Genomic DNA, 57,671 nt, shown 5'->3' with positions numbered 1-57,671 from the left:
TCTTATCCCGGTGATTATCCGGCACAGAGCAATAATCCTAAAACGGGTGCATCCCGCACTGATTTACCTGGTTTCTGTAGTGAAGCCAGCAATCCCAACGGTACCACTCTTTATAAAATTCATAAAAGCGTTAGCCATTCCGATAAGATGTTATTAATCCAATGTCTGGACAAACTCGTGCAAACGAACGTAACAGATCAAAAATGTGATGAAAGTTGGTCAGTGGATAATTTAGTTGTTAAAGTAATTAAATATAATTAATGAAAAATCTGGCGATGAAGACTATAAAGTTCACTTTTCTTTTTATCACATTACTTACGTTTAAAAATAAAATATTTGCTCAAAGTTTACCGGTAGGAACGGTAGCTATAGAAGATTATTACCGGAGAGCTCAACTATTGGGAGATGCTGATTCTTCAGTTTCTTTCATGATCAGGCCAATTTATCCTAAATTGAGTTTAAAAAAAAATGATGTATTTTATCCTGATAGTTCTGAGATACGTCGTCAATCAATTGATATATCACCGAATTTATATAGGTCAAAAAATGGTAAATTAAATATAAGTTTATTACCTTTCAGTGTACAGGCTCAAACGAATTCTGACCATCCTTATGGCTGGAATGATGGAGTCATGATACCTGCAAAGGGTCTTCAGACTTTAGTTAGTGGCGGTTTTTATTTACAATATGGTATTTTAAGTATACAATTAAAACCCGAATTTGACTATGCTACTAATAGTGATTTCAGCACTTGGAACCCTGCTACTTATGGAATTACTACTGCAAAGTATTATGATTTTTATAACAATATCGATCTTCCTGCGCGTTTCGGAACAAAGCAATATTCGAAGGTTTTCTGGGGGCAAAGCAGTATTTTGCTAAATTATAAGGCTGTTTCATTCGGACTTTCCACAGAAAATTTATGGTGGGGTCCTGGAATACAAAATTCTTTATTAATGAGTAATACAGCACCCGGATTCAAGCACCTAACCTTAAATACCAGAAAGCCTATAAAAACTGCCATTGGTTCATTTGAAGGCCAACTGATTGCAGGACGTTTAGAAAATTCGGGTTATGGTGTTCTCACACCGGAAATTGATTATTTCTCTAACCCTTTATTGGTAGCGAAACCAAATGATTCAAGATATATTTCTGGAATTGTGGCCAGCTGGCAGCCTAAGTGGATTCCAGGTTTATTTTTAGGTTTGACACGTAGTTCTCAGCTTTACACGAAAGATCAAAGTAAATTTGGAGACTATTTTCCATTCTTTTCTTCGACAACAAGTGTAAATGCCGATCAGGCAGCAAGTAAAAGTGATAATAGAAGTTCCTTATTTATGCGTTGGTTATGGCCTGAGGAAAACGCCGAAATTTATTTTGAATATGGTAAGAACAATAGTTCCGGAGATTTACGTAATCAGGCTTTAGAAGCTGCGAGAAACAGGGCTTACATTTTTGGGCTAAGAAAAATGATTCCCTTCAACAAAAGCAGAAATGAAAATATTTTGATCAGTGTTGAGGCTACTCAATTACAGGAAACTAATGCTTCAGATATTGCCAATGCTGATAGCTGGTATGTAAATAAATATGTACGACAAGGGTATACAAACGCAGGGCAGGAATTAGGAGCTGGAATCGGACCTGGTGGAAACCTTCAGACTTTGGATGTAAGTTGGGTTAAAGGGTTAAAAAAACTCGGTTTTCAACTACAGCGTTATTTACACAATAATGATTTTTATTTCTATGCTTATACTGCAGATCAAGACGCGCGTAGGCATTGGACAGACTTGAGTATTGCTTTTACGGGAGAGTGGAACTATAAAAACTTTATTTTTAGTGCAAAGCTAATGGAAGTAAAATCTCTTAATTATCAATGGTATTTATATGAATCTCCTACAGATATTGTTTGGGTAAACGGAGCAAATGCTTTTAATACACAATTGCAGGCTGGAGTAACCTATCGTTTTTAATAACATACCCATGAAGAAAATATACTTTACCATTATAACGTTTATTTTTTGCAATCTTTTAATAGTGAATGCAGATGCTCAGTCCTTACCAGTAGGTACTCCTGGGATAGAGGACTATTATCGAAGAAAACAGCTGTTGGGCGAATTAGATTCTACTGTTTCGTTCGCTGCTCGCCCACTTTTTCCTGCTGCATCTTTTAAGGTGAAAAATGTATATGATCCTGACAGTACTCTTAATCAGGACGGATATTTTAAGTCATCTGGACCACTTAGATTTGCTAAAGGTCAGGGGGAATTTCAGATCTTGCCATTGTCTTGGCAGCAACAATACGATTCAAATCATCCATATGGGTGGAATGATGGTGCTATGATACCTTCTAGGGGTTATCAAACAATGTTAAGCGGTGGTTTCTTTGTCAAGTACGGACCGCTAAGTATACAGTTAAGGCCTGAATTTGTCTACGCTGAAAATAAGGCTTTTCAAGGGTTTTCCTATAGTGGTAGATCAGATGCTGAATTAACAGGTTACTATACATTTTATAATATAATTGACAATCCTGAGCGATTTGGAAACGGCACTTATTCAAAGGCAAATTGGGGTCAAAGTAGTATTCGTTTAACATTTGGTTCAATATCTTTCGGATTATCTAACGAGAATCTGTGGTGGGGGCCTGGTATACAAAATGCATTAGTTATGACAAATAATGCAGCAGGCTTTAAGCACTTCACCTTAAATACCGTTAGACCCATCCATACAGCTATTGGCTCTTTTGAGGCACAGATTATCGCTGGTAAATTGGAAAATTCGGGTCTTACCCCATTGGCCCAAACAACAACTTCAACAGGTACAAATTTATTTGTTCCATACAATAATGACTGGCGCTATCTAACTGGATTCAATATCAGTTATCAGCCTAAATGGGTGCCTGGCTTATTCCTTGGATTTATCAGAGATTTTGCTTCTTACGAAGAAGACCTAAAGGGTTTTAAATCGTATTTTCCTTTTTTTACTCCTGTACAAAAAGTTGATGCTGGATTACAAGGAGACCCATTTTCAAGAGACCAGAGAATATCGATGTATGCTCGATGGGTATTTCAAAAGGCTCGTGCTGAAATATATTTTGAATATGGGTTAAATGATAACTCATACAATTTCAGGGACTTTTTGGGATCTCCTGATCATGCCAGAGCGTATATATTCGGGTTTACCAAAATGATACCTATACCCGCTAAAAAAGGTGAATTCATTCAAATCAATGCGGAGGTTGATCAATTGTCACAATCTGTTGATCGGTTAACAAGGCAATCAGGTGGTTTTTATCAGCATTATCAAGTTACACAAGGATATACGAATATTGGTCAAATATTAGGCGCAGGAACTGGTTCCGGAGGTGATTTACAGTCTTTAGAAGTAAGCTGGGTTAAGGGCTTAAAAAAAATGGGATTGATTTTTCAGCGATATGAACATAACGCTGACTTTTATGATGCAGCTATTGGTGATCTAAATGGGCAAAGTCGAAGATGGGTAGATTTTTCAATGGGCGTTCAAGGTGCTTGGAATTATAAAAATTTAATATTTACAGCCAAATTACAAGGTGTTAAATCTTTAAATTATGAATGGATAATGAAAGATTATACCCCTGATGAGTATTATGTTCCCCATAATGATGTTTTTAATTTGCATGGAGAGTTAGGCGTAACCTTCAGATTTTAGATGAAGGTTGCTTTTGTTTCCTTATTGTCTCGTATAAGTCTATAATTCTTTTTTGTTGGGTATTATATAGTTCTGTTAATTCATCTAGCTGTTTTTTCATTTGAGGATATTGTCCATCTTTTAAATCTTTTTCGCCGATTCTTAAGATGTCAATAATCGAAATGCCGTATATATCAGCTATTTGCAATAACTTGCTGAAGTAAATGTCGGTTAGTCCGGTCTCAATTTTTGAGTAAGCAGGTACAGATATTTCTAATTGATCAGCAATAGTTTTTTGGCTAAGACAATGGGTTAGACGTAGAGCTTTTAGTTTTTCCCCTATATTTTCTATCATACAATTTAAATTTTGTTATTCACTCAAAATGATGGTTGTTATATGAACCTTTTTTGACTAATAGGATAAGGCAAAATAAAGGCCAAAGTATTTTCGATCTATAAATGAAGAATAATCGAAATTATCTTGCTTTATTATAGTTAAGAAAGATTAAATTAAAAAAAATTATGTAAAATTGTTACAATAACACGTTATTTGTAGATGTGTGTAAAATTTACACTAACAATTTTGATTTTTTATTGTTATATTAAAGAGTAGTTAATAATTTGTTATTATCCCATTATATTGGTATTCGCTACATTTACTTATTGGAATTAATGAATATAAAGAATGAATAACATTTCCACGAAAGACACCTATGTTTTGATTATGGCTGGCGGTGTTGGCAGCCGTTTCTGGCCGAAGAGCCGGAATAATTTTCCTAAGCAGTTTATTGATATTTTGGGCATTGGCAAATCACTTTTGCAGTTAACCCACGAACGTTTTCTGAAAATCTGTCCTCCAGAAAATATTTTCATTTTATCTAATGAACAATATTCTGGCTTAGTGGCAGAGCAATTGCCAAGCTTACCCAAGGAGAACATTATCGCTGAACCTAGCCGTAACAATACCGCACCCTGTATTGCCTATGCCTCTTTTAAAATAAGTCAACTTAATACTCATGCTAGAATTGTAGTCGCTCCATCAGATCATCTCATTTTGAATGAAGCTGTTTTCCTGGAAAAGATCCAGCAAGCTCTTAGTTATGTAGAAGGAAAAGATGCTTTGGTTACTTTAGGTATTAGCCCTACACGACCAGATACTGGTTATGGTTATATCAATTACAATAAAATTGAAGTTGACGGTGTACACCAGGTTTTACGTTTCCTAGAAAAACCTAATTTGGAAAAAGCAAAAGAATTTGTAGCTAGTGGAGATTATCTTTGGAATGCGGGCATTTTTGTCTGGAGCGTTGGTTCGATTCTAACTGCACTGGAAAAATACTCACCTGATATCTTTAAACTTTTTGAAAAGGGTGTGTCTTGCTACAATACACCTGATGAAAAATCATTCATTTCGGAAAATTATCCATTGTCGGACAACATATCTATAGATTATGCGATCATGGAAAAGGCAGACAATGTATTTACAATTCCTGGTGATTTCGGATGGTCTGATTTAGGAACCTGGGCATCTTTGTATGAAGTTGTGGAAAAAGATGAGCATAACAATGTTTTTTCAGGTTATACTATTAATCTTTCAGAGACAACAAATTGTATGATTCAAATCCCTAAAGACAAAGTTGCGGTAGTGAAGGGGCTGGATAATTATATCGTGGTAGATGATGGTAAAGTTTTACTAATCTATCCAAAAGCCAACGAACAAGAAATTAAAGAAGTATCTAAAGCGATAGTTGCCAAATGCGGCGAGGAATTTGCTTAGCGCAATCATAAATATAAATTATTTCTACTCAAAAACATTGAATCACATGAAAGTTGCCCTAATAACAGGTGTTACAGGCCAGGACGGCGCCTACTTAGCCGAATTCTTATTGAAAAAAGGATATTTTGTACATGGTCTTAAAAGAAGATCATCTATGTTCAATACAGAACGGATAGACCATCTTTATCAGGATCAGCATGAAAACGGAGTGAATTTTAAATTGCATTTTGGTGATTTAACAGATTCAACAAATTTAATTCGGATCATACAAGAGACACAGCCTGATGAAATTTACAATCTGGCAGCAATGAGTCACGTGAAAGTGAGTTTTGATACCCCGGAATATACCGCTAATGCAGATGGTATCGGAACTTTAAGGCTACTAGAGGCAGTAAGGATATTAGGTTTACAGGAAAAAACGAGAATTTATCAGGCTTCGACTTCTGAATTGTATGGATTGGTGCAAGCTGTTCCTCAAAGTGAAACGACTCCTTTTTATCCGCGTTCACCTTATGCCGTAGCTAAAATATATGGTTACTGGATCACGGTAAATTACAGAGAAGCTTATAAGATGTATGCTTGTAATGGTATTCTTTTTAATCATGAAAGTCCTTTAAGAGGTGAAACTTTTGTTACTCGTAAAATCACCAGAGCAGCATCCAAAATTGCCTTAGGACTTCAAAAATGCCTTTATTTAGGTAATCTATCTGCACAAAGAGACTGGGGACATGCTAAGGATTATGTAGAAGCCATGTGGTTGATTTTGCAACAAGACAAAGCTGAAGATTATGTAATTGCTACAGGAGTAACTACCACAGTTAGAGACTTTGTTAAAATGAGTTTTGCTGAATTGGGTATTACAGTTGAATTTAAGGGGGAAGGTGCTACAGAACATGGTATAATTTCAGCCATTGATGAACAAATAGTTACAGAATTAGGATTAAATGGTGCCAAATTGTCTATTGGTATGGAAGTCGTAAAAGTGGATCCTGCTTATTTCCGTCCTACTGAAGTTGATCTGTTACTTGGAGACCCAACAAAATCTAAAACCCAATTGGGTTGGGTTCCTAAATATGATTTACCATTATTGGTAAAAGATATGATTCAATCTGATTTGCAGTTAATGAAGAAAGACGAATATTTGAGATTGGGTGGTTTTAAGACGTTGAATAATTTCGAATAATAAGCTTTACTATACATACCGTTCATAATTTAGGTCATTCCTAGTTATGAACGGTTTTTTTAGTTTAAGAAAAAATAAAAACCGTCCAAATCCTTTAATTGTCATGAGAAATTTACAAGGCTTCAATGGTATTTCTTAACCCATTTCGCTCAATTAATAATTAATAATAGGATATTTTATAATATATTTCAATAAATGATAGCAGTCCATTTGGACTTGGTATAGTTTTTTGATTAAATTTGGCGCATATTAAACTATAATATTTTGTTCAGTCAAATCAACATAGTACCCAGATGGATAATTTTTACGCTTGACCTAACGATATGTTTTGTATCATTAACGATTGCCTATTTAATTAAATATAATTTTGATCTATCAAATTTGAACTATGTTGAGTTCAGTCGTAATGTATTGATAACTGCTGTAATTAGTACGTTAGTTTTTCTTAATGTAAGAACTTATTCCGGTATTATTCGCTACACCAGTGCTCAGGATACATTTAGGATTCTATATGCGGTAATTGTTTCTAACAGTACTTTTTTTCTATTAAATATGATTTTTGTGGCCACTGGAAAGCCACAAATGGTCTCTAATAGCGTTTTGGTCATTAATGGGCTGGCAAGTTTTCTTATGCTTATCACCTACAGAGTATTGGTGAAATATTTCTTTATTTATATTAAGAATCTAAAACTAGATACTATTAGGGTAATGATTTATGGTGCAGGAGAAGCAGGAGTTGCTACAAAGAGAACTTTTGATCATGACCCTCACGTCAATAAAAATATTGTTGCGTTTGTAGATGATGACCAACGTAAGATGGGTAAAACTATCGATGGTATTAGAATACTGGACGCGAAAAATCTGGTTGAATTGATTATCAAGCATGAACTGGATGAAATCATTTTTGCTTCTTACACTATCCCCCAGGAACGTAAATCTGAGATAGTTGAAGTTTGCCTGGAAAATGGAATCAAGGTATTAAATATTCCGCCACCAAATGTGTGGACTGATGGAAAATTGCAGCCTACACAGATCAAGAAATTAAATATTGAGGAGCTTTTAGATCGTAAGTCAATTCACATTGATATTGAAGGAATAGGAGAACAACTTAAAAATAAAAGGATTTTAATAACGGGTGCTGCTGGTTCAATCGGCAGTGAGATCGTGCGCCAACTTACTAAATTTGATGTTGGATTGATTATTCTGTGTGATCAGGCGGAATCAGCCTTACATGAATTGTATCTGGAATTAACGGAGACAACAAAAAATAAAAATTTTCATGCCTTCATAGGAGATGTTAGAGATGAAAAGCGTATGGATTACCTGTTTAGTACATTGAGGCCTCATTATGTCTATCATGCGGGGGCTTATAAGCATGTTCCTTTAATGGAAGATAATCCTTCTGAAGCAATTAAAACGAATGTATTAGGTACTAAGACTATTGCTGATAAAGCTGTGAAGTACGGTGTACAAAAATTTGTAATGATCTCTACTGATAAAGCTGTAAATCCTACTAACGTAATGGGCGCTTCTAAACGTATTGCTGAGATTTATGTACAATCACTAAATAACTCTCTGCATCATAAAGATCATATCTTTAGTAATGGTCTAAGTTACATCAACGAATTGGAAGTTAAACCAATCACCCGATTCATTACAACACGTTTTGGAAATGTATTGGGGTCAAACGGATCGGTAATCCCAAGGTTCAAACAGCAAATAGAAAAAGGTGGACCTGTAACAGTTACCCATCCTGAAATTACACGCTATTTTATGACCATTCCGGAAGCCTGTCGCTTAGTTTTGGAAGCTGGCTGTATGGGTGAAGGAGGAGAGATTTTTGTATTTGATATGGGCAAATCGGTTAAAATCGTAGATTTAGCCAAGAAGATGATACAACTCGCAGGATTAATCCCTCACGAAGATATCAAAATTGAATACTCGGGATTGAGACCAGGCGAAAAGTTATTTGAAGAATTATTGAATGACAATGAGAATACCATGCCTACACACCATGAAAAGATCATGATCGGTAAAGTAAGGGAGTATGCATTTGATGAAATTCAGAAACAAATTTACTCGCTGATCGCTCATGCCAGGAATAGTGACGACATGCTGGTAGTCACTCACATGAAAGAACTGGTGAAAGAATATAAAAGTAAAAACTCTATCTTCGAAGAACTGGACGCAAAAGTCTGATGCAGCTAGTTTTGAACTATGGCTAAGAACTACTTTTACAATTTACTGCTGTCATTAGCCAATCTTCTATTTCCCATACTTAGTTTTCCTTATGTCTCCCGCGTTTTAGGCCCTGAGGGAATTGGTAAGGTTCAATTCATTTTTTCTTTTGCACAGTATTTTGCATTAATCGCCAGTATTGGCATTCCAATATATGGAATGAAAGAGATTGCCCGTCACAGAGATGATAAAGAAGGGCGTTCTAAGGTCTTCTCTGAGCTTATCGCCATTTATATGATGACGAGTGCGGTTTTGTCTTCACTTTATCTTACAACAGTTTATTCCTTTTCTTATTTTAGTCCAAACCGGGATATGTATCTTGGAGCTGGTTTAATGGTGTTATTGGGTTTCTCGTATATTGAATGGTTATATACTGGAATGGAACAATTCAAATCGATCGCCCTGCGTTCGGTTGCCTTTAAGCTGATCGGTTTGGTTTTGCTTTACCTTTTCATTAAAGACCGAAGCGATTTCAGAGCTTATCTTTATATTATGATGTTCTCTTTTTTGGGGAATAATATCCTGAGCTTTTTTCTAATTAAAGATAAAATAAAACCAATATTTGCTGGATTAGAGTTGCGTAAGCATGTGATGCCACTCTTGTTTATCCTCGGAACTACGTTAGCCGCAAGTATGTATACCGATATGGATACTGTATTGCTTGGGTTTTTGTCAAATGATAAAACCGTAGGACTATATACCGCAGCAGTGAAGCTAAGTAAAATTACCTTGCCGTTTGTAACTTCAATGGGAGTGATCTTAATGCCTAAGATTGCAAAAGATTTTGCTGAAAAGAATATGTTAGAGGTGCAGAAAACATTGGATCAGACATTCAGGTTCCTTATTTTTTTTGCCGTTCCGATAGTTTTTGGATTAGCCATATTAGCCCCTGAGTTTATCGCTTTATTTTCAGGTAAGGAGTTTTTGCCTGCTACGAGCAGCATGCGTTTGCTCTCTCTTTTGCCATTGATTATAGGTTTTGGACATTTATTCCTTTTCCTGATATTAGTACCTTCTGGTAGAAACAGAGAAATGTTTTTCTGCGTTTTAGGCGGGTTGGTGATGAGCCTGATCTTAAATGTACTATTGATTCCTCATTTTCAGGAAGTAGGTTCATCTATTGCCAACATTTGTTCTGAAATTATAGTGACTCTTTTATATTTTTATTTTATCAAAAGAGATTTTTCATTTACTTACGACTGGTCCTTATTGGCTAAAGCAGTACTAAGTGCACTGATTTTTATCCCTGTGATCTGGCTTGCCAGAGCGTTGTCTTTACCCTTAGTATATACTTTGATTCTCTCTATTGCTGGTTGCGGCATAACCTATATCGGAATCCAGTGGCTATTGTTCAGAAATAATTTTGTTGTGGATATCCTGGATTTTATAAAGATGAAATTGAATAGGGGGGAAGGCTAATGAAAATCTCTGTTGTGATGACCACTTATAATGGGGAAAAATACCTGGAGCAGCAATTAGATTCTATTTTGTCTCAAACATTACTTCCTGCAGAATTGATTGTTTGCGATGATTGTTCAACAGACGGTACGGTACTTATTCTTAAAAAATATCAGCAAAAAGGCTTACTAACTTACGTAGTCAATGACCATCAGCTTGGATTAATTGATAACTTTAAAAATGCTGTTTCCCTTACCACAGAGATGAATTATGTAGCCTTATCAGATCAGGATGATCTATGGTTGCCTGATAAGTTAGAACGATCGGCTGAGTTGCTTAAAACACTTGATCAGCAGCTTCCTGCTATGGTATATACAGACTTGTTACTTGTTGATGAAAATGATAAGGTGCTTAATCCTTCTTTTCGGAACGAATTGGGACAAGATAAATATCGGCATAACCTGCAGACTTTATTATTTGGGAACTTTGTAAACGGTTGTACGATGTTAATGAACCCTGCGCTAAAGCAATACTTTCGGGAAATACCGAATGATGTAAGATTAAACCATGATGGTTGGATCGCTTTAGCCGCTTTTACTTTTGGAGAAGCCAAAGAAATCCCATTGCCCCTGGTCAGATACCGTAAACATGAAAGCAATGTTAGCATAGCTGCAGATACGAAACCTAGAAACCGCTATCGTTCTACGCTAAACGAGGTAATTACCGCAGTTAAAGGAAATGATGATTTCTTATCTGCGCAATTTGAAACTGTCCGCCGATTCTATGAAAGATTTAGCGAAGCAATGACACCTTTTAAACGTGCTTATTTTGAACAATTTCTTCAATTAGAGCAAAGGCATTATTTAATAAAAAAACTCGCCTATAGGAGTATCGTAAAGAAATTTCCGAGGAACTAATAAGCACTAATCTGTCCATCCATCCAGCTTATCCTCTCATTCAGCCATTTTTTAAGTTCTGCCACTTCGGCAGGGTAGGTACCTAAAACAAATTGATTAGGCCAGACATAAACATTTAAAATAGGCCATGTAGTAAAATTTTGTTTTTCAGAAAGGTCTAAATAAGTTGCATTGGTATCAATTGAGTTCATTACCTCCACAATTTGATTATTTTTAATGGCTTTCCATCTGGTTTTTACTTTTTGTTTAAATGCGGGATCCTGGAACAAGCGGTTAAACCATATCGCATTCTGTACCCACCAACCGGTAGGATTTTTAGCATCAGAATAGTTAACGTTACCCGCGGCAACGTCAAAATCCCAGATTGGCCCCATGCCCAGTTTACCATTGACGTCTTTGTAATAGTAGATACTGCTCCAGTCGACAGCATCATTATTCTTCATCAGTTCTTCTACTAAATAATAGTTGACGAATGAATCTGAATTGATGTATTTGGCATATCCACTTGTTGTATCAGTGAAGTTAGCTGAAAATAGGGCATCCTCTGTTTGTTGTACATAATTGTGGATGTAGGTCTGCTGATCGGCATTAGGGACGTCTGGAGATTGAATAGTAAAAAGAAGGTTCTTCGCTGTTCTGAATCCATATTCATCAGGTGTTGCACTCACATCAATTTCCAGTAGATAACCCCCTGAAATTTGATCTGCAGGGGTATCCCCGTTGTTTAGTTCTGAGATGTTAACCCTGTTGGGGTCAACTTCAACCAGACTGGTTAGCAAATAATTTCCCTGGTATACTCCATTCATGACTACTTCAACAAAACGGCTCTGAGGGGTGAAGTCAGCTCCAATCTTAGTTCCAAGATCAAGTGCAAACCGGTTACGCAGCAGGGTTTTGTCATCATAATTGGCTAATAAAACCCAGTTTTTGGCTGCCGGCATCCCGAGCAGGTCACCTTTGCTGTTAAACTTTAAGCGATATGGTTTTTTAGGCATTAGCCAGGTGGAGTTACCATGTCCTTTTATACTTAGCGCTATATTTTGTTTAACCTGATCAAATTGGCTATTGGCGTTGATGATGAGGCTTCCTGTTACATAATCATCTTTTGATACTACAGGAGCAGCTGTAGTCAGATACAAAATAGGTAATCCGGTAAAGTTTCTGATTGTTATGGTATAAGTTTTCGTGCTGCCTTGTGCGGAGGTTAGTTTATACGAAACAGGTTTAGTAAAGTCTGTTAGTGTAGTCCCGCTAACTTGTACGGTATCATTTACGGTTACATTTGCGGCATCCTTGGCGGTGAAAGTAAGAACCAGCTTTTTATCATTTTGCATGTACGGAACTACTGCATTTACCTGATCACCATTAATTGTTGCAACTACATCAGCAGTCAACGCTTTATTGTTTTTTGCTTCCAGCGTAACTGAAGTGAGACTTGTTGTATTTACTGTTAGATTAGTGACAGTTGTTGGAATAGATTTATCTTTTTTGCAGCCGCAGATCAATAATAATGAGATTAAACCTAAGTAGATTTTTGCCATGGCTTTCATGAAATAATTGTTAATATTAGGTTAATTCTGATAAAATACAGAATTATAGCATAATAATTTTCATTTTTAACTACGTAGAATTTTATTTTGTTTAATTAGGTAATAAATATTCTTTATTTTGTTCTTTTACTCTGATGGACAGCTAAATAGCTTTCTGCTTTAAAGGGGAATTTACGATTTAGCCTTAAGATAAAATTGAGGTTTATTTTGGGTTTGTTCTATTCTTGCTCCAGGTCTACAGGGGTCTAACAGGGGTTTAACATAGGGTTGACATACCCCCTACCTATGTCAACCCTATGTTAAACCCCTGTTAGTTATGTTTTAAAGTGGGATTAGGGTCCTGCAAGAATCAAATTGACACACAATTTCCTGAAATGAGTTTACAATAGATCTAATGTCGAGTTTTTTGAAACCTCGAACTGATTCATTTACTTTTTCCTGAAAGATTTCCCGTATATTGATGTAGTTTAACTGTTAAATCGTTTCGAAGGCGGTTTAACTCAATATATTTCAGTAAAATGCACTTAACACCAAGGGAAACAGAAAAACTAATGCTTCATTTTGCCGGAGAATTGGCTCATAAGCGTAAAGCAAGAGGATTAAAACTAAATTATCCGGAAGCGATAGCCCTGATCTCTGCTGAATTAATGGAAGCGGCCAGGGATGGAAAAACAGTAGCCGAATTGATGCAGTTTGGCGGTACCTTACTCACCAGGGAAGATGTGATGGAAGGTATTCCGGAAATGATCCATGAAGTGCAGATTGAAGCTACATTCCCCGATGGAACGAAACTCGTAACTGTTCATCATCCTATCCGCTAAACCCTAAATAAAAGCCCATGATACCAGGAGAGTATTTTATCAAAGAAGGTTTTATCGATTGTAATGCTGGCCGTAAAACACAATTAGTTACCGTGACCAATTTGGGCGACAGACCGATACAGGTAGGCTCTCATTATCATTTTTTTGAAGTGAACCAGGCATTGGAATTTGACAGGTCATTAGCTTATGGCATGCGCCTGAATGTACCAGCCGGTACAGGAGTTCGTTTTGAACCCAGTGAAGAAAAGAAAGTAGAATTGGTAGCTTTTGCCGGTAACCGGGTAATAACCGGGTTTAACAATCAGGTGAATAAACCTTTACCTTAAATCGAAACAGATGTCATTAAAAATAGAAAAGGGACGTTATGCCGATATGTTCGGCCCCACCACAGGTGATCAGATCCGGCTGGCAGATACTGAACTGATCATTGAAATAGAGCAGGACCTGACAACCTATGGAGACGAAGCTAAATTTGGCGGCGGTAAAACTATTCGTGATGGGATGGGACAGTCCGCTACGGCATTGCGTGATGAAGGGGTACTTGATTTTGTAATCACCAATGTAATAATCATTGACCATTGGGGGATAATTAAGGCTGATATCGGTATTAAAGATGGCCATATCATTGGTATTGGAAAAGCAGGCAATCCGGATACGATGGAAGGTGTTTCTCCCAATATGATCATCGGTGCTTCAACAGAAGTACATGGTGGTCAGGGGATGCTGCTCACTGCCGGAGGCGTAGATACACATATTCATTTCATCTGCCCTCAGCAAATTGAAACGGCTTTATACAGTGGGGTAACTACCATGATTGGTGGCGGGACGGGACCAGCAGATGGCACCAATGCCACTACCGTTACACCAGGAAAGTGGTTCATTGAAAAAATGCTGCTGGCAGCAGATGCTTTCCCTATGAATATGGGTTTTCTGGCTAAAGGCAATTGTTCTACGCTGCCGCCGATGATAGAACAGATTGAAGCCGGAAGCCTCGGCTTAAAGATCCATGAGGACTGGGGTTCTACTCCGGCTACGATTGATGCAGCTTTGCAGGTGGCAGACCGATATGATATCCAGGTAGCTATTCATACAGATACATTGAATGAAGGTGGTTTTCTGGAAGACACGCTAAAAGCTATTAACGGCAGGGTAATCCATACTTTTCATACTGAAGGTGCCGGTGGCGGCCATGCGCCGGATATTATCCGTGCGGCATCTTTTCCAAATGTTTTGCCTTCGTCTACCAATCCAACGCGCCCTTTTACGGTGAATACGATTGATGAACACCTGGATATGCTGATGGTTTGCCATCACCTGGATAAAAGTATTCCTGAAGATGTAGCTTTTGCAGATTCCCGGATTCGTCCGGAGACTATTGCTGCCGAAGATATTTTACATGATAAAGGGCTGTTCTCGATGATGAGTTCCGATTCACAGGCGATGGGCAGGGTAGGCGAGGTGATCATGAGAACATGGCAGACAGCACATAAAATGAAAGTTCAGCGTGGCGCACTGCCTGAAGATGAAAACACGGGCAATGATAACTTCAGGGTGAAACGTTATATCGCAAAGTACACGATCAATCCTGCGATAACCAGTGGAATTGCAGAGCACGTAGGTTCTGTGGAGCTGGGCAAACTGGCAGATCTGGTATTATGGAAACCGGCATTCTTTGGTGTAAAACCCGAACTGATCATTAAAGGCGGAATGATCATCGCCAGTAAAATGGGCGATGCAAATGCTTCGATCCCCACACCGCAGCCGGTAATGTACAGGCCCATGTTTGGCAGTTATGGTCGGGCACTCGCACAAACCTGTCTTACTTTCGTCTCCCAGGTATCTATTGATCAGGGAAATATTGCCAGGTTGGGTTTGCAAAAAATAGTTAAACCAGTGAAAAATTGCAGGGCCATTGCAAAAAAAGATATGATACACAACGATAGCCTGGCAGATATACAGGTTGATCCTGAAACTTACCGCGTAACGATAGAAGGAGAGCATATTACTTGTGAGCCTCTGGCGGTATTACCAATGGCACAGCGTTACTTTTTATTTTAACTATGTTAGTCACCTCGATATATGCTGCTTACAATGAATCCCTGCTGGAAGGGAAAGAACTGGATTTTTTTGAGATCGAATGGTATGAAAGCGACAAAAGGATATTACGCAAAAAAACGGGAAAGGGAATAGATATAGCCATTAAAAGAGCTATTCCTTTCCAGCCGCTGCTTGATAATGATATTTTGGTTTGCGACGAGAAAACAGCCGTTTTGATTGCTGTGAAATCTTGTGAATGTATCGTGATACTTCCCCGGAATGTACTAGAAGTAGGAACGGTCTGTTATGACATTGGAAACAAACACATCCCAATATCCTTAACAGAATCTGAGATCGTAATACCTTTTGATAAACCTACTTATTGCCTGCTGGAAAAAAATGGATTCGATATCAGGACGGAAGTCCGGATTTTCAGTAACCAATTGAGACACAATATTCCTCAGCATGGCCATCAGTCAGATTCCTTAATTGATAAATTGATAAAATTAACCCAGTGACCGATCCATCTTTATTCTATTTATTACAAGTGATAGATTCCAGTTTTCCGATTGGGGCATTTTCTCATTCTTATGGGTTAGAAACTTACACTCAGCAGGGGATTGTTTGTGATGAGCAAAGCAGCAGGATGTTTTTAGAAAACACACTCACCTATAATACCTTTTTTAACGATGCGGCTTTTGTTGCCTGGGCTTATCGTTATGGAGAACAGCAGGATGAAAAGGCTTTATTGATATTGGATCGGGAAGTTTCTGCGCTGAAAACAGCTATAGAGATCAGAACAGCTAGTAAAAAGCTGGCCACACGGTTTTTAAAAGTGATAGCTAGTTTCTCCATCAGCAATCCTGTATTATCGGCCTATGCCACAGCAATTTTCGACAAACAGACTGAAGGGCATTTTGCCCTGGTTTTTGGTTTATATTGCCAGCAGACAGGAATTAGCCTGGAAAATACGTTGACTGCTTTTTATTATAATTCTGCAGCCAGTATAGTGACCAATTGCGCTAAACTGATACCGTTAAGCCAGATGACAGGGCAAAAAATCCTGTTTCAAATCCAGCCTTTGATTGTACAGCTAGTTAGAGGAACCATTAACCTATTAAGGGAAGAAATAGGACGCAGTACGCCAGAATTTGATATAAAGGCCATGCAGCACCAGAATTTATATAGCCGGTTATATATGAGTTGATTACCTGAATAGGTTTATTCAACTTTCAAAACTTAGACAATGAAGAATAATTTTGTAAAAATAGGTGTAGCAGGTCCGGTAGGTTCGGGGAAAACAGCTTTGATAGAGCGCTTAACCCGAAACCTCATCCAAACTTATAGTATCGCTGTGATCACCAATGATATTTATACCAAAGAAGATGCAGAGTTCCTGACAAAGAACAGTCTGCTGCCTCCGGAGCGTATTGTAGGTGTAGAAACCGGTGGCTGTCCGCATACGGCCATCAGGGAAGATGCATCGATGAATATGGAGGCTGTGGATGAAATGGCAGCAAAATTCCCGGATCTTCAGCTGCTGTTTATTGAAAGCGGAGGTGATAATCTTTCCGCTACTTTTAGCCCTGACCTGGCCGATCTGACCATCTTTGTGATCGATGTGGCCGAAGGGGATAAGATACCGCGTAAAGGCGGGCCTGGGATAACCCGGTCCGATCTGCTGATCATCAATAAAATCGATCTGGCCCCTTATGTTCATGCCGACCTGGAAATGATGAAAGCAGATTCCACAAGGATGCGTCAGGGTAAACCCTTTTTGTTTACTAACCTGATGAACCTGGAAGGTCTGGATGACGTGATAGAATGGATCAAGTATAATGCCCTGCTGGACTAATGTTAGGTTGCCTGAAGCTTCATATCGTTAATAAAGACAATCGGTCGTCCATTGCTGATCTCTATTTTACGGCTCCTTTTAAGGTGATGAACATCAGTCCCCGTAAAGCGGTAAAACTGGATCTGATGATGATGAGTTCTTCTCCGGGAATCCTGGATCAGGATGAATACCAGGTAGAGATTACCCTGGAAAAAGATTGCTGGCTGAACTTGTTTAACCAGGCCTACCAGCTTGTTTACCCCTCCTCTGCAGGAACAAAGCAGCAGCAGGTCCTTTCTCTAGGAGAGAACAGTACATTAGTCTATCTGGCCACTCCGCTGGTGCCACATAGAGATGCAAATTTTATTAGCAAAACAAAGGTATATCTGGAAGATAAAGCCATGCTGATCCTTGGTGAAATCATTACTTGCGGAAGAACAAAACAGGAAGAGCCTTTTGCTTTCAGTTTATTAAAATTGGATATCGAAATAGAGTTTAAAGAAGAAGGATTGATTTTTAAAGAAAAGCAACACCTGGAACCCGGGGCGGCCAGCCAGCAACAATTAGGATTATACGCTCAATTTACCCATCAGGCCAGTTTGTATATATTCAATAACCGATGGGATCATGTTTCGCTGACTAAAGAACTAACGGGTTTTTTAAGTGAATATAATGGAACAGAGCTCAGCTGGGGTGTTACACCTTCTTATAAATATGGTACCATAGTTAAGCTATTAGGTACAAAAGCCGAAGAACTCGTAAAACTACTGGATCAATTGAAAGAAATGCTGCTGCAGAAGAAAAGCGCCGAAAGTTATGAATGATTACTCTATTTTATTGTTCACTACCATCAGCATTGCACTGATCCACACGCTTTCCGGACCGGATCACTACCTGCCTTTTATTGTATTGGCAAAAGCTAAAAAATGGAAACTGCCAAAAACACTTTTTATTACTTTTATTTGCGGTATTGGCCATGTGGGAAGTTCCCTGCTGATCGGTTATGCGGTGGTGTTTCTGGGATGGAACCTGGCTAAGGTCAATCTGTTTGAAAATCTGAGGGCCAGCTGGTCTAGCTGGGCTTTTGTTTGCTTGGGCTTGGGTTATACCCTCTGGAGTATTTATTTATTGGCGATAAACAGAACGCACCGGCATTTTGACCTGGATGATCCTGATGAAGTTTATGTATACAGCCACCAGCATGAAGGATGGGTTAACCCCGAAAAAAGGTTTAAAGTAACCCCCTGGGTACTATTTATTGTTTTTGTAGGCGGGCCCTGTGAGCCGTTGATCCCTTTGTTGTTGTATCCGGCTATTCAGCATTCTTTTATTCATACTGTACAAATTAGCCTGGTTTTTACGTTAACTACACTAATAGTAATGTTATCTGTGGTAACCCTTGGTTATCTTGGCTTTCAATTGTTATCCAGCAAATTTATACACAAGTATTCCAATTTGTTGGCAGGAATAACGTTGTTATGCAGCGGGTTGGCAATGGTGTTTTTAGGCCTCTGATTTATTTAATGTTGATTAATTATAACAAAGAACTACAACCTGGTGTTGTTATACAAACCCTATCATCCCGCGAAATGAGGAAATTATATGTGTTTACTGTTATCCTGGCTGTATGTATTGCTACAGCATGTAAAGCTCAGCTAGCAAACCCGCCTATTGAAATTCCTTTTACACTCAAAGAACCCGGATACGTTACTATGGTGATTGAAGACCATAACGGGATGCGGGTGAGAAACCTGATTTCTGAGACCTGGTTTAAAGCTGGTGAAAATAAAGTGGGATGGGATGGGCTTGATGACCTTGGACGTGATCCGGAAGCTGCCCACCATGGGGTTTATCATATTCCATCTAAATTGGTAGCGCCAGGGAAATATACCGTGAAGGCCTTAGTCCACGATGAAATAAAAACTTCTTACGAATTTTCTGTAGATGCAAGCGGAAGCCCTACCTGGGATACGGACGACCATAAGGGGGGCTGGCTGGCAAATCATAGTCAACCGCAATCAGCTGTGTTTGTACCTGGCAAACAATCCCCTACAGGAAAGCCTGCAGTTTTTTTAGGAACCTTTGTAACTGAGGGCCGTGATGGCTTAGCCTGGGTAGACCTGGATGGGAACAAACAGGGTGGCAGGGCATGGATTGGTGGAGTATGGACTGTAGCCCCATTTATGGCAAGGGATGCAGGAGAACAAGCTGCAGCTAATATATCAGTTTATGTGGCATCCGTTTGGGAAACGGCAAAATTAAGCGGACAGGTGGAATTAAGGATCAGCTCATTGCCGAATTCCACAAAACCTATGGTGGTTCTTCCACTGGGTGCAATTAACCCGATAAGGGACATGGCCGGGGAAATAGGTGGCTTCGCCATACGAAATGGAATTGCGGTAGTGAGCCTGGTAGAAAAGAATGAGCTGATGCTGGTTGATGTAAAAGAGAAAAAGGCTGTGGGCACAATACCTGTTACAAAACCACAGGGTCTTGCTTTTGATAGCAAAGGCGGTTTGCTGGTAATATCTGGCAATCAGGTATTCCATTATAGCAATATTGACCATTTAGATGCAAATTGTAAACTAGTTATCAATAAGGGACTTGACACTCCCATAGGTTTAACTACGGATAGTGCAGATCATATTTATGTAAGTACTGCTGGTGCAAGTAACCAGGTTAAAGTATTTACCAAAGAAGGGACTTTAATACGTACAATAGGACATCCCGGTGTTCCCAAAGCCGGAGTGTATGATTCGCTGCACATGAATAACCCTATGGGTATGACGATAGATTCAAGGCAGCAGCTTTGGGTTACCGAGCATGATTACCTGCCGAAAAGGGTAAGTGTATGGTCGCTGGATGGAAAATTACTAAAGACGTTTTACGGCCCTGCTAAATATGGCGGCGGCGGTACGCTGGATCCCGTGGATAAAACAAAGTTTTATTATGCGGAAGAGAATAAGGGAATGCTGGAGTTTAATCTGGACTGGCAACAGGGCAGCTTTAAACTGGCTAAAGTTTTATACCGAAAAATACCTGGTGACCTGGACCTGGCAAATATGAGTGCTGTGCCGGAAACACCCATCTATTATAAAGGCAAACGTTATTTTACAGATTGTTATAACTCTAATCCTGTTTCCGGACAATTGACTACCTATCTGTTTATGGAGCATAATGGTTTGATCCAGCCAGCAGTGGCGATGGGACAGGTAAGTACCTGGGACGTTTTAAAGAATCCTGAGTTTAAATCGCTTTTACCTGCTGGCACCGATTTTAGTCCGAATAGTAGAAATAGGTCGGTATTTTTTATCTGGACGGACCTTAATTTAAATGGTAAGGTAGAGCCAAATGAGGTGAAGTTTGAAAAAAGGGCGACTGGCGGTATTACCGTTATGGCCGACCTTTCTTTTTGTATTGCCCAGTTTGATGGAAAGGCTGTACAATTTTCTCCTGGCAGTTTTACTGCCGATGGCCTCCCTGTTTATGATATGGCGCAGGCAAAGATTTTGGCTACCGGTGTGCTGCCCCCGGCCTCGTCTGGTGGCAACCAGGTATTGGTGAGTAATGATGGCTGGTCTATCATTACACAAGGAGTAACCCCTTTTGACCCCTATTCTTTAAGTGGCGTAAAGGATGGTAAGGCCATGTGGAGCTATCCAGATCCCTGGCCGGGCTTACATGCTTCGCATGAAGCTCCGCTCCCTGATTTTCCCGGCGAGCTGATTGGTACCACCAGGGTTTTAGGCGGGATCTTTGGATCGGCCAGAAGCGAAGGCGGCGCATTATGGGCAATCAATAGTAACCACGGTATGGTGTATATTTTTACTACAGATGGTTTATTTGTAACTACACTTTTTGAACCAATGAGAGCTGGTAAACTTTGGAAAATGCCTGTTGCCCAAAGAGGGATGAGCTTAAAAGGCATAAGTTTAAATGAAGAAAATTTTTGGCCTACCATTACGCAGACTGCGGATGGTAATGTTTATATGGTAGATGGCGGCCGTACCAGTCTCGTGAAGGTTGACGGCTTGAACAGCATCCGCAGGCTGGCTCCGCTAACCATTGTTGTTAGCCTGGATGATCTTAAAAAAAGTAGTGCCTACCAGATTAAGACGGAATCTTTACGTCAGCAAAACTTGAATAATTCTCCTTTACAGGTTAGATTGTCAAATACACCCATTGCCATGGATACTAAATGGGGCGGTTGGAAGGAGGCTGACTGGGTAAATATCGATAAAAGGGGAATTAAGGCTTATACAGGTTCCGGTTCTAAACCTTATGATGTGACTGCTGCCGTTACCATTGCCAATGATCGTTTATATGCCGGATATCGCACGGGTGATGTTGCATTGTTAAAAAATAGCAATGAAATGCCGAATGCTCCATTTAAAACTGGAGGTGCCCTGGATTTAATGATTGGAACGGATCTGGCTGCTGATCCAAAAAGAAGTAGCCCTGTAATGGGTGATTTGAGGATACTGGTGACTTTACGCAATGGTAAACCGTATGCTTTATTATATCGTGCGGTAGTAACCGGAGCAAAGCAAACGGATAAAGTTCCTTTTTCGTCACCTTGGCGAACGGTTACTTTTGATCAGGTAGAAGACATTTCTGCTTCACTTGAATTTAGCGCCGGGCAGGATGGGAGTTATGAGTTTTCTGTGCCGCTTTCACTGCTGAAGTTAAAACCTGTGGCTGGTCAATCGATTAAGGGAGATGTTGGTATTTTACGGGGCGACGGTGCGCAGACTGTGACCAGGGTATACTGGAATAATAAAGCTACAGGAATTGTATCTGACGTTCCGTCAGAAGCGGAGCTAACGCCAAACCTCTGGGGAACATGGGATTTTGTAAATCCTTAAGCTTCTTCCTTTTTCCTGGTGGCGATTAAGAAAATGCCATATACTGCTCCGAAACCTATCATAAACAGCAACATAGTAGCTGAATATTTCATCCTGTTCTTTTTAAGGGGAAGTTCCGGTTCATCTACGATCTGTACGGTAGGTGTTTCCTGTGCCAGCATGGTCTTACTTGCTTCCAGGTTCTTCACTGTTTCTGTGAAAATAGTACTGAGCACGATCTTATCACGTTCCCTGATATCTACAGCAGCATTGGCCGAGGTATAAGCAGGGTTAATATCCAATAAAGCCTGATTACCTGCAGCAGCAGCAAAAGTTTTATGATTGAGGATCACCCCAATACTATCTGCGCGGTGCTGCAGGCGGTTTACATTATCCCGCAACCTGCCTGTTTTAGTCTTGATGAAAAAATCTGTTCCCTGTTTGATCACCCTGACACAGAACAATTCTGCAAGCCTTTCATCTCTCATCGTGGTATTCACTTCAAAAAAACTTAATTTTTTATCTGTTTTACTGATGCCAAACTCTCCGCCCAAGATCATGGTAGACATTTCATGTAATAAACTGTCTTGTATCCTGCTATAACTTTTAAGACCTACAGGAAAACGGATTATTTTTCCATCCGGACTATATTTTAACCACTTTTTGTTCAGTTTGTATACCTTGGCATATTGGTCGGCCAGTGAAAAATTCCCAGTGCTGTCGTAAGGAGTAAGTAAGGTTCCTTTCATTAAGCGCTGGCTTTTTAGCAATTCCTGTACGTTATCTCCCGCCAGTACACCACTGGCGCCGCCAATCCCGTCGAGGTTAAATCCAAACTGACTGGCTATGGAAGATAAGCCGCCGCCGCCACCGCTGGATTTGGCATCGTCTATGACAAAAGTAAGTTTAGCCGTGTAAGTATATGGCCATGTCCAGGCAAACAGGAATCCCAGGATAGCTGCAATGACCAATACCAAAGCCATCGATTTTTTAAACTGGAATACATATTTGACGTCTTTACCACGGTCAAGGAGTAATTGTTTGATCGAAAACTCCGGTTCGTATGGATAGTTTGGCTGTTCGTTATTCATCTTATCTGGTTAAAATAACGATTAAACTCACTAAGGCCGTTATTGCTGAAGTAATTCCACCGATCTGGGCAAGTCCCATGTTCAGGAATGAATTACCCGGGGTTTTTGCCGGTATGATAATTTTGGTGCCCGGTTTAATTTCAGGGTAATTTCTGAAGAATAAAAAGTGCGTAATTGGTTTGTTTAACCCGTCAGGATATTTTACATAAGAGCCTTTTAAACGGGCATTCTCTGTTTTGCCGCCTGCAGCGTTTAAATAGTATTTAAAACGGTGTCCGTGGTAACTTACAAACTGAGGGTTATTCACCGCACCCGAAACTTCTACAAACGAAATGCTGCGGGGAATATGAATACTATCACCCGGCAGCAGGATCATACTTTTACGGATGATAGGGTCATTGCTTTTGCTGGTCAGGTCAAGGTTTACCCGAACACCTTTCCGGTAGGTCTGTGCATTCTCAAGCGCACCATATGGCGTTAAACCACCAGCTCTTCTCAGGAAGTCCTGTGCAGTTTCATCACGGCTCTGTACAGAATATTCTCCCGGGAATAATACTTCTCCTGTTACGGCGATATTACCCAGTGCCCTATAGTTAACCAGGCGCGGTACGTAAATATAATCCATTGGTTGCAGTTCGATATCAGGCAATGCTCCCGTTGCAGGATCTACAGCAACAGTGAAGGTGTTAACCAGTTTATTAGCCACACTATCTGCCTTATTTTCGATGATCCTGGAAATTTCCACATGATGTTCTGCAGCTTCTTCTGTAAATCCACCAGACATGGCGATTACATCTGCCAGTTTAATGCCTTTACGATAAATATACACCGCTGGTGTTCTTACATTTCCATTGATGGTTACCTTCTGGTCTTTGATAAAATCAGAACGGTCCTGGATCATGACAGAGTCTTCACGTAATAAAGGAAGATCATTACTGCCACTCAATACCGCAGTTGGATTGAAGGAGATGAACTCTTTTTCCAGGTTAGGTAATGTTCTTTTGATATAACCGCGTTCCATGTAGGCTTCAGGTTTCAATCCTTGTGCGTTTTTAAGCAGCATAGAAAGACTAAAACCTGCAGTGAGTTCATATACGCCCGGACGGTTAACTGCACCTTCCAGAATGACCCTATTGGCATAACGATTTGTAATCGCTCCAATTTCCACCATGTCTCCATTGCGGGGTGTATAATCACTGAATAAATTGGCAGGAACATCTTTTACTTCTCTTTCGGTAGCATTGATCTGGTCGATCTTGGCTGTTCCCCGATAAGCAAGATCAGTAAATCCCCCTGCATACTGGATCAGCATATCCAGTTCTTCATTCGCTTTCAGTTCATAAATGGCTGGTCTTTTCACTTCGCCGGATATACCAACGTGTTTTTTGTACACCGGGATACGGATCACATCCTGGTCCTGCAGGCTTACATTTCCATCCATAATACCTTTTTGTAAAAAGGTATAAAAATCGACAGTTTTATAAACTTTATTATTTCTTATCAATTCTATATTTCTTAACGACCCGTTCGGATTTGGTCCGCCAGAATTGTATAACGCATTAAACAGGGTAGAGATAGAAGAAAGGGTATAGGAACCGGGGGTTTTTACTTCACCGATCAAAGTCACTTTAATGCTTCTGGTAGAACCCAGGTTTACTGCAATTTGTGTTTGTCCGCTATTGATAGCAGGATAGATCTTGATCATTTTAGAACGGATCAACGCCGTTGCCTGCTCTATGGTAAAACCATTTACATAAACCAGTCCTGCATAAGGGATCTGAAGATTACCATCCGGGCTTACTTTAGCTTTTACAGTCGTTTCGTTAAGTCCGGTAATCAGCACGATCACCTCATCACCAGGGCCTAATACATAACTCTTAGGCGTAGCCGCACTAAAGTTAGGTTCAAATTTTACAGCGGTCTGATTGAAAAAATCCATGCCATATACCTGCAGCATTGGTTTTGGCGCAGGCATCACTTCACGTTTTTTTGGTTTGGTAATGGTATTGGTGGTATCACGGGAATCGTCACTTTCGGTTTTTGCAGCTTTAAGCGGTGTTTTTGAACCGCCTTTTTTATCTAATCCAAGGAGGGTAATACGGTTTTTAAATTCTTCTACTTCTGCTGCGGGCAATCCTTTTTGCTCCATCAATTTATATGCCTGGTCTGCCGAGAGGCCGGTCGACTGTAACTTAGTCCATGCCTGTGTGATCTGTTCATCTGTCAGCTGACTCACCTTAATATTCTGTATATTACTCATAGAGACTTCCTGTGCGTGGATTTCTCCGAATGTGAAGAGCAGCAGAGAGAATATTAGGATAGGTAGAAATTTAATACGCATGAAATATTTTTGATATTGAATAATTGCAAATATAGGGTAATAATAACATTCTTTTAAAATCCGTAGGATACGGATAAACTCACTTCATTTGGTACTACACCGGTTTGAATGTCAGGTTCAATAACACCGCTCTGGTGCTGATAGAACGCTTTCAAATACAATTTATGCACCAATTCATAATTTACCTGAACTAAAAATTGTTTTTGTGTTTGTACAGGCCCCTGCTGCAGGAATTTAGGCTCTGGCTGTGATATGTACTGGTCTACCAGAGAACCTTCCTGTCCTTTGCGGATATAATCAAACTGAAGGGTGGTTGTTAAACGGGGTAGTGGGTTGTAAGTGATCCATCCTGTCACACGGTCGGCATTTTGCCCGATCCAGTCGCCCAGTAAATAGGTTTGATTGGCATAAGTTTGCGTAGAGATCAGGTTATTGTATACAAACGGATTGATCCTGGTATACTCCAATCCAAGGGTAAGATAAGGAATGATGACGTCTGTTCTGGTAGCGCCAACATTAAAGCCAAACTGATTTCTGCTGTCGTTACTGTTGAAGATAGAACCAGTACGGATCTCATCAATAAACCAGGTAGCATACAAATGGGTTTTAGGGATAAAATTCCTGGAGCTCACGTTAAAGAAGAACTGCCCATTGGATCCTGTAGAAAGTTTATAGCGGCTTTGATCCTGGTCATAAGCTTTGAAAAACATGATTGGGATTAAATATCCTGCCTGCAGCTGATCGCTGCTGACCATCGACTCTCCAACACTTAGGGTTAACCCTTTGGCCGGAAGAAAAGTCAGCGTATGCGTAGCCATATATTTCTGTACATATTGTTCTCGGTTATCGCCATACAAGCTGTTGCCTTTATAATAGGATTTGGCAGAATCGATCACAGCAGAATTCAGGAAGGCGAACATGTAGTTAAAGCGAAGCCATTTCAAGGGTGCATAGTCCAGTCTGATTTGCGGATAGGATGGAGCCTTGTCTGATAAGACCAACCGCCCGTTCTGTCCGTAACCCCATAACATCTGGTCTTGTCCTACGCTGATCGACCCGTTATTCCATGCGTAGGTAATGTATCCTCTAAAGTCGCTGTAATTCACCGATTTTGCAGTCGGATTGATATTGGCTGTTCTTACGATCCCCGTTTGCGGGGTAAATCTTCTATTGCTATCTATGCCATTACCTTTAGCCGTGATATCCTGAAAGTAAGCCTGGAAAGAAAAGTGTTTACCGGCCTGTCCGTAAAATGTTAAGCCAGTAGCCGTAGTAAAGACATTTTTACCTCCTCCATTTACTGTTCCAAAAGTTAAAGCAGGATCACCGCGAAGAAAGAAATCTTTATCCTTTACTGCGAGAAACCTTCTTCTGCCATACTGATCTTTTTTGAAAAAAGTAGTGCTGTCTTTGACATCATCATTAAACTCAGAATATTCCTGCTGATAAAAGGCAAGTTCTTTCTTTTCTGTGGGAGAAAGCTTATCCTGCACGGCCTGTAAGGTAGTCAGGTAACCGTGAATATCCCGGCGGCTGATCGGCTGGATCAGGTCGTTATATTCAATATTCCCTTTCTGTGCCTGGCGGGATAAATAGTTATATATTGGATTGGTCGGGTTTTCGAATATGACTTGTGAAAAACCAGCAAAGCTTGTTAAAACAAGGCAGAAGAACAGTATTAGTGAGCCTTTTATCGATTTCATTGATTGATAGCTAGGATAAAGTAGAGAATAAAAACGCAAGTATAGGACAATAATCGCAGATGAAAGCAATTTTCTTTTACAGAGAGGGTATTAGCTGCTGTAAACCTTCAAAATGTTTTTCTGTATTGATCAGGGAGTGGATGTGTTTTTTAGCTTTTGCACCCATGATACTGATCGCTTTCTGGTCATTGAAAAGCTGTCTGATACGTTCAGCTAATTCCTGCGGATTGCCTGGTTCGAAGAGGTAACCTGTTTCTCCATTAATGACCATTTCCGGGATAGCACCAATGGAAGCGCCGATGACAGGTTTGGCCATTGCCATGGCTTCTACAACGGTAAAACCCAGTACCTCGTACCATTCTGATGGGCAAACCAGAAAGGCAGATCCGTTAATGGCCTCCAGTGTTTGTGTTTTCGTTTGTTTGCCTATAAATTCAACATTAGTTAAGTGGCTGGCAGCGGCATAATTTTTAAGTTCCTCTTCCTGTGTTCCTGTACCGATCAATTTAAGCCGGATATCTGGAAGGGTTTTCATCGCTTCCAGCAAAGTATGAGCCCCCTTTATTTTTTCAAGCCTCCCCACAAACACGATATATTTCTCAGTTGTAGGGGCAGTGACTGCCTGTACGGCTTCAACTTCCCCGTAATTGTAACCATGGTATAGCTGAACGAGTTTTTCGGGGAAAAAATTAAAGGATTTGAATTTTTCATATAAGAATACTGAAGGACACAGGTAATGGTCTACGTATTCATAATAATTGAGGTAACGGTGTGCATAATTCTCTGCCGCTGCCACGATACTGGCCGGAAGGGATCCCTTTTTACATTTGTTAGTTATACAATGATAAAAGGCACCCCCAAAGCATTTTTCGCAGATTTGACCATGGCTGATAAAAGTGCTTTCAGGACATATAGGTGTATATTCATGCAGGGTCCAGAGGATGGGTATACCTCTTTCTTTTAACGTTTTTAAAATGATGGGGGTAATATAATGGTGGATCACATTGATATGTGCCATATCAATTTTTACTTCATCCAGCAGGCGCTCCAGGTTTTGTTGTGCTTCGGTAGAATAAATACTCTTTTTTACTACTTTTAAACCTGCGCGGATGCTTTTTTTATCAATTTTCTTATAATCAATATTTTCGATGAAATAACGGGAGTAAGGGTCGGGAAAGTTCCGGTCATCCTTCATCGAAAAAGGAATGACGGTGTGTCCATTTTCCCGGTACAAACTGCTTACATGATCAACGTAGGTCCAGTCGCCACCACTCGGATACCATGTCCAGTTTGCTACAAGAATATTCATAAAGGGAGTAAATATTTATTAAATTTTTAAAAATGGCACAATTTTTATTCTTGTGTGGTTGAATTTAAGTTCCAAATATGCTTGTATTTAATCAATTAATCAGAGGAATAATAGGTATTAATACAGTTTTAATAAAGGTCAAATATCAAAAAACATTTTTGATTGAAGAAAAAAAAGCTATTTTTGGGGCTCACGATCAGGTTCAGACTATTGGGTTCGCCATTGAATCATGGTATTTGTTGATTCGAATGACTTTAATTTCGTAATGAAGAAAAAAATTTATATCGCTGGCGCAGGCGGAATGCTTGGTGAAGCTTTTTACCGTGTTTTTAAAGATGAGTATGATATCAAGTGTACAGATAAAGATGTAAATGAAAACTGGTTGAGTTTGCTGGACTTCCGCGATTTTGAGAACTACAAAGCGGATGTTTTTGCGTTTAAGCCTGATTATCTTTTTCACCTGGGTGCATATACGGATCTGGAATATTGTGAGCTGAACCTGGATGATACGTACCTGACCAATACTACAGCAGTTGAAAATGCTGTGCTGATTGCCAATGAGTTAGAGATTCCAATATTATATATTAGCACTGCCGGTATCTTTGACGGAACCAAAGATTTTTACGATGACTGGGATGAACCAAATCCACTGGGTCATTATGCGCGGTCAAAATATATGGGCGAGCGTTATGTGCGCGAGCATGCTGAAAGGTCAATTATCTGCCGTGCGGGCTGGATGATGGGCGGCGGACCAAAAAAAGACAAGAAATTTATCAATAAAATTATCAAACAACTGGCCTCGGGAACCCGCGACCTGCATATTGTAAATGATAAAGACGGTACCCCTACTTTTACCGTAGATTTTGCCAAAAATGTAAAACTGCTTTTCGAAAATGAATACTGGGGTTTATATAACCTGGTATGTAACGGAGAAACCAGCAGAAGGGAAGTTGCTGAGAAACTGGTTGAAATACTGGGTCTTACAGATGAAGTTACGTTCCATGAAGTTACTTCCGATTATTTCAAAGATACTTACTTTGCACCACGGCCACCCTCTGAACGTCTGATCAACAAAAAATTGGACTTAAGGAAGATCAACCTGATGCGCGACTGGAAAGTGGCACTTGATGAATACGTAAATGATTATTTCGGGGATTTTGTAAAAGAGAACTTCGCCGTTAAAGAAAACGTTTAAGTTTTATCTATGCGTATAGCCGCTTTCGGTTTCCGTACTATTCCTCCTGTTAAAGGTGCTGCAGGTGCGGATAAGTTTGCTATGGAGTTATTTCCCAGGTTAGTAGCCCGCGGACATCATGTTGTTGCTTATAACAGACAGTACCCTGATGTTTTTGTGGACGTTAAAGTCTACAAAGGTGTACAGATCAAAACTATTAAAACGATAAAACGTAGCGGATTCGATACATTGCTGCACTCTTTCAAATCTACCTGCGACATTATTTTTAGAAATACTGCTGATATTGTTCATATCCAGAACGGTGGAAACAGTATCTGGGCTTTACCTTTGCGCCTTTGCGGAAAGAAAGTGTTTATTAGTCAGGATGGAGTGGATTGGAAACGGGACAAATGGTCATGGTATGCGAAGCTTTATTTGCAGTTTTCAGCTTACATGACCGCCTATCTGCCCAATGAAGTTATATTTGATAATGTAATTGCGAGGAAGTTATTTGAAGACAGGTTTAATAAAAAATTTGCTTTCATCCCTTTTGGAAGCGAAATTCCCGCATGGCCTGAGGATAACAGTATCCTGACCAGGCTTAATTTGCAAAAAGAAGAATATTACCTGTTTGTAGGCCGGTTTATTCCTGATAAGGGCTTACATTATCTGATCCCTGGTTTTAACCAGGCTGTTACGTCTAAAAAGTTGGTATTAATAGGGGGCTCCCCGAATCCTTCGCCTTATGAACAGCAGCTGATTGATCTTTCTAATGGAAATGTTATTTTTCCTGGATTTGTATATGGCGATGAGGTAAATACCCTGATTAAAAATGCTTATTGTTATATCCAGCCGTCTGATGTTGAAGGATTATCCCCAATTGTATTAACCGTTATGGGCCTGGGAGTTCCGCTGATAGTAAGTGATATTGAAGAAAATGAGTATGCAGTGCTGGATACGGCCAGGAAATTCAGAAAAGGAAACATCGCCTCGCTTACCGAAGAAATCAACTTTGCGGAAGCTCATTATCCTGAAATGCAAAAATTAGCGGTCCTTGCTCAGGAGCGTGCTTTGAGCGTGTTTAATTGGGAAAATGTAGCAGACGAGCATGTAAGGATTTTTGCTGAGTCATAACAACGATCTCATATTTTAGGGACTTGATGCAACTGCTCATAAAGTTCAATTATTTTTAGGCGAAGACTATAGATCTTCTGATCCAGTTCCTTTAGTTCTTCATTGAGTTCCCTGATCTTCCAGGCTGTTTTTGCAGGTGTATATTCATCCCATTCTTCGAATAAAAATTTTCCTGGTGAAACTTTTAAGGCTGCGGATAGCTTTAATATAGTTGCTGCAGTAATGGGTGTTAACGCCTTCTCTATGGCACAAATTTTGGCACTGGATACTTTTACTGCCGCGGCCAGCTGCTTTTGGGTCATGCCTTTTTTAAGGCGCAACTCTTTTATAGTATTTCCTATTTGTTTCATGTATTGCGCTTTATGCATTGATGAAATTTCAATACCTGATGGTAGGCTTTTTCTACCTGACTGCTAATTTAAGTTGTTTTTGATTAATAATCTTCATTTTTAGAAATTTATATAAATAATATTTGTTTATTGGAAATAATAGTATGATTTGAGCTCATATTTTTATTATAAAAACTATCGATTTTAGCTTTTTAAGTCAATTATTATCGTTGTTTGGCTTTTTTATGTTAAAAGTCATTAGCGATCCTGATCTGAGGGACATTTCTGTGTCTAGGCAGTCTTTAGAGTCTTAAATAATTCAAGCAATTGTATGGCAGTTTTTTGCCAGGAAAAGTCTTTAAGCCTGATTTTTCCTTTTTGAATAAGCTCTTTTCTAAGGGTTTCATTTTCTATGACCATGATTATCTTAGTACAAATGTCTTCGGGATTAAATGGATCAAAAGTCAGTACAGCGTCTCCGCCTACTTCCGGCAGACAGGAATTATTAGCTACCAATACTGGTAGTTGATATTTAAATGCTTCCAATATGGGAATGCCAAATCCTTCATTTACTGAAGGAAATACATATAACAGCGCATGGTTATAAATGCTGGCCAGTTCATTATCACTTAAATAGCCTGTTAAAATAACTTCATCTTGAAGCTGTAAACTGGTAATTGCCTCCAGTATCAAATTATAGTCGTTACTATCTTTACTGGCGGATGATGGGCCAGCAAGCACCAATTTGATTTTGGTGCCTGTTTTATCCTTCAGCAGACGAAAAGCACGGATCAAAGCAGGAATATTTTTCCTTTTAAACATAGAACCCACATGAAGAATGTAATCTTTATCTTTTAGATTGAACCTTTCTGTAAAATGGTTCTCTAATAGCGGCTCCATGGTTTTTGGCCCTTCATAGATAACTTTTAATTTTTCAAGCGGGATGCTGGTATACCGATGGATCTGCTGTTGTGCATATAGTGTAGGCGTGACAATAAAAGCGGATCTTTTTGCAGCAGGAATAGCGGTAAGATGATAGAGTTTGAGCCAGAGTTTTCCATAATGTTCCGGATTTTCAAAGAAAAATGCATCATGAAATACAGGTACAGTCTGGTACCCCAGATGGAGGAGGGGAACAAAGTTGTCTGTACAAAATAGAATGTCACAATGATTGCGCCAGGCCTTATAAGGCAGGATCACCTGCTTCCATAAATGGTACCTGAAGTGTTCTGCATATTTATTTGTTGAACCTTTGCTGCTGGTACTATCATGCGAGCCGGAATCAAGAAAGTGGAAATGATAGTGTTCATTTTCCAGCAATTTGAATGCGCTGCAAAGTTCCGCTAGGTATGTTTTTGTTCCGGTTTTTGCCAGACTTAGATCCCGGATATCTATACCAATAATCAATGGGTTATTCATGCTGTCAGATATCCTTTTTTGCATTCGGTAAAAGTATTATTAAAATGCTATAAATAGGCGTACGCTGATGAAAAGTATTCTTTATAGTAAGCTTTTTTTGCTCCTCTTATATTTACTCCAGAAAGTTCAATTTTCAAAAAATACACATAACATGGAGGTATATTTGTTTTAAAATAAAAGATATAATTATTGTGTTATTTATTTTTTTTATATAGATTGTGTGTTTGATACTAATTTAATATGGATCTTACTGTAAATCAATATTTGAAAAACCGAGATAATAATTTCGATTTTATAAGGTTTTTAGCTGCTCTTGCTGTAATATTCTCACATTCCTTTGATGTAACGCCAGGGGTTAAGGAGCCCCTTGAAAGTTTTAGTCATGGTATATTTTCATTTGGCAGTATCTCGGTAGCAATTTTTTTCATAATTAGCGGAATGCTCATCTCAATGAGCTTTGACAGATCTGCAAGTTTTTTGAATTTTGCGAGATCACGGGTCCTCAGGATCTACCCTGCTTTAATAGTAACTATATTAGTAACAGTTTTTGTCATTGGTCCGTTTTTTACAAAGGTTTCAATGAGTGAATATATTCATAACTTAAATACCTTTCGCTACTTACGGAATATCCTGGCAGTGCATATATATTATCCTTTACCAGGACTATTTATCGGTAATCCTTTACATGGTATTGTAAATGCTAGTTTATGGAGTTTGCCACAAGAAATTGGTTGCTATTTCTTAGTAGCGGCATTTGGATTCTTGCTGACTAAGCGATATTTTCAATTTATTATTGTTGCCCTTATCACTATTCTTTTATATAGAAGTGTGCTGTTTTATGAACATGCGCAAAACGTTTTCTATTTTGGCTTAGGGTCATTAATTTATATTTTTCGGACAAGGATAACAGTAAATAAATTTTTTGCCTTTTTTGCGTTTGTTGCTTTGATAATGAACCTTTATTTTAACACGAATCAATTGTCTGCTTATATCATTACGGGGTTCTCTCTTGGGTACTTTCTGTTATTCATCGGTTTTGTGAAAACAACAAGCATCAAGAATTTTTCTAAACACGGAGATTTTTCTTATGGACTGTATATATATGCATTTCCAATTCAGCAAATTCTCTTTTTGGAATTACCGGAATTGAATGTTTATTCCCATTTTTTTATTGCTGCATCAATTACTATGGTATTCGCATATTTATCCTGGCATTTTATTGAAAGCCCTGCAATGAAATTGAAACGTCATTTAGTAATTGGTAAGTTCTCCCGGTTATCGCAATTGAAAGCTAAAAGATCGAAATTCAATTTCTTCACTAAAAAATTAAATTCTAGTTTAAAATAATTCGCTTTTAGGGTTTATTGAATGGGTTAGTTCTGGATTTAATTACTTTGGCTGGAACACCTGCTGCAATTGAATTCTCGGGAATTGATTTGTTAACTACACTGCCGGCAGCAATAACACAACCGTTACCGATAATTACTCCATCCAAAACAGTAACCCCGGCGCCGAGCCAGCAGTTATCCCCAATAACAACACCTATTCTGGATACTCCCTGTGCTTTAATGGTTTGTTCGGGATGTGAATAGTTATGGTTCTCTGAAAAGATCTTCACCTCTGGGCCAAAAATCACGTCTGTACCTATTTTTATCCCGCCCTGACCGGAAAAGTAAGCACGGGCGTTAATTCCCGTTCCCTGACCAATGGTAATTCCGGTTCCCTTCTGAGCGATGACGCCGGTACAAATTAGAATAGAGTCTCTTGCGATAGATACATTATCACCAATTACAATTCCATTTTCCGACAATGCATTGATATAAACATTATCTTCTATAATCATGTTTTTACCCGCGCTTAACTGATAGGCATGACTGATTTTGACACGGGAGCCAAGAAACAATAGCCCTGAAGAACTTTTAAGAAAGGGACGCAGGAAAAACCCCCTGCTGAGTTGAAGGAAACGCCGGCTGCTGATCATAAAAAGGTCCCTCAATGTATAGTTGCTTTCCCATTTGTAATTGGGATCGTTTTTTAGTTTCCGGATGATTTTTTCAATGTACATAACTCGCCTCCTTATTTTTGCTGTACTGCATGATCATACTGATCAGCAATCCGGAAAAAAACCAATTCATATAAGATATATAGGAGGAGGATTCTACTTCGGATGTGAGTAAAGGTATAAATATGGCCACTTTTACCAATAATACCATCATGCATACTTTTCTTTCCCTGCCTTTTAGTTTTGGGAGCCATCGGGTGGCAGTCCTTATAAAAGAAATATAGATGGCCAGATAACATAATAGGGCAAGTACCCCTGCCTGTACCCCAATAATAATAAACTGGTTTTCTCCTCCGGTAGTTTCGCCCAATGAACCACCTACCCTGCCTGATGTACCTAATCCAAGTCCGAATGGACTGCTGAGCATAGAAGTAACACCTTCTATCCATTCTACTACGTGTCCTACACTGGAGGGGTTACTGAAGTTTAAGGTGTTTACAATTACTTCCGCAATTCCATTTGCTTTGTCTTCGAAGCTGGTGATCACCCAGATGAAATAAAGTGCTACTGCTGCTAAGGCCAAATGAATAGTGTGGGTGATATATTTTTTTTTAGTCAGCAGTGCGTAGATGTAAATCACCAGGAAATAACTGGCAAATGGTGCCCTGGAAATGGCGAATACAATACATATAAAACTTGCGCCAAGAGCGAGGAGGCCGGTTAGGTCTGGCTTAAACTTGTTGTCATCCCTAGTGTATAATGCTGCAATAACAGCAAGTGCAATCAGGGTAGCTGCTGCATTCTCCAGGGGATTGGCGAAGAAGCTGGCAAAACGTTTAAATCCTCCTTCAGACTCAAAGGTCCAGCTTAGGCCATAGTTTCCGCTAGGTTCAAAGTTGAAAAAATAATAACTGTAATCAGCGTAGCCTGTTACGGTTTGCAGGTGTTGATTAAATGCTACTTCAAGGCAGATCACAGCTCCGGCGGCAATAGTGAGCAGCATGATATAATTAAAATATTTGTTGATGTAAATTTTAGTAGGATCGAAAAAACGACCGGCAAAATAAACCATTACAAAAAACGAGGTGCTTTTAAAGGCAATCAGACGGTCGAAAAAGGATTGTTCCCCAATAGGTAATATGGCATAAGCGAGGGTATAAGCAAAAAATATAAAAATGAGATAGTCGATCAGATGAAATCTGGGCCTTTTTCTTAGCGAAAGTATATTGATGGTAAGTACTGAAAGAATGATCAGTTCTTTGAAAAACTGAAAAGCCGGAATGATATCTTTCAGACCGAGAGTAAACGCAACAGACATTGCTGTTGTATACATGGAAAGTCCAAAAATAATGAAGAGCAGAAAACCCTGGGTATTTCCCTTTATAATCTCTCTGATAGCGATGATAAAAGAGCATAAAAAGATTAATGGAAAAATAATCATGGGTGAATTGTAGTGTTGCGGTTTAATTTTGGCCAAATTACCTTTTCTGATGTAAAAAAGCCGTCTTTTATGCCATTTATTAAAAATTTTGCTTTTTTACGTCTGCCCCTTAACATAAAATAACAAAGTAGCCCCAGATAATAAGGAGCATTAAAAAGTATCATGAAGGGATAAAAAAGAGGATTGCCAAAGCGCCCTAAAAACCAAATGTGGTTCCTGGAGACGTAATAATGAATAACAGGGCTAAGCGTACCTTCTTTTTCGCGGCTTGTCAATTGTCCGGAAGCCCCTGCTTCATGATAGACTGTTGCTGTAGGAAGATAGTGCAGCTCATGGCCTGCTGCCCGCAGTCTGAATGAAAGCTCTACATCTTCATAATAAAGAAAGAACTGTTTGTTAAATGCGCCTTCTTTTGCCAGTACACTATTTCTAACCAGCATGCAGCAGCCGGTTAGCCATTTTGCACGAATATATTTTACAGGATGGACGGCAGGTATTTTGCGTGCATAAATTTTACCGGTAACCGCGTTAAAGCAACCGTTTCCATTCCATAATTTTGTTTTATCATGCAGCCAGTAGATTGCTGGCTGTACAGCCGCTGCTTTTGGGTGTTCCTGCAAATGTTGTAAAAGCAATTTTACCAGGTCTTCTTCGGTTTCTGTATCATTGTTCAGGATCAGTGAGTACATGTATCCTTGGCTAATGCTATAATTTATAGCTCTGTTATTACCTTCGGCGAAGCCAAGATTGTATTCATTGTCCAGAAAGGTTAACTGAGGAAACTGACTTTTTAATTTTTGTAAAGATCCGTCGGTAGATCCATTATCTGCTATGATAATATCAAATAAGGAGTGGTCACCTACTGCCAGCAAGGAAGAGATGCAGTTGGAAGTATATAAAGGTGTGTTCCAGTTGAGCAGCAGGATAGCAACAGGTTTTTGCATTTTATCGCTAAGTTCTGCAAAATCTTTGAATTCACAACCTGGCTTTTAAAAGTTGTTGGGCCAGGGATGCGGGTGTACTCCCTTATAGTTTAAACTCTGAATAGATTAATTATGTAATTGTATAATTCATCAGTTTGTTGAATCAAAAACAGGGCAATATTTATAAAAATTAGGATTAATTATGTACTCTAGGTCAAATCCAGGAGCAAATCAGCTATAAATTGGAATTATTTATCTTAAATATCATTAGTGCTTAACGTATAAAACACACTAACTAATGTGTAAATGACTTATATTTAATTAGTTAAAAGGTATTTGTTTGATAAAGCCCTCAGTAATACAGATAGTGTGGAATGACTTTGGTATTATAATTGTTAGTGAAACTGCAAATTGGCAGGATATCCGGCTGAAATTGAGGGTGTATTTTAATTAATTAAATATATTTTATGTATATATTAATTAATAATTTAGTAATTATATCTTTGGTTCAGTCCTTAATTGCAAATGGAGGCGTGTTTATTTGAATTTTTTATTTTAAAAAAGACAAAAAATGATTCGGATTACTCTGAATTTAATTTGGATATTTTGATAATGTAACGAATTTGATATACTTTTACCCTAAAAATTGCGTTTTACAGATATTAAGCGTTGAATTTTAAGAAAAGAGTGTGTAAGTAAGGAGGAAATACCTTTAAATAATTGTTTTTACGAGATTTAACAGAAAGGTAATCAAAAAATAATGCCATAAGAGGTTTTAGTGTTTGATTGAAGTGCAGAAAAATACTTTATTTTAGTAAAACACAGTTAATGATAAATGGGATATTGAAATTAGTGAATTTCAATTTTACTTAATAATTATATTGATGTTCTCTTTTTTTAATAAGAAAAATAATATAAGCGATATAGAATGGTTGGGAGTAGATGTACATTCTCATCTTTTACCTGGTATAGATGATGGTGCTCAAAATATGATGCAATCATTAAACTATATCCATCAATTACAAGAACTTGGTTTCTCCAGGTTAATCTGTACGCCACATATTTATAGTGATGTTTATCCTAATACCAAAGAGACAATTTTACCTGTACTGGCTGAAGTAAGATTAGGTGTAAAGAAAGCAGGATGGAGTATAGAAATTGACGCTGCTGCTGAATATATGGCAGATGGTAGCTTTACAGCCGTTGAAGATTTACTTACACTTCCTCAAATGCATATCCTGATAGAGATGTCTTATCTTTCAGAAACTCCTAATATCGATGAGATAATTTTTGACCTCCAGATTAGAGGGTATAAAGTGATTCTTGCACATCCGGAAAGGTATAATTATTATCATGGGAATATCCAACGTTATCAGCGGTTTAAAGAAATTGGCTGTGGTTTGCAGCTTAATCTGTTGGCAATACTCGGTTATTATGGTAAAAGGGTGAAGGTTGCTGCAGAAGAAATTCTAAAAGAAAAATTATATGAATTTGCAGGTACCGATCTGCATCATGAAAAGCATATGATAAACTTGACCGCTGCAATAAGAAATGGCACATTATACAAAATGCTGGGGAAATATGAATTCAGAAATAATGAAGTATTTTCTTTGCCCGGTAAAATTGTGATATAAGGGCCTTGCTAAAAGGTTTTAAATAAAAATAATAAATCATTAAATTTCAAAGTACAGTCTATGAATAATATATACCAAAAAGTTAAGCCATTCCTGATCCTTTTGTGTTTTGGCGTTTTAATGTTGTCCTCGTGCGCAAGCAAAAAAAAGATTGTTTACTTCGCTAACCTGGATTCAACCCAGGTAAAACAAATTCCTATGGCTGTGTACGTGCCGCCTGTCATCGTTACTGATGATATTTTGAACATCACAATACAGACATTAGATGTTGATGCTACTTCAGCACTGAACCAGACTTCTTCAGGGCCAGGTGCTGCAGCGTCTGCTGGCGCCGGAAATGCAAGTGGTGCCGCTGCCGGCGCATCCTCCTCTGCCATCAGTGGTTTTTTGGTGGACCACGATGGAAATGTGGAAATTCCATTATTGGGTGTAGTGAAAGTTGCAGGACTAAACACCACCGAAGCAAAAAACCTTATTAAATCAAAAGCTGCTAAATTTTATAAAGACCCCACTGTACAAGTAAGATTTGGGGCCTATAAAATAACTATCATGGGAGAGGTTGCTAAGCCTGCTTCTTATCTTTTGCCTAATGAAAAAGTGACCGTTCTTGACGCCATATCCCTTGCCGGCGATGTTACTGTTTATGGTAAGTTGAACAATATCTTACTTTTAAGGGATGACGGTGATAAAAAAGATGTGATAAGACTTGACCTTACCTCTTCTACACTGATTTCATCTCCCTACTATTATCTAAAACAAAATGATGTTATTTATGTGGAACCAATTAGAGTAAAGGGCGCTGTAACCAATGCTGCACGTAATCAACTCATTACTATTGGTGTTGCTGTTGCAACTCTTCTTGTTACTATACTTCGCTAATTAGACCAGTGTTTACCTATATTTAATCATATGCCTCCTCAAGAAGATATTTTTGTTGAAAAGAATAAGATCAATTTCAAAGTCCTGAGTTCAACAATGCTGAACAATTGGTACTGGTTCGTCATCTCGTTGATCATCTGCGTTTTCATGTCTTATTTATACCTGCGTTATACGGCTCCTATTTACAAGTCAACGAGTAGAATTTTGATTGCCAGCGATCAAAGCAACACCACGGCAGGAATGGACGCACTGACTCAGGCTTTGGGAGGTAAGGGCTCAGCTAATACTGTTGAAGCTGAAGCTGAGATATTAAAAACGAAGCATTTGATGGAGAAAGTGGCTAGAGATTTAAAGTCTTATATCAGTTATTCCCATAAAGGACAATTAATTTCGGTTAACCTTTATAAATCCTCACCATTCGTACTCAAAATATTTGGGTCTCCTGACAGCATTAAACCTTATACCGTTCAGGTCAAAATGGACGGGGCTAAAGTTAATGTATTTAACGAGGTCATCAATAAACATGTAAGTCTGTATCAGCCATTTATTTTACCAAATCTTGGCAAAGTTGAAATTGAGCCTGGAATTGGTGTTGCTGATAAAAATGCAACTTACATCGTTCAGGTCTCTACTATTGGTCAGTCTGTCGGCGCTTTGATGAAAAATATAGAAGTCAATATTCCTGTGAAGCTGGTAGATATTATCGCTCTGACTTACACCAATCCTTTGCCAAAATTTGGGGAAGATGTTTTGAGTAAATTAATCGACGAGTATATAAAAAGTAATATTGACGACAAAAATAAAATCGCAGACAGTACCATTGCTTTTATAGACAACCGTCTGATTTATGTAAGTCAGGAACTTGGTCATATTGAAGGAGATGTACAAAATTTTAAACAAGAGAATAAAATAGCCGATATAGCTGCTCAATCAACCCTGTTGATCACTTCAACCGGTGATTACAACACACAACATGATCAGGCAGACATCAAATTGAGTGTACTGAATTCTATAGAGAAATTTTTGTTGGATGCCGGTCCAAATCAGAGAATAGTTCCCAGTGGCGCCTTACTAGAAGATCCTTCTTTTGCTGCACTGGTAGACAGGTACAATACGATCGTTTTAGCAAAAGAAAAAGCAAGTCTGAGCCAAACAGAGGACAATCCATATATGCAAGGCCTCAATGGACAAATTGCAGGCGCCAAACAAGATATGTTATCCAGTTTAAGAAGCCTTAAAAAATCTTTAACAATTACAAAATCTAAGATAGATGCACGTTCTGGCGCCTTATCAGGACAAGTGCACAAAGTACCTGCAGTGGAGAGGAAATACCTTGATTTAACCCGGCAACAGGAGATCAAGCAGACTTTATATGTTTTTCTCTTACAAAAAAGAGAAGAAACAGCAATTTCAAAGACATCAAATATTTCTAGCTGTAAGATTATTGAACCGCCTTTATCCGAAGGTCCAATAAGCCCCATCAGGACAAATGTAATGGCTTATGGTGTGATATTTGGGTTGTTTTTACCTTTTGCAATTATTTTCCTGAGGAGTTCAATGGATTCCAGAATCAGCTCTAAGGAACAGGTTGCCGGTCTTACACAAGTGGCAATTATTGGAGAACTTGGGAAAGGCACAATGGAAGATGGTTCAATAGTTGTTTCTCAGGGATCCAGAACGCCGATTTCTGAACAGTTCAGATCATTGAGGACCAACCTTGCTTTCTTTTTAAGCGGAAATGAGAAAACCATATTAATGACATCCAGTATGTCTGGAGAAGGAAAGTCATTTATTGCGCTGAACCTGGCCACTGCAATTGCTATTTCCGGTAAAAAGGTAGTGGTGATGGAGATGGACCTTCGGAAACCAAATCTTTCAAATAAATTAAAGATCACTAATGATGTAGGGTTTACCAATTATATTGTCTCTCCTGAGATTAAAATTGCTGACATTATTAAACCATCAGGTACGAATAGCAATTTATTTTTGATTAGTTCAGGTAATATACCACCCAATCCTACAGAAATTATCCTGAATTCACGCACTGATACGTTAATGGATAGCCTGGTGCATGAATTTGACTATATTATCATAGATGCACCACCAATAGGGATGGTTACAGATGCGCAGCTGTTGAGTAAATATGCAGACCTTACTTTGTATGTGGTAAGGCAAGGCTTTACCATCAAAGACCAATTGGATATTCCTCAGGAAATTTACCGTAATAAGAAAATGAAAAATATAGCTATTCTGATGAATGACGTCAAGAATGATAGTGCTTACGGTTATGGTTACGGCTACGGTATAGACCTTGAGAAAAAAGGATTTTTTGCCAGGATTTTTAATAAATAGTCATGAGGGCCTTCATTAACAAATTGAGTACCGATCCTAAATATGCCAGAGCTTATCAATGGGGTAAACTGATATCGGTAACAGGTTCAGCACAAATGCTCGTGCAGGGACTTGGATTGATCAGCGGGATAATTATTATCAGACTGGTTTCTACTCCTGAATATGCTTTATATACACTAGCGAATACAATGCTTGGAACGATCACTGCTTTAGCTGATGGTGGAATTACGAATGGCGTATTATCCAGTGGAGCTAAAGTGTGGCGGGATAAAGATGAATTGGGCAGTGTTGTGGCTACCGGCATAGCGCTGAGGCAAAAGTTCGCGGTGGGCAGTCTGGCGATTTCCCTGCCAATATTGTTCTATTTATTGATAAAACATCAGGCAGGATGGCTTACAGCCTTAACAATTGCAGTAGCTTTGATACCAGCCTTTTATGCACAGTTGACAGATAGTTTACTGGAGGTGCCTGTTAAACTTAATCAGGATATAGTTGCGCTGCAAAAAAATCAGATATGGGCAAATATATTGCGGTTTGTGATGATTGCCGGCGGACTGTTTTTTCTACCTTTTACTGCCATTGCTGTATTGGCAAATGGTATCCCACGAATTTGGGCTAACATAAAACTGCGCATCATTACCGGAAAATTTGCCAACCTAAATGCCGCGCCAAATCCTGCCGTAAAAAAAGATATTTTGTTTATGGTCAAGCGGACCTTGCCAGGTACAATATATTATTGCATCTCAGGTCAGATTACGATATGGCTAATTTCTGTATATGGGAGCACATCTTCCATTGCTCAGATAGGTGCACTGGGACGGCTGACCACGTTGCTTACCATTTTGACTACACTCTTTGCTACATTGATCATTCCCCGGTTTGCACGCTTGCCAGAGGAAAGAAAACCTTTGTTAACGCGTTTCTTACAGGTATTTTTTATTCTGGCTGTATTGAGTGCGGTCATCTCTGGGATGGTTTATTTATTTCCACATCAGGTCTTGTTTATTTTAGGGAAAGGATATTCTAATTTAAACAAGGAAGTGGTATTAAGTACTTTATCCGGATGTATATCTATGGTAGTTGGTATTATTTACTCTCTTCTTGTTTCAAGGGGATGGATTATTTCTCCGTTGATCAGTATTACACTGAGTATATTGGTTCAGGTTTTATTGATCACCTTCTTCGACTTGTCAAATACAACGAATGTATTAATATATTCCATTATCAATGCGACGTTCGGCTTGTGTATGTACTTTGTATATTTTGCCTATAGAATTATAAAACTGAAGCCTAATGCTTTACCACAAATCTAAATGACTATGGACAATCCAACTTATTCCATTATTATACCAGTTTACAAACGAATTTTTGGGTTTCGTGAGGCTCTTTTGTCTGCACTTAACGTAGTTGGGTGTGGAGAGGTGGTTGTGGTTGATGACAATTCACCGCATGACGAATTTCAGGAAATATGTAACACCTTTCAGGATACCAGGATAAAATATTTTAAAAACTCTTCAAATATCGGGCTCTTTGGAAATTGGAACCATGGAATCTCCTTATCAACAAGTGAATTTGTATCGATATTGTGTAGTGATGATCTTATCGAGCCAGATGCTTATACTTTGTTTCTTGCTGCTTTTCGGGAAAACCCGGAAGTGGATGTTTTCTTTGGTTCGTTTTCTATTTTTACCACAGACAAAGAGAGTGCTAAGACACTGAGGGATTTTCCGTCAGGTAAAATGGATCCTGTTTTTCTGATAAAAGATGCAATAGAAAATGGTCCGGGCTTCTCTGTGCTTTCTATTATTAAAAAATCCAAAGTACAAGAAATGCCTTTCGTGGAAAAACCCCATAGCGGCAATGACTGGCTGTGGATTTATAGTAATGCCTCAGCATTGAATCTTCATTCGGTGAATAAACCTATTAATTTTTGGAGGCGGCACCCTGATCAGGATGCTCAGTCTTCACAAGCTATCACAACAGATTGTTGGCCACTACTGTATATTGATATCGAAAAGCAGCTCAAGCTATTAAATGATCCACAATCTGCAAAAGCCAGGAGAAGGGCAAAAGGAGTGGTGCTATCGTGGTTACTTAACGATTATCAAAAGAGAGAGAATTATTATCCAAGATTGTCCGGAAATACAGCAGTATCTAATTACTTTCTTCAAACTGCATTGGATATTATCCAAAGTGATTGGTTGCTTTCCGGATTATTAAAAGCAAAAGAAGGATCTTCCCTTTATTATCATATCGGAAGGCTAATTCGTAAGAGCGCATATTACCCAAGTATATATTAAAAAATTATTGATGGAGATTGTTAAAAATTCAGCTGTTTGTACACTGTTCGAAGGAAATTATCATTTTGGTGTCGCTTCTCTTGCAAATTCTCTGTTTAAACAGGGTTTCCGAGGCTCCATATATGCTGGTTACCGTGGGAAATTGCCTGTATGGGCCTCAGCAGCGAATTCAGATGTAGCTTTGGATTGGAAAGATGCTGTAACCTTGAAAATCAGTAATGACTTTAACATACATTTTCTCCCATTGGATACAGATTATCACCTCACCAATTATAAGCCTGATTTTATGCTTAAATTATGGGATGGTTTAGCTGCGAGAGCAGATGCCATATATTATTTTGATCCGGATATTGTGATTACTGCCCCGTGGTTCTTTTTTGAAAGATGGGTCGAAAGTGGAGTTGCTTTATGTGAGGATATTAATTCGCCCCTGACAAAGAATCACCCTACGAGGATTGCCTGGAGAAAATATTTTGCTACACTTGATATCACCTTGAAGTTCAAAGACCAAATTTATGTAAATGGGGGGTTTACAGGAGTTGGCCGTAATGATCGCAGCTTTTTGGAGATGTGGAAACGTGTTCAGGAAGGCATGGCACTCACAATCGGAGGACTTAGTAAATCTGCATTTACTACTGGATCACAGTTAGCGGAAGATGCCCAGGGTCCTTTTGCCCCATTCGGTAAAACAGATCAGGATGCTTTAAACGCAACTGTAGAAGCCTGGGATGGTGAAACGAGTTTAATTACACAGGAAGGAATGGGCTTTAGGGCGGGATTAACGATTATGCCTCATGCCCTGGGACAACCCAAACCATGGAACTGGAAAATAATCCGACAATCTATAGGCGGAAAATCACCGCGTTTGGTTGATCGTGAATATTGGAAAAGTGCTGAAGGACCAATAAAGGCCTACTCTGGGGGATATATCAAAAGAAAAAAAATGGCAATGGCATTTGCCATTATATTGAACAGGTTTTATAAAAAATGAAATACATTATTCAACAAGCACTTTTTGTCATTAGATTCCGCTATGGTGCAAAATTCTGCAGCCTGTTCCGTAAAATATGGTTCAGTTTTCTTGGAATGAAGGTTGGGAAAGGAACTGTATTGCCCAAATTATATGTAACCTGGCCCCATCAGGTGAGGATTGGCAGTCAATGTGTTTTGGAGAAAATGATCAGTTTTAAGTTTGACGGCATCAGAAAACCGGGCCCCTGTATCAGAATTGAAGATCACGTATTTATTGGCGCTGGCTGTGAGTTTAATATACGTCTTGGCATAGATGTAGGCGCCGATAGTTTAATTGCTGCGGGCTGCCGGTTTATTGACCACGACCATGGGATTGAGCAGGGAACGCTGATGAGAAACCAGCATGGGCCTGAAAAGGCAATCAGGATAGGCAGTAATGTGTGGCTGGGCTGCAATGTAGTGATTTTGAAAGGTGTGGACATTGGCGACGGTGCTGTAGTTGCTGCAGGTGCTGTGGTGACTAAATCTATTTTGCCCAATGAGATTTGGGGCGGTGTTCCGGCAAAAAAAATTGGAGAGAGAAAATAATTAGTATGATTGATTAATGATGAGGATAACTTTCTTATGCGGTTCCTTAGAACTGGGACGTGATGGTGTTGGTGATTATGTTAGGCGTTTAAGTCTTGACCTGCTTCGCCATGGCCATCTTGTTTCTTTAATTTCAATCAATGACCGTCATATTTCTGCGGTAATAACGGAAGGAGGCCAGCCAGATGATGGTTTGCTTCCTATATTGAGAATACCGGCAGGCTTAGATAAAGCTGAGGGAACACAATTGATCAAAGAACGTATTGATCAGTTTAACCCGGATTGGTTAAGTCTGCAATATGTGCCTTTTTCCTTTGACCCGAAGGGCCTGATCTTTGGCCTGGCTAAAAAGCTTAAGGGAATTGGTAAAGGAAGAAAGTGGCATATCATGTTCCACGAACTGTGGATTGGCATGACGGTGGAAAGTAATACAAAGGAACTGATTTGGGGCGGTTTACAACGTTATCTTGCCGGAAACTTGATAAAGGCATTACAGCCGGCAGTGGTTCATACACATACAGACCTTTATAAAAAACAATTAGAAAAACTTGGCGCTAAAGTAACTTTACTGCCTTTGTTTTCAAATATTTTGGTTTCTCATCCCGGGGTTATCAAAGAAAAAATTAACAGGGATATTGTTATTGATAAAAAAATGGACCTGGTGATTTTTGGCGGTATCCATATAGGTACGCCTATCCATGAATTTGCACAGGAAGTGGCTGATTATGCGAGCCGTCAACAAATTGAAATTAACCTGGTCATTATTGGCAGAGCCGGTAAAGAGCAGGAAAATTGGGTGAGGGAATGGGAAGCTGCGGGATTAAATGTAACACAGTTAGGGGAGCATCCGGCAGAGAAAGTATCCGAATTACTCGAAAAGGCGGTGTTTGGAGTTTTTACTACCCCGATTGCCCTGGTAGAAAAAAGTGGCTCTGTATCAGCTATGCGTGATCACGGGATTCATTTATTGTGCGTTTCCCGGCCATGGACACCAAAGATTAAACTGGCAGAGAACCCTTATCATATCATGGAATATAAAAAAGGGAACCTGGAAAGCTTTTTTAGTACCAAGCCAGATTTTTCGTATGTGCCAACGCTTTCAGCACTATCAGAACAGTTTATTGATAACTTATTGATAATTAATTGATATGGCAGGTTTAGGATTTTTATGGAAAAACAGGGCTAAATTTCCGGTCACTTCGAAACAGTTTTATAAGGCCTGGGCTAAAAGGATAATGTTGTTGTCTTCTTTATCGAAGCGGAACAGGAAGCGTTCAGGGCTGGTAAGAAAAGGCGCGAAGATACATGAGCGTGCAGAGATTGGCGAGGTGAAAGTAGACGGGCATAAAAGTAACCTGACTATTGGCAGCCAGTCTTTTTTAGGCAGGGTAAATATCGCCCTGCATGATGAAGTTATTATTGGGGATAAGGTTTGCATTAACGATGGGGTAGAGATTATTACTGCTTCACATGATGTTTCTGATCCGGAGTGGAAACACGTAAAAGGGAAAGTCATTATAGAAGATTACGCCTGGATTGGAACCGGATCAATGATCCTTCCGGGAGTTACGATTGGGAGAGGTGCCGTAGTTGGTGCCAGAGCTGTAGTGAGTAAGTCGGTTGCACCGGGAGCTATTGTTGTAGGTGTACCTGCTGTTCCGATTGCTAAAAAAAGGGTTGAAGAACTGAATTATGATCCATGTGAATTCCTGGCGGCAAACAGGGCATGGTTAATTGGATAGATAATAGAAAATTATGAAAATTGTTGTAACGCATCCTACGGGGAACCGAAACGTCAGAGCAGTGATCTCGTCATTTGAAGCGGCGGGAGTACTGGCTAAATTTTGTACCACCCTGGCTATGGATCCGGATAGCTTTCTGGTGAGCATCTTGCCGCAAAAATTGCGTAAAGAATTTATCAGAAGGTCTTATCCTGTTAATTTCGCCAATATTCATACCCGGCCTTTGCTGGAATTATCACGCAATATTTTGCCTAAAATAGGATTTAAAGGTGCAATTGCACATGAAACTGGTTTTGCCAGTGTTGATAAAGTATATGGTGACCTGGATAAGGCTACAGCCGCATACCTGTCGGTTTTACTTCATCAGCAGGATGTAGATGCCGTTTACGCTTATGAAGACGGGGCGTTAGAAACATTTACCCGAGCTAAAGCATTGGGGTTAAAATGTATATATGATCTGCCAATTGCTTATTGGGAAACACTGAGAGGTTTAATGTTTGAAGAGGCTGAACGTTTACCTGCCTGGGTGACTACGCTGGGTGGGGCTATTAACGATTCTAAAGAGAAATTGGAACGTAAAACACGAGAGCTGGAGCTGGCCGATGTGGTTGTAGGACCCGGGAAATTTGTTTTGGATTCCCTACCTGCCTGGGCTGAAGGAAAACAGCTGATTATGTCGCCCTTTGGATCGCCGGAAGCCAGGTCCATGACCGAAGTACCGGAAGATCTGGATACCAGCCGCCCTTTGAGGGTGCTCTTTGCTGGTTCCCTGGGACAGAGGAAGGGCTTAGGAGATCTTTTTGCAGCCGTTAAGATGTTAGATCCTAAAAAAATTGAATTGGTAGTAATGGGCTCTTTAATTGCCCCTCTTGAATTTTATAAAAGTGAGCTTTCGAATTTTACTTATGAAAGAGGCCGTCCGAATGCGCAAGTATTGGAACTGATGAGAAGCTGTGATGTTTTTTGTCTGCCTTCAATTGTGGAAGGCCGTGCGCTGGTAATGCAGGAGGCCATGAGCCAGGGTTTGCCCTTGCTGATCACGCCAAATACTGGTGGTGAGGATTTAATCATCGATGGAGAAACAGGCTTTCTTGTGCCCATCCGTTCACCGGAAGCTATCGCAGAAAAATTAAACTGGTATGTCAATAACCGTGAAACAACGAAGATTATGGGGCAAAAAGCAAAGATTCATTCGGCAAAATATACGTGGAAAGGCTATGGAGATCAAATTGTAGCAGAGTTAAGCGGGTTAAATGCAGAATAATAAAGCAATATATAAAAGAAAGGTAAAAACAGATCCGGACCTCTGGTTGAAGAGAGGGGTATGGATATATTTTTTCCTGATTATTTTTGAAGGAGCCCTCAGAAAGTGGGTGTTGCCAGCCGCTGCGACTCCTTTGCTGATTGTGCGAGACCCGGTTGCGATCTGGTTGATCTATAAAATTTGGAACCGGGGTGATTTGCCTTCTTCTCCCTACTTAAAAGTAATGGTCTGGCTAACTATTATTTCTGTTTTTACAGCTTTGATATTTGGCCATGGTAATCTGTTAGTAGCCTTGTTTGGGGCAAGAGTGTTCCTGATCCATTTTCCGTTGATTTGGGTGATAGGTCGGATATTTGACCGTGATGATGTTCTTGATATGGGCCGGGCCTTATTGTGGATGGCCTTGCCTATGGCTGTATTAATAGCCTTGCAGTTTTACAGCCCTCAAACTTCTTTTGTAAATCGGGGAATTGGTGGCGACCTTGCTGGTGGAGGCTTTAGCGGTGCCAATGGATTTTTCCGGCCGCCTGGAACGTTCTCTTTTACAAATGGTACACACCTTTTCTTTGCATTAACGGGTAGTTTTCTGTTCTATTTTTGGTTAAATCCGAAAGGAACTAATAAATTACTGATGTACGCTGCAACTATTGCGTTGATTGCTGCTATACCACTATCCATCAGCAGAAGTCTGACCTTTTTTTTGGGCGTGATCCTGATCTTTATGATGGTTTCTGTAGTTCGCAAGCCCGCAAATTTAATGCGGATGATTTTTGCGATAGTTGGGTTTGCGCTTGTACTACTCATATTGAGTAAGGTTAGCTTTTTTCAGACTGCAACGGATGCGTTCTTTCAGCGCTTTACAAATGCCGCCGATAGTGAAGGCGGTTTAAATGGAACACTGGGTGACCGTTATATTGGCCTGATGGTTAAGGCAGTATCTAATTCTGCCGAGCAACCTTTTTTTGGTTATGGTTTAGGAATGGGCACCAATGTGGGCAGTATGCTGCTTACAGGGAGCAGAACTTTCCTGATTTCTGAAGAGGAATGGGGTCGGGTAATTGGTGAAATGGGCACTCTAATTGGCTTGTCTGTAATTTTTATCAGAGTGGCTTTGAGCGTAAAAATGTTTATTGCCAGTTATTTCCGGATGGTGAAGGGGGACATGTTACCCTGGATGTTGGTTAGTTATGGTTTGTTATTAATTCCTCAGGGACAATGGGCGCAACCAACTAACCTGGGCTTTAGCATTCTGATCGGCGGGCTCATTTTTGCATCTATGAATGGAAAAACAAGAGATATAGCTGAAGGAGCGGAGGATAAAACGAAGTTAACCGATACGCAGCCTTTAGCAGTTAAACAATATTTGAAACCGGCATAAGCCATAAACACATTCTATCAATGAAAATTGTCTTTTTTGCTCATCCTTTGTTTCTTGGCTCACAGAGCATGCCCCGTTTTGTCAATATGCTGGCGGAAGGTATGCAGGGTCGTGGGCATGAGGTGGAGGTCTGGCGGCCAGAACCATTGTTTAGAAATGTACCGGTAAATGGCTTAAAAAAATGGCTGGGATATATCGACCAATACCTGGTATTCCCACAGCAGGCAAAACGAAAGATAAAACAACATACCGCTGACGTTATCTATGTGTTGACGGATCACGCTCTTGGGCCATATGTGCCGTTGGTCGCAAACCGTCCGCATGTGATTCATTGTCATGATTTTTTAGCACAGGCTTCGGCTAAGGGTGTTTACCCGCAGAATATAACATCGGCCACTGGTATTAAATATCAGTCCTATATACATCAGGGTTACAATCAGGGCAGGAATTTTATTTCGGTTTCTGAAAAAACAAAAGCGGACCTGGCCATCTACCTTGATCATCCTGCTAAAAGATCTGAGGTGGTTTATAATGGATTAAACCCTGCTTATGTTGCTTTGCCTGTAACTTCTTCGCGGCTTGCACTGGGCAAAGCTTTTAATTTAGACCTGATACAGGGTTACATTCTCCATGTTGGAGGTAACCAGTGGTATAAAAACAGGACTGGCGTAATTGCCATTTATGATCAATGGCGAAAGAAATATGGAAAGCAACTGCCCTTAGTGCTTATCGGGCAGAAGGCTTCCGCATCATTATTAAAAAAATGGGAGGCTTCACTTTATAAAAATGATATTCACTTCTTTTCTGGTGTGGATGACGAGTCTGTACGGCTGGCTTATGCGGGAGCATCAGTTTTTCTATTTCCATCTATAGCTGAAGGATTTGGCTGGCCTATCGCTGAAGCAATGGCTTCTGGTACTGTAGTAGTGACAACCAATGAAGCTCCGATGCTGGAAGTGGCAGGTGAGGCTGCTTTTTTGATTGCTGCCAAACCGGTTAAAGAAGAACTGGAAGAAGACTGGGCAGCACAGTCTGCAGCGGTGCTGGAAGATGCCCTGACACTGAATGAAGCGCAACGGAATGAATGGCTGAAGAAAGGTTTTCAACAGATAAAGAAATTTAAGTTAACAGATGCGCTTGACCGGATAGAAAAGATCTATAAGAAAGTACTAAATGATAATTAAGCAATGAAGATATTACACATCGTTCCTTCTTATAAACCGGCATATATTTATGGTGGGCCAATTGAGTCTGTCTCTAAGTTATGTGAGGGACTGGCACTAGCTGGCCATCAGGTAGATGTTTTTACCACTACGGCCAATGGAGAAACAGAACTGGATGTAGAAGCGGGCATTCCGCAAATGGTGGATGGTGTGACTGTCACTTACTTTAAAAGAATTACAAAAGACCCTACACACATTTCTCCCGACCTGTGGAAGCACTTATATGCGAATGTTAAAAACTATGATATTGTAAATATTCAATCCTGGTGGAATATCCTGGTGATTATTGCGGCCTGTATCTGCCATCTGAAAAAAGTTAAAGTAGTGGTTACGCCAAGAGGGATGCTGAGCGAATATATTTTTGAATCAGGAAGCAGTAAAGCAAAAAAGCTCATTCATGCAACTATTGGAAGGTCTGCTTTGGCTAAGAGCTGGTTCCACGCTACCGCAGAAGCTGAATATGAGGAATGCAGGAAGATCATTAAGGATTGGAAAGGATTTGTGCAGCCGAATATTATCACTTTACCTGATATTCCTTTGGTAAAGCAGGCAAATAATGTTTTTACGCTGATTTTCATGTCACGCGTGCATCCGAAAAAGGGTATCGAAATTTTATTGCACGCCCTGAGCAGGCTTCCTTTTGAAGCGGCCTTAAAGATTGCAGGTTCTGGTGAAGACAGTTATATGGAAGAATTAAAACAGCTGGCAGCAAACCTGAAAATTACTGAAAAGATAGAATGGATGGGATGGGTAGACCGTGACCATAAGTTCAAAGCTTTAATGGATGCAGATCTATTTGCACTGGTTTCTCACAATGAAAACTTTGCCAATGTAGTGATAGAATCCCTGCATATGGGAACGCCGGTACTTGTTTCTGAAGAGGTTGCCCTTTCTGCATTTGTGCAACGTAAAGATGTAGGCTGGGTTTCATCGCTGGATGTAGTGGATGTAGTAGAAAAACTGACTATTGCGAAAAATGACCGGGAGAAGCTGGAGCGGATCAGAGCAACGGGCAGGGCAGTGATTGAAGAAAATTTTTCGCCCCTTAAGCTGGTGAATAATTATGTGGAAGAATACCAGCGGGTTATTAATAGCTAAGGGTAAGATTGAATAATGATATTAAAAAAATTAAAATAATTATGCTTAATTCTACTGTTTTACAAGCCTTAATTTTAACAAAGAACGAAGAACCAAACCTGAAGAGGGTACTGGATAAATTGACCTGGCTGGAAAAAGTGGTAATTCTGGATAGCCATAGTACAGATGCGACACTAGAAATAGCCGCTGGTTTTCCTAATGTTACACTTGTTCAGCGTCCTTTTGATACGCATGGCAAACAATGGAATTTTGGGCTTTCCCTATTGGATAGTGAATGGGTATTGAGCCTTGATGCTGATTATGTATTGCCGGACGATTTTATTGCGGAGACAAAAAAGTATGTAAAGGGAGGTAATAAAGCAGCCTATGAAACTAATTTTAAGTTTCTGGTTTTTGGAAAACCTTTAATGAAGGACAATACCACCCCGAGACCTGTTTTGTTTAAAAAAGCCTTATGCTCTTATTTTGATGACGGACATACCCAGCGTTTACAGATTGGGGGAGAAACCGGCATGTATAAAGCAGTGATCTTACACGATGACAGAAAGTCGTTAAGCAGATGGCTGAGTAACCAGGATGGTTATGCGATTAAAGAATGCAATAAGCTGATCAGCAGTTCTGGTGAAGGCTTGCCTTTAAGTTCAAAAATCCGCAAGACTAAAGTATTTGCACCTTTTATTGTGTTTTTTTATTCGCTTTTTGTAAAAGGATTGATTTTTAATGGATGGAGAGGATGGCATTATACGCTGCAGCGCACGATGGTGGAAATTATTCTTGCACTGCGGTTAATAGAAGAAGAAAAATTGAAAAAAGATACGGAGGGATAGGTAAATGGAGACAGGATCTTATAGCTCAAAAGTAAATCTGGCCGGTTTTAATGCTGCAATAGGCTTAGATCGTGGTGCTGGTAAATTAAAAGAGATCAGCTGGTATTTTATTAAAATGATTTTCTTTTTATCTGCTATGCCATGGCCTAATTCCTTAAAGTGCAGTTTGCTAAGGCTTTTTGGTGCCAAAGTTGGTTCCGGCGTGATTATCAAACCCAGGGTAAACATTCATTTTCCCTGGAAGCTGGTAACAGGCAATGATGTATGGATAGGCGAAGAGGCCTTTTTGCTGAATTTCGAGCCTTTAATTATTGGGGATAATGTTTGCATCTCTCAAAGAGCTTTTTTATGTGGTGGAAACCATGATTTTCGGGTACCTGAGATGCCCTATAGAAATGGTCCGATTACGTTGATGAACGGTAGCTGGATAGGTGCTTCGGTATTTGTTTCACCAGGGGTAATCATTGGTACAGACAGTGTAATTACTGCCGGCTCTGTAGTAACAGGAAGTGTAGAATCAAATGGAATTTATAAGGGAAATCCTTTAGTTTATATTAAACCAAGATGGAAGTAAAGAAGAGGATATTAGTTTTAGGCATCAACTGCTTTCCGGAGCTTACCGGTATAGGCAAATATACAGGTGAAATGATTACATGGCTGGCAGAAAACGGCCATCAAACAACTATGGTGACTGGATTTCCCTATTATCCGAACTGGAAGGTGCAAAAGCCCTATACTGGAAAGGGATACAAAAAGGAAAAGTTGCATGAAGACAACCTAACCATTTACAGATGCCCATTATATGTTCCAGCAAATCCTTCAGGCCTTAAAAGATTGATCCACGAATCAGTATTTTTTATTTCTGCAGGTTTTGTTGTATTCACTTTGCTGTTCAAGAAGAAACAAGATATTATTTTCGCTATTGCCCCCCCATTTCACCTGGCTATTTTAGCGCTGTTTTACCGTTTTTTCAGGGGCGGGCGGGTAGTTTACCATGTTCAGGATTTGCAAATAGAGGCAGCAAGGGAATTAAATATGCTGAAGCCCTGGATGTTTGAGTGGCTGTTTTCCATAGAGTTTTTTATTTTGAGAAAAATGGATTTCGTGAGCACGATTTCTGAAGGAATGATGGCAAGGCTGGCAAAGAAGATACCTAAAAAGATTATGTTTTTTCCTAACTGGGTAGATACGGAAAGCTTTTATCCGCTTCCTGACAGGAATTTATTAAAATTGAAGTGGGGCTATAAACAAGAGGATCATATTGTACTTTACTCTGGTAGTATAGGTGAAAAACAGGGGCTGGACAGCTTAATAAGAATTGCTGATAATCTCAAAGAAAAAGAGAACATTAAGTTTTTAATCTGTGGTACTGGTCCGTATAAGCAGGAATTGATGCGAATGGCAGAAGAGAAAATGTTAAAAAACATTGCATTTTTACCTTTACAGGGATACGATGTGTTCAACGAGTTTTTGAATATGGCCGATGTACACCTGGTTTTGCAGAAAGCTAATGCAAGCGATTTAGTAATGCCTTCTAAGCTAACTTCTATACTGGCTGTGGGAGGCTTGGCCCTGGTAACAGCAAACCCGGGTACCACGTTATATGATGTGATCAGAGCCCATGAAATGGGAGTGGTAATTGAAGCAGAAGATGAGGAACTTCTGGCTAAGGCAATTGTTTACATTGCAGAGAATGATCATGAAAAATTCCGTGCAAATGCAAGGAAATACGCAGAACAATACTTAGATAAACGTAATATCCTGCCTAAGATGTTGGCTGATATATCCCAAACGAAAAAATAGAAATTTGATTACATAACTACCCGCCATGAAGAAATTTTTAACTATTATACTCTTACTTTCGCTTCAATCCAGGCTCCACGCGCAGTTTTTAGATTCTTTACAAATAAAAGCAGGAACCTCGGCATCAATAGCCAGCAGGGATTATTTGCCACTGTGGTTACAAGCGAATCAATTCGGTACGGTCGCTGACCGAAAATCTGATTTTACCACGCATTTGAGTTTGTACAATTCCAACCGGATAGGTAATGCACCTACTGTTTATGATAATCAAGGTGATGACCATGCTTTATATATCAGCTATGGATTAGATGCCTATAACAACGACCACTTACAAAAGACTTTTTTCGAACAGGCTTTTGTAAAAGCTAAGTATAGGAAACTAACCTTAAGTATGGGTAGGTTTGAGCAGATTATTGGTGAGGTAGACCATGACTTATCTTCAGGGTCTTTAGGAGTAAGTAGTAATGCACGCCCTATACCACAACTCAATTTGTCATTGGATTACACAGATATACCATTTACCAATGGCTGGTTTCAATTTAAATTTATGTTTACACACGGCTGGATGGGAAATGACCAGTTTCTTCAACATGCCTTTTTACATGAAGATAATTTATATGTAAGGTTTGGTAAACATAAACTGAAACTTTATCTGGGCATACAGCACTATGCTGTATGGGGAGGTGAGAGAGCTGGATTCTATGATCTGGATAGATCATTAAAAGGATTTTTCCAGGTAATATCTGGTATTTCTGCTAATGATGGCAGTACAAATGGTGAAAAACTGACTAACAGACCTGGTGACCAGAGAGGTGTAGTAGAAGGCGGTGCTGAATGGGAAAATGATAATGTTAAATTTCAGCTGAATGCACAAATGCCATTTGATACCGGTCAGGGTTTAACCTACAGAAATATTGATCATTTGGTGAGCTTGAATATCTATAATAAACAACCTGATGCAATCTTTAAGAAATTAGTTCTGGAGTTTATTTATACGAAACAGATGAATGATTTTTATGCCCTCCAGTACAGGGAAAGTTATTACAATAACGGTGTATACCGTACAGGATGGGAGTATGATGACCACATCATCGGAACGCCATTATTTATCAACAGGGTAAGAGCGCAGGATTATTTTCCTGATGTAAAACCATTTAACTGGAATGGCCCTACCAGTTTGATACTGCCATTTAGTAATATTGTAAGTAATAGAACGGTTGGCGGTCATGTTGGAACTGTTTTAGCTTTGACCAGAAATTTAACCAGTAAAACTATGCTGACTTATACCCAAAATTATGGAAATTATAATGTGACTTATTTTGACAAGTATAAGGCACAGTTCTATAGTTTAGAGGAACTAAACTACAGCTTTAAGCATTCACCATTATCTGTAAAAGCCAGCTTTGCCTATGATGCAGGAGATCTTTCCCAGAATTTCGGGTCAATGATCGGTATTCAGTGGCAGTTTAGAAAATAAGCGTCTAGTTCATGCTACATTCAGGATATTATATATTCGATAATGTCCTGAATGATGAATAATATATTAATTAGTGGTTGATGATTTAATGAATTATTTGTTCTTTACTTTTAAATATTTCAAAAATTGGCGAGTTTTTTAAAATATTATGTATAATATTTTATGTTAAACTTTATTCCTCCTCACTGGTATAATTCTTGTTACATAATTTAGTATTTTTAAGCGTAAATTCCTAAAAGCTCTATCCATGCCAATACAAACCCGTTACCTTTATTTGTTGAAGTATATTCTGCCAATCACAGATGTATTAATGCTAAATATCGTATACATAAGTGCCTATTATTTTACAGCATATTTGGGGAAGGGGTTAAATGAAGAATTGCAAAGACATTACCTGGTTGTATGTAATCTTTTATGGTTGTTCAATACGGCTGTATTTGGATTATATTCGGAATATAATGCCAGAAAGATAGAGCGTATTTACCGGGGTACGGTGAAGAGCTTATTGTTACATTTTGTTCTTTTCTCCATTTATCTGTTGTTTGCAAAAGACTACGAATTTTCAAGAAGCTTTTTATTATTCTTCTATATTTTCCTTTTCCTGGCTTTTATGGCCAACAGGTTTATAGGAACTTATATCCAGCATGTGCTGATCAATAAATTTAATAGCACCAGAAAAGTTGCTGTATTAGGGAATAATGATACCGGCATAAGGCTTGTTAACTATCTTCAAAAACAAAGGAACGTAGATTTCTATGGTATTGTTGGTGATGATGAATGTATTTACGGAGATGGTAACGGAACTATTTCGCTTTCCGCCTGCGAAAAATTACAGGAAGCTGCTGCCTATGGTGTTAAAGATGTATACGTGTCTGTTGCTCCTTCCAGAATGCATGAAATTGGCCCGCTTATCTTAGAGGCTGATAAACAGCTGTTGCGTTTAAAATTCATTCCCGATCTTGCAGGTGCTTTGGCCGCGCCTTATACCATCAGTTATATGGGAGGA

The 57,671-nt window shown here is 39.3% G+C and carries 49 protein-coding genes (2 of these 49 only partly in view); 38 read left to right on the top strand and 11 right to left on the bottom strand.

Annotated features, from left to right (window positions below; all coding sequences use genetic code 11):
• The 3 genes in view from GSQ84_RS17235 to GSQ84_RS17225 are tightly spaced (at most 10 nt apart) and all read left to right on the top strand, a layout consistent with a single transcriptional unit that may run on beyond the window.
• Positions 1-261, top strand: partial view of a hypothetical protein gene (locus tag GSQ84_RS17235; protein ID WP_158798508.1) — the final stretch only. The gene continues 393 nt to the left of window position 1, outside the view; the window shows 261 of its 654 coding nt (coding positions 394-654); its start codon lies beyond the left edge, outside the window; its stop codon occupies positions 259-261.
• Entirely contained in the window at positions 261-1,970 is a 1,710-nt protein-coding gene (locus GSQ84_RS17230; RefSeq protein ID WP_158798507.1) for a capsule assembly Wzi family protein, read from the top strand. Before GSQ84_RS17235 ends, GSQ84_RS17230 begins: the two co-directional genes overlap by 1 nt.
• A gap of 10 nt (positions 1,971-1,980) precedes the next feature.
• Positions 1,981-3,684 carry a capsule assembly Wzi family protein gene (locus GSQ84_RS17225; RefSeq protein ID WP_158798506.1) on the top strand — a complete coding sequence of 568 codons (1,704 nt, stop codon included), beginning with the start codon at positions 1,981-1,983 and terminating at the stop codon, positions 3,682-3,684.
• Here the strand turns inward: GSQ84_RS17225 and GSQ84_RS17220 are convergent.
• The gene (locus GSQ84_RS17220; RefSeq protein WP_158798505.1) at positions 3,674-4,018 is read right to left on the bottom strand and encodes a helix-turn-helix domain-containing protein; all 345 of its coding nucleotides are present in this window, start codon (positions 4,016-4,018) and stop codon (positions 3,674-3,676) included. The genes GSQ84_RS17225 and GSQ84_RS17220 overlap by 11 nt on opposite strands.
• Before the next feature lie 330 nt (positions 4,019-4,348).
• On the opposite strand from GSQ84_RS17220, the gene GSQ84_RS17215 reads away from it, so the two are divergent.
• The 5 genes from GSQ84_RS17215 (at position 4,349) to GSQ84_RS17195 (ending at position 11,176) form a co-directional block, all read left to right on the top strand.
• On the top strand, positions 4,349-5,440 hold the full coding sequence (locus GSQ84_RS17215; RefSeq protein WP_254070894.1) for a mannose-1-phosphate guanylyltransferase: 1,092 nt from the start codon (positions 4,349-4,351) through the stop codon (positions 5,438-5,440).
• A 46-nt stretch (positions 5,441-5,486) separates the two neighbouring features.
• Positions 5,487-6,623 (top strand): GDP-mannose 4,6-dehydratase, encoded by a 1,137-nt coding sequence (gene gmd / locus GSQ84_RS17210; protein ID WP_158798504.1) that lies wholly within the window; start codon positions 5,487-5,489, stop codon positions 6,621-6,623.
• A 264-nt stretch (positions 6,624-6,887) separates the two neighbouring features.
• Complete coding sequence (locus GSQ84_RS17205) at positions 6,888-8,822, top strand: nucleoside-diphosphate sugar epimerase/dehydratase (RefSeq protein WP_158798503.1); 1,935 nt, start codon at positions 6,888-6,890, stop codon at positions 8,820-8,822.
• Between the two features lie 18 nt (positions 8,823-8,840).
• Entirely contained in the window at positions 8,841-10,280 is a 1,440-nt protein-coding gene (locus tag GSQ84_RS17200; protein ID WP_158798502.1) for a flippase, read from the top strand.
• The gene (locus GSQ84_RS17195; RefSeq protein WP_158798501.1) at positions 10,280-11,176 is read left to right on the top strand and encodes a glycosyltransferase family 2 protein; all 897 of its coding nucleotides are present in this window, start codon (positions 10,280-10,282) and stop codon (positions 11,174-11,176) included. The genes GSQ84_RS17200 and GSQ84_RS17195 overlap by 1 nt, the downstream gene beginning before the upstream one ends.
• Here the strand turns inward: GSQ84_RS17195 and GSQ84_RS17190 are convergent.
• On the bottom strand, positions 11,173-12,717 hold the full coding sequence (locus GSQ84_RS17190) for a CotH kinase family protein (RefSeq protein ID WP_158798500.1): 1,545 nt from the start codon (positions 12,715-12,717) through the stop codon (positions 11,173-11,175). The two genes, GSQ84_RS17195 and GSQ84_RS17190, sit on opposite strands and share 4 nt — an antisense overlap.
• A 527-nt stretch (positions 12,718-13,244) precedes the next feature.
• On the opposite strand from GSQ84_RS17190, the gene ureA reads away from it, so the two are divergent.
• The 9 genes from ureA to GSQ84_RS17145 all read left to right on the top strand — a co-directional run bounded on the left by ureA (position 13,245) and on the right by GSQ84_RS17145 (position 22,283).
• Positions 13,245-13,547, top strand: a complete 303-nt coding sequence (gene ureA / locus GSQ84_RS17185; RefSeq protein ID WP_158798499.1) for an urease subunit gamma — start codon at positions 13,245-13,247, stop codon at positions 13,545-13,547.
• A gap of 17 nt (positions 13,548-13,564) precedes the next feature.
• Positions 13,565-13,873 carry an urease subunit beta gene (gene ureB, locus GSQ84_RS17180; RefSeq protein ID WP_158798498.1) on the top strand — a complete coding sequence of 103 codons (309 nt, stop codon included), beginning with the start codon at positions 13,565-13,567 and terminating at the stop codon, positions 13,871-13,873.
• 10 nt (positions 13,874-13,883) lie between these two features.
• The gene (ureC, locus tag GSQ84_RS17175) at positions 13,884-15,605 is read left to right on the top strand and encodes an urease subunit alpha (RefSeq protein WP_158798497.1); all 1,722 of its coding nucleotides are present in this window, start codon (positions 13,884-13,886) and stop codon (positions 15,603-15,605) included.
• Positions 15,606-15,607: 2 nt separating this feature from the next.
• Positions 15,608-16,102 carry an urease accessory protein UreE gene (locus GSQ84_RS17170; RefSeq protein WP_158798496.1) on the top strand — a complete coding sequence of 165 codons (495 nt, stop codon included), beginning with the start codon at positions 15,608-15,610 and terminating at the stop codon, positions 16,100-16,102.
• The gene (locus tag GSQ84_RS17165; RefSeq protein WP_158798495.1) at positions 16,099-16,791 is read left to right on the top strand and encodes an urease accessory protein UreF; all 693 of its coding nucleotides are present in this window, start codon (positions 16,099-16,101) and stop codon (positions 16,789-16,791) included. The genes GSQ84_RS17170 and GSQ84_RS17165 overlap by 4 nt, the downstream gene beginning before the upstream one ends.
• 39 nt (positions 16,792-16,830) lie before the next feature.
• Entirely contained in the window at positions 16,831-17,439 is a 609-nt protein-coding gene (gene ureG, locus GSQ84_RS17160; RefSeq protein WP_158798494.1) for an urease accessory protein UreG, read from the top strand.
• Entirely contained in the window at positions 17,439-18,242 is an 804-nt protein-coding gene (locus tag GSQ84_RS17155) for an urease accessory protein UreD (protein ID WP_158798493.1), read from the top strand. Before ureG ends, GSQ84_RS17155 begins: the two co-directional genes overlap by 1 nt.
• Positions 18,235-18,933: a sulfite exporter TauE/SafE family protein gene (locus tag GSQ84_RS17150; protein ID WP_158798492.1), complete on the top strand. Its 699-nt coding sequence runs from the start codon at positions 18,235-18,237 to the stop codon at positions 18,931-18,933. The genes GSQ84_RS17155 and GSQ84_RS17150 overlap by 8 nt, the downstream gene beginning before the upstream one ends.
• 74 nt (positions 18,934-19,007) lie before the next feature.
• Positions 19,008-22,283: a hypothetical protein gene (locus GSQ84_RS17145; protein ID WP_158798491.1), complete on the top strand. Its 3,276-nt coding sequence runs from the start codon at positions 19,008-19,010 to the stop codon at positions 22,281-22,283.
• Here GSQ84_RS17145 and GSQ84_RS17140 read toward each other — a convergent pair.
• The 4 genes from GSQ84_RS17140 to GSQ84_RS17125 all read right to left on the bottom strand — a co-directional run bounded on the left by GSQ84_RS17140 (position 22,280) and on the right by GSQ84_RS17125 (position 28,706).
• The gene (locus GSQ84_RS17140) at positions 22,280-23,353 is read right to left on the bottom strand and encodes a hypothetical protein (RefSeq protein WP_158798490.1); all 1,074 of its coding nucleotides are present in this window, start codon (positions 23,351-23,353) and stop codon (positions 22,280-22,282) included. The two genes, GSQ84_RS17145 and GSQ84_RS17140, sit on opposite strands and share 4 nt — an antisense overlap.
• A gap of 1 nt (position 23,354) precedes the next feature.
• A complete protein-coding gene (locus tag GSQ84_RS17135) occupies positions 23,355-25,694 on the bottom strand; it encodes an SLBB domain-containing protein (RefSeq protein WP_158798489.1) in 2,340 nt (779 codons plus the stop codon).
• A gap of 53 nt (positions 25,695-25,747) precedes the next feature.
• Positions 25,748-27,397 carry a capsule assembly Wzi family protein gene (locus GSQ84_RS17130; RefSeq protein WP_158798488.1) on the bottom strand — a complete coding sequence of 550 codons (1,650 nt, stop codon included), beginning with the start codon at positions 27,395-27,397 and terminating at the stop codon, positions 25,748-25,750.
• Positions 27,398-27,473: 76 nt separating this feature from the next.
• Entirely contained in the window at positions 27,474-28,706 is a 1,233-nt protein-coding gene (locus GSQ84_RS17125) for a glycosyltransferase family 4 protein (RefSeq protein ID WP_158798487.1), read from the bottom strand.
• 265 nt (positions 28,707-28,971) lie between these two features.
• Here GSQ84_RS17125 and GSQ84_RS17120 point away from each other — a divergent pair, with 265 nt between their 5' ends.
• The gene (locus tag GSQ84_RS17120; protein WP_158798486.1) at positions 28,972-29,901 is read left to right on the top strand and encodes an NAD(P)-dependent oxidoreductase; all 930 of its coding nucleotides are present in this window, start codon (positions 28,972-28,974) and stop codon (positions 29,899-29,901) included.
• A 9-nt stretch (positions 29,902-29,910) separates the two neighbouring features.
• Complete coding sequence (locus tag GSQ84_RS17115) at positions 29,911-31,014, top strand: glycosyltransferase family 4 protein (RefSeq protein WP_158798485.1); 1,104 nt, start codon at positions 29,911-29,913, stop codon at positions 31,012-31,014.
• An 8-nt stretch (positions 31,015-31,022) separates the two neighbouring features.
• On the opposite strand, the gene GSQ84_RS17110 is transcribed toward GSQ84_RS17115, so the two are convergent.
• Both GSQ84_RS17110 and GSQ84_RS17105 read right to left on the bottom strand, forming a co-directional pair.
• Positions 31,023-31,364, bottom strand: a complete 342-nt coding sequence (locus GSQ84_RS17110; RefSeq protein WP_158798484.1) for a helix-turn-helix domain-containing protein — start codon at positions 31,362-31,364, stop codon at positions 31,023-31,025.
• 270 nt (positions 31,365-31,634) lie between these two features.
• Complete coding sequence (locus tag GSQ84_RS17105) at positions 31,635-32,786, bottom strand: glycosyltransferase family 1 protein (protein ID WP_158798483.1); 1,152 nt, start codon at positions 32,784-32,786, stop codon at positions 31,635-31,637.
• Positions 32,787-33,002: 216 nt separating this feature from the next.
• Between GSQ84_RS17105 and GSQ84_RS17100 the strand changes: the two genes are divergently transcribed.
• On the top strand, positions 33,003-34,109 hold the full coding sequence (locus GSQ84_RS17100) for an acyltransferase (protein ID WP_158798482.1): 1,107 nt from the start codon (positions 33,003-33,005) through the stop codon (positions 34,107-34,109).
• A 7-nt stretch (positions 34,110-34,116) separates the two neighbouring features.
• Here the strand turns inward: GSQ84_RS17100 and GSQ84_RS17095 are convergent, their stop codons facing one another.
• Genes GSQ84_RS17095 through GSQ84_RS17085 form a run of 3 tightly spaced genes read right to left on the bottom strand, consistent with a single transcriptional unit; the run spans position 34,117 to position 37,149 of the window.
• Complete coding sequence (locus GSQ84_RS17095) at positions 34,117-34,827, bottom strand: DapH/DapD/GlmU-related protein (RefSeq protein ID WP_158798481.1); 711 nt, start codon at positions 34,825-34,827, stop codon at positions 34,117-34,119.
• Positions 34,817-36,205 (bottom strand): hypothetical protein, encoded by a 1,389-nt coding sequence (locus GSQ84_RS17090; protein ID WP_158798480.1) that lies wholly within the window; start codon positions 36,203-36,205, stop codon positions 34,817-34,819. The genes GSQ84_RS17095 and GSQ84_RS17090 overlap by 11 nt, the downstream gene beginning before the upstream one ends.
• Positions 36,202-37,149, bottom strand: coding sequence for a glycosyltransferase family 2 protein (locus tag GSQ84_RS17085; protein ID WP_158798479.1), 948 nt, complete (start codon positions 37,147-37,149; stop codon positions 36,202-36,204). The genes GSQ84_RS17090 and GSQ84_RS17085 overlap by 4 nt, the downstream gene beginning before the upstream one ends.
• An 863-nt stretch (positions 37,150-38,012) precedes the next feature.
• Here GSQ84_RS17085 and GSQ84_RS17080 point away from each other — a divergent pair.
• The 18 genes from GSQ84_RS17080 to GSQ84_RS16995 all read left to right on the top strand — a co-directional run.
• Complete coding sequence (locus GSQ84_RS17080) at positions 38,013-38,762, top strand: tyrosine-protein phosphatase (protein WP_158798478.1); 750 nt, start codon at positions 38,013-38,015, stop codon at positions 38,760-38,762.
• A gap of 60 nt (positions 38,763-38,822) precedes the next feature.
• Positions 38,823-39,641 carry a polysaccharide biosynthesis/export family protein gene (locus GSQ84_RS17075; protein WP_158798477.1) on the top strand — a complete coding sequence of 273 codons (819 nt, stop codon included), beginning with the start codon at positions 38,823-38,825 and terminating at the stop codon, positions 39,639-39,641.
• Positions 39,642-39,671: 30 nt separating this feature from the next.
• Positions 39,672-41,993 carry a tyrosine-protein kinase gene (locus tag GSQ84_RS17070; RefSeq protein WP_158798476.1) on the top strand — a complete coding sequence of 774 codons (2,322 nt, stop codon included), beginning with the start codon at positions 39,672-39,674 and terminating at the stop codon, positions 41,991-41,993.
• A 2-nt stretch (positions 41,994-41,995) separates the two neighbouring features.
• Positions 41,996-43,306, top strand: coding sequence for a polysaccharide biosynthesis protein (locus GSQ84_RS17065; protein ID WP_158798475.1), 1,311 nt, complete (start codon positions 41,996-41,998; stop codon positions 43,304-43,306).
• Positions 43,307-43,312: 6 nt separating this feature from the next.
• A complete protein-coding gene (locus GSQ84_RS17060; protein WP_158798474.1) occupies positions 43,313-44,293 on the top strand; it encodes a glycosyltransferase family 2 protein in 981 nt (326 codons plus the stop codon).
• Positions 44,294-44,303: 10 nt separating this feature from the next.
• Positions 44,304-45,284 (top strand): hypothetical protein, encoded by a 981-nt coding sequence (locus GSQ84_RS17055; RefSeq protein WP_158798473.1) that lies wholly within the window; start codon positions 44,304-44,306, stop codon positions 45,282-45,284.
• On the top strand, positions 45,281-45,853 hold the full coding sequence (locus GSQ84_RS17050; RefSeq protein ID WP_158798472.1) for an acyltransferase: 573 nt from the start codon (positions 45,281-45,283) through the stop codon (positions 45,851-45,853). Before GSQ84_RS17055 ends, GSQ84_RS17050 begins: the two co-directional genes overlap by 4 nt.
• A gap of 16 nt (positions 45,854-45,869) precedes the next feature.
• Positions 45,870-47,000: a hypothetical protein gene (locus GSQ84_RS17045; RefSeq protein ID WP_158798471.1), complete on the top strand. Its 1,131-nt coding sequence runs from the start codon at positions 45,870-45,872 to the stop codon at positions 46,998-47,000.
• Position 47,001: 1 nt separating this feature from the next.
• Positions 47,002-47,595: an acyltransferase gene (locus tag GSQ84_RS17040; protein WP_158798470.1), complete on the top strand. Its 594-nt coding sequence runs from the start codon at positions 47,002-47,004 to the stop codon at positions 47,593-47,595.
• A 13-nt stretch (positions 47,596-47,608) separates the two neighbouring features.
• On the top strand, positions 47,609-48,859 hold the full coding sequence (locus tag GSQ84_RS17035; RefSeq protein ID WP_158798469.1) for a glycosyltransferase family 4 protein: 1,251 nt from the start codon (positions 47,609-47,611) through the stop codon (positions 48,857-48,859).
• Positions 48,849-50,237, top strand: coding sequence for a hypothetical protein (locus GSQ84_RS17030; RefSeq protein WP_216848952.1), 1,389 nt, complete (start codon positions 48,849-48,851; stop codon positions 50,235-50,237). Before GSQ84_RS17035 ends, GSQ84_RS17030 begins: the two co-directional genes overlap by 11 nt.
• A gap of 20 nt (positions 50,238-50,257) precedes the next feature.
• Complete coding sequence (locus GSQ84_RS17025; protein ID WP_158798468.1) at positions 50,258-51,421, top strand: glycosyltransferase family 1 protein; 1,164 nt, start codon at positions 50,258-50,260, stop codon at positions 51,419-51,421.
• 3 nt (positions 51,422-51,424) lie between these two features.
• The gene (locus GSQ84_RS17020) at positions 51,425-52,558 is read left to right on the top strand and encodes an XrtY-associated glycosyltransferase XYAG1 (RefSeq protein WP_158798467.1); all 1,134 of its coding nucleotides are present in this window, start codon (positions 51,425-51,427) and stop codon (positions 52,556-52,558) included.
• 41 nt (positions 52,559-52,599) lie between these two features.
• Positions 52,600-53,385 carry a glycosyltransferase family 2 protein gene (locus GSQ84_RS17015; RefSeq protein ID WP_158798466.1) on the top strand — a complete coding sequence of 262 codons (786 nt, stop codon included), beginning with the start codon at positions 52,600-52,602 and terminating at the stop codon, positions 53,383-53,385.
• Between the two features lie 4 nt (positions 53,386-53,389).
• Complete coding sequence (locus GSQ84_RS17010; RefSeq protein WP_158798465.1) at positions 53,390-53,959, top strand: WcaF family extracellular polysaccharide biosynthesis acetyltransferase; 570 nt, start codon at positions 53,390-53,392, stop codon at positions 53,957-53,959.
• Complete coding sequence (locus tag GSQ84_RS17005) at positions 53,950-55,188, top strand: WcaI family glycosyltransferase (protein WP_158798464.1); 1,239 nt, start codon at positions 53,950-53,952, stop codon at positions 55,186-55,188. Before GSQ84_RS17010 ends, GSQ84_RS17005 begins: the two co-directional genes overlap by 10 nt.
• A 25-nt stretch (positions 55,189-55,213) precedes the next feature.
• The gene (locus tag GSQ84_RS17000; RefSeq protein ID WP_158798463.1) at positions 55,214-56,665 is read left to right on the top strand and encodes a capsule assembly Wzi family protein; all 1,452 of its coding nucleotides are present in this window, start codon (positions 55,214-55,216) and stop codon (positions 56,663-56,665) included.
• A gap of 247 nt (positions 56,666-56,912) precedes the next feature.
• Positions 56,913-57,671 carry the 5' portion of an undecaprenyl-phosphate glucose phosphotransferase gene (locus tag GSQ84_RS16995; protein ID WP_254070893.1) on the top strand. It continues 639 nt past the right edge of the window, so only the first 759 of its 1,398 coding nucleotides appear in the window; its start codon is at positions 56,913-56,915; its stop codon lies off the right edge, out of view.

Source organism: Pedobacter sp. L105 (genome assembly GCF_009765875.1).
GTDB lineage: Bacteria > Bacteroidota > Bacteroidia > Sphingobacteriales > Sphingobacteriaceae > Pedobacter.
This window is presented reverse-complemented; position numbering and strand designations above follow the sequence as displayed.

Coding starts and splice junctions, on each gene's coding strand:
- GSQ84_RS17055 (WP_158798473.1), top strand. CDS start 44,304: ATGGAGATTGTTAAAAATTCAGCTGTTTGTACACTGTTCGAAGGAAAT.
- GSQ84_RS17050 (WP_158798472.1), top strand. CDS start 45,281: ATGAAATACATTATTCAACAAGCACTTTTTGTCATTAGATTCCGCTAT.
- ureG (WP_158798494.1), top strand. CDS start 16,831: ATGAAGAATAATTTTGTAAAAATAGGTGTAGCAGGTCCGGTAGGTTCG.
- GSQ84_RS17100 (WP_158798482.1), top strand. CDS start 33,003: ATGGATCTTACTGTAAATCAATATTTGAAAAACCGAGATAATAATTTC.
- GSQ84_RS17025 (WP_158798468.1), top strand. CDS start 50,258: ATGAAAATTGTCTTTTTTGCTCATCCTTTGTTTCTTGGCTCACAGAGC.
- GSQ84_RS17215 (WP_254070894.1), top strand. CDS start 4,349: ATGAATAACATTTCCACGAAAGACACCTATGTTTTGATTATGGCTGGC.
- GSQ84_RS17065 (WP_158798475.1), top strand. CDS start 41,996: ATGAGGGCCTTCATTAACAAATTGAGTACCGATCCTAAATATGCCAGA.
- GSQ84_RS17150 (WP_158798492.1), top strand. CDS start 18,235: ATGAATGATTACTCTATTTTATTGTTCACTACCATCAGCATTGCACTG.
- GSQ84_RS17005 (WP_158798464.1), top strand. CDS start 53,950: ATGGAAGTAAAGAAGAGGATATTAGTTTTAGGCATCAACTGCTTTCCG.
- GSQ84_RS17195 (WP_158798501.1), top strand. CDS start 10,280: ATGAAAATCTCTGTTGTGATGACCACTTATAATGGGGAAAAATACCTG.
- GSQ84_RS17035 (WP_158798469.1), top strand. CDS start 47,609: ATGAAAATTGTTGTAACGCATCCTACGGGGAACCGAAACGTCAGAGCA.
- GSQ84_RS17105 (WP_158798483.1), bottom strand. CDS start 32,786: ATGCAAAAAAGGATATCTGACAGCATGAATAACCCATTGATTATTGGT.
- GSQ84_RS17125 (WP_158798487.1), bottom strand. CDS start 28,706: ATGAATATTCTTGTAGCAAACTGGACATGGTATCCGAGTGGTGGCGAC.
- GSQ84_RS17020 (WP_158798467.1), top strand. CDS start 51,425: ATGAAGATATTACACATCGTTCCTTCTTATAAACCGGCATATATTTAT.
- GSQ84_RS17130 (WP_158798488.1), bottom strand. CDS start 27,397: ATGAAATCGATAAAAGGCTCACTAATACTGTTCTTCTGCCTTGTTTTA.
- ureA (WP_158798499.1), top strand. CDS start 13,245: ATGCACTTAACACCAAGGGAAACAGAAAAACTAATGCTTCATTTTGCC.
- GSQ84_RS17120 (WP_158798486.1), top strand. CDS start 28,972: ATGAAGAAAAAAATTTATATCGCTGGCGCAGGCGGAATGCTTGGTGAA.
- GSQ84_RS17080 (WP_158798478.1), top strand. CDS start 38,013: ATGTTCTCTTTTTTTAATAAGAAAAATAATATAAGCGATATAGAATGG.
- GSQ84_RS17200 (WP_158798502.1), top strand. CDS start 8,841: ATGGCTAAGAACTACTTTTACAATTTACTGCTGTCATTAGCCAATCTT.
- GSQ84_RS17230 (WP_158798507.1), top strand. CDS start 261: ATGAAAAATCTGGCGATGAAGACTATAAAGTTCACTTTTCTTTTTATC.
- GSQ84_RS17030 (WP_216848952.1), top strand. CDS start 48,849: ATGCAGAATAATAAAGCAATATATAAAAGAAAGGTAAAAACAGATCCG.
- GSQ84_RS17060 (WP_158798474.1), top strand. CDS start 43,313: ATGGACAATCCAACTTATTCCATTATTATACCAGTTTACAAACGAATT.
- GSQ84_RS17000 (WP_158798463.1), top strand. CDS start 55,214: ATGAAGAAATTTTTAACTATTATACTCTTACTTTCGCTTCAATCCAGG.
- GSQ84_RS17110 (WP_158798484.1), bottom strand. CDS start 31,364: ATGAAACAAATAGGAAATACTATAAAAGAGTTGCGCCTTAAAAAAGGC.
- GSQ84_RS17085 (WP_158798479.1), bottom strand. CDS start 37,149: ATGCAAAAACCTGTTGCTATCCTGCTGCTCAACTGGAACACACCTTTA.
- ureB (WP_158798498.1), top strand. CDS start 13,565: ATGATACCAGGAGAGTATTTTATCAAAGAAGGTTTTATCGATTGTAAT.
- GSQ84_RS17135 (WP_158798489.1), bottom strand. CDS start 25,694: ATGCGTATTAAATTTCTACCTATCCTAATATTCTCTCTGCTGCTCTTC.
- GSQ84_RS17145 (WP_158798491.1), top strand. CDS start 19,008: ATGAGGAAATTATATGTGTTTACTGTTATCCTGGCTGTATGTATTGCT.
- GSQ84_RS17155 (WP_158798493.1), top strand. CDS start 17,439: ATGTTAGGTTGCCTGAAGCTTCATATCGTTAATAAAGACAATCGGTCG.
- GSQ84_RS17115 (WP_158798485.1), top strand. CDS start 29,911: ATGCGTATAGCCGCTTTCGGTTTCCGTACTATTCCTCCTGTTAAAGGT.
- GSQ84_RS17010 (WP_158798465.1), top strand. CDS start 53,390: ATGGAGACAGGATCTTATAGCTCAAAAGTAAATCTGGCCGGTTTTAAT.
- gmd (WP_158798504.1), top strand. CDS start 5,487: ATGAAAGTTGCCCTAATAACAGGTGTTACAGGCCAGGACGGCGCCTAC.
- GSQ84_RS17140 (WP_158798490.1), bottom strand. CDS start 23,353: ATGAATAACGAACAGCCAAACTATCCATACGAACCGGAGTTTTCGATC.
- GSQ84_RS17045 (WP_158798471.1), top strand. CDS start 45,870: ATGATGAGGATAACTTTCTTATGCGGTTCCTTAGAACTGGGACGTGAT.
- ureC (WP_158798497.1), top strand. CDS start 13,884: ATGTCATTAAAAATAGAAAAGGGACGTTATGCCGATATGTTCGGCCCC.
- GSQ84_RS17070 (WP_158798476.1), top strand. CDS start 39,672: ATGCCTCCTCAAGAAGATATTTTTGTTGAAAAGAATAAGATCAATTTC.
- GSQ84_RS17190 (WP_158798500.1), bottom strand. CDS start 12,717: ATGGCAAAAATCTACTTAGGTTTAATCTCATTATTATTGATCTGCGGC.
- GSQ84_RS17015 (WP_158798466.1), top strand. CDS start 52,600: ATGCTTAATTCTACTGTTTTACAAGCCTTAATTTTAACAAAGAACGAA.
- GSQ84_RS17095 (WP_158798481.1), bottom strand. CDS start 34,827: ATGTACATTGAAAAAATCATCCGGAAACTAAAAAACGATCCCAATTAC.
- GSQ84_RS17090 (WP_158798480.1), bottom strand. CDS start 36,205: ATGATTATTTTTCCATTAATCTTTTTATGCTCTTTTATCATCGCTATC.
- GSQ84_RS17040 (WP_158798470.1), top strand. CDS start 47,002: ATGGCAGGTTTAGGATTTTTATGGAAAAACAGGGCTAAATTTCCGGTC.
- GSQ84_RS17075 (WP_158798477.1), top strand. CDS start 38,823: ATGAATAATATATACCAAAAAGTTAAGCCATTCCTGATCCTTTTGTGT.
- GSQ84_RS17220 (WP_158798505.1), bottom strand. CDS start 4,018: ATGATAGAAAATATAGGGGAAAAACTAAAAGCTCTACGTCTAACCCAT.
- GSQ84_RS17225 (WP_158798506.1), top strand. CDS start 1,981: ATGAAGAAAATATACTTTACCATTATAACGTTTATTTTTTGCAATCTT.
- GSQ84_RS17170 (WP_158798496.1), top strand. CDS start 15,608: ATGTTAGTCACCTCGATATATGCTGCTTACAATGAATCCCTGCTGGAA.